Genomic DNA, 57,671 nt, shown 5'->3' on the forward strand with positions numbered 1-57,671 from the left:
ACGGAGGTCGCGACAGGTATGATCGACAAGGATGAATTCAATGCGTGCATGAGTTATGCCCGCCGCGAAGGATACGAGGAAGGCGAGGCAAAAGGAGAAGCAAAAGGCGAGGCAAAAGGCGAAGCTCGCGCGAAAAGAAAATTCGCTGCCCGAGACAAGAAGATTGCGGAATTCCTCAAGGCAAACGGAGTCTCGCTGAAAGTCCTGAACGCAGCTATGGCTATTAAGTAGCCTACACTTCGCTCACGAATTCTTCCATGCTCTTGCGCACGGGGTGCCTGGGCGAAGGGCCGCCGTTCTCGGGGTCGGCGTAGCCGATATCCAAGAGGCAGGCCAACTTTAAGTTGTCCGGAAAGTTAAACGCGCTCTCGATGTACGATGCGTTGAATCCGCGGGCCCAGAGGGTCGCAAGGCCGAGATCGGTGGCCTGCATCATCATGGAGGTGGTGACGATGCTTGCATCCATCACGCCGCTATTGAAGTTGTCGTTGTACTTTTCGGCGGTATAGCACTTGGGTTCGTCGTAGCAAACCATCAGAACCACGGGAGCATTGTAGGCCATACGGGTAATGCCACGGATCTTTTCCAAAGCCTCGGGGGACTTGATGACCTTCACGGTCACGGGCTGAGCGTTGATTGCCGTCGGAGAAAGGCGGCCCGCCTCCAGCACCTGGGCGAGTTTTTCGGGTTCTACGGCCTGGGCAGTGAATGCTCGGCAACTATAACGGTTTTTAGCCAAATCCATGAAAGACATAATATACCTCGTTTTTGAGGAAATATACATAACTGGATCCTTCGACTCCGTTTCACTCCGCTCAGGATGACACCCATTTTTACTACATTTGGAGCCATGAAAAATTTTTACGTTACTACTCCGATTTATTACGTGAATGACGCCCCGCATATCGGGCATTCCTATACGACCGTCCTCGCGGACATCCTCACCCGCTTCCACAAGATTCTCGGCTACCAGACGTTCTTTTTGACCGGCACCGACGAACACGGCCAGAAGGTGCAGCGCGCTGCCGACAAGCGCGGCGTGACCCCGCAAGAACACGTGGACGAATACTACCACCGGTTCGAAGACCTGTGGAAGAAGATGGGTATCGATAACGACTTCTTTATCCGCACCACGATGCCCGAACACAAGGCCTTTGTGCAGGAATGCCTGCAGAAGCTCTGGGACAAGGGCGAAATCTACTCGAAGGAATACGAGGGCTGGTACTCCGTCGGCGAAGAACGCTTCTTTACCGAAGACGAGCTGGACGAGAACAAGTGCGACCCCATCAGCCACCGCCCGGTGGAATGGCTCAAGGAAAAGAACTACTTCTTCAAGATGGGGTCTTACCAGCAGAAGCTGATTGACTTCCTCGAAAGCCACAAGGACTGGATTGTGCCGGACTACCGCTGGAACGAAATCCGCGGGTTCCTGCGCCAGCCGCTGAACGACCTGTGCATCAGCCGCCCGAAGGCACGCCTCAGCTGGGGCATTCCGCTGCCGTTCGACACCGACTACGTGACCTACGTGTGGTTCGACGCCCTCCTCAACTACGTGAGCGCCTCCACCGCCTTCCACAAGACTTATGCCGACGGCACGCCGATTTGGCCCGCCACTTACCACCTCATCGGTAAGGACATCTTGACCACCCACAGCGTGTACTGGCCGACCATGCTCATGGCTCTCGACATTCCGCTTCCGAAGCACATCCTCGCCCACGGCTGGTGGCTCGTGAACGGCGGCGAAAAGATGAGCAAGTCCGCAGGCAACGTGGTGAACCCCATGGACTACATGGAAAAGTACGGCATCGACGCGTTCCGCTACTTCCTCGCCCGCGAAATGGTGGTGGGCCAGGACGCGAACTTCACGCACGACGCCTTCGTGCGCCGCATCAACAGCGACCTCGCGAACGACCTCGGTAACGTGCTGAACCGCGTGCACCGCCTGGTGCTCAACAACTTCGAAGGCAAGCTCCCCGCAGCGACCTCCATCGGCGACGCCGAAAAGGAAGTCATCGACCTTGCAAACAAGGTGATTGCCGAAATCAAGGAAGGCCTGCCCCAGGCCCGCCTCTCCCAGTCCATCGAGACCATCATGCAGCTGGTGCGTAGCATCAACCGCTACCTCGAAGTCAAGGCCCCGTGGAAACTCGCGAAGGACGAAACCAAGAAGAACGAACTCGCGACCGTGCTCTACGTGTCTGCCGAAGCCGTGCGCCTCTCGCTTTGCCTGCTGTGGCCGGTGATTCCCGCCAAGGCGGAAGAAGGACTCGCCATGATCGGCTGCAAGTTCCAGAGCGCAGACGACCTCGCCTGGGGAATCCTCAAGGGCGGCGAAACGTTCGGCGAAGGCAAGCCGCTCTTCCCGCGCATCGAGGAAGAAGTCAAGAAGCAGGAAGCCCAGCCGAAGCCCAAGCAGAACAAGCCCCTGATGGCAGCCGACGTGCCTGCCGCCATGGACATGCGCGTGGCCCAAATCAAGGAAGTGGCCGACCATCCGGACGCCACGAGCCTCTACGTACTCAAGGTTGATGCCGGCGAAGGCGAACTCCGCACCATCTGCAGCGGCCTCAAGAACAGCTACAAGGCCGAGGAACTGAAGGACAGGAAGATTCTGTTGTTCGCAAACCTGAAGCCCAGCGCTCTTCGCGGTATCATGAGCCAGGGAATGCTCTTTGCGGGCAACCTCGACAACGAGGCCCACACCTGCAGGCTCGTCTCCGTGCCCGAAGACGCGAAGCCCGGTGACCGCGCCCTGTTCAAGGGTGTGGCCCCCAGCGAACCGCGCGAACTCAAGGTCAAGGACTTCGAGAAGATTGCGCTCTCCGTGAAGGGTGGCGCCGTGTTCTGCGACGCTCTCGCGCTTGAAGTGAACGGCAAGCCCGTGACCTGCGACGTAGCCGACGGCAACGGAGTTCACTAAGAGACCGCTCGTTCGACGTTTCGTGTATAGAACCTCCGGTTTCTCACTCACTCCCACCTAAAGGTGGCCATGTACACTAAGCGCTAAAGCGCAAGTGTCCAAAGGTCGCCTCCGCCCCAGCTTAACGCATGGGGCTTTGAGGCTCACAGAGCGACCGTTCGTTCGTCAATTACCTATTGCGACCCAAAGCATTCCATATTGGAACATAAATAGTAGTCTATCCATCGGCAAAGATTGTCTTTTTATCGCAATCTCGCATCCTTGTGCTTTTCTTTCGTAAAACTAACGATATATATTTAAACCCATGAGATTCTTCTACCTGACAATCCTTGCGATCCTTATCGCTCTCAGCGGATGCACCATGCACCCGCCTTCAGCGTCTGGGTTCATGGAAACGGCAGAACAGGGGCAGAACGACGAGAAGGTACGCGTGCTTACCGCCCGTGCCGAGAAAATCAACTTCAGCCTCTCCGGTGACGAATGGAACATTCCCATCGCCCTCGAGACCACGACCGCAACACGAAGCGGATTTGTATCGGGCTGGGGCATCCTTCCCTCACCCTACGTGACCTTCGGTTACGCCGACAAGTACTTCGGATGGCGCAGCTGGGTTTCTGCCATCTGGCTCGGCGTGACGGTAGCCGCGATATGCGCCACCGGGATATGCATCGACACAGACAGCGAAGATGACTATTCGTACAGTTACTATGAAGACGATGATGACGATGTCGACCTTATTGAACTAGACTCCTTCCTAGCCGCATGGACGCAGCTGTTCAGCGGAGGATTATCGTTCATCGAGCAACTTCCTGTCGGCGATTTCTTGCGCATTGGGTTCGAACAATACATTTGCCGCAATTTCTGGCTGAACTGGGGTACCGTCGGCGATCAGGAAGATTTCGGAAACGTGGAGGTCGGCGTGGGCGCGTACATGAGCTTCAGGGTAAATAACCACAGGGTTTCGCTGGACGCGCATTACGGCATTCTCGACTTCAATACAAAGAAACCTCGCCTGTCCCTCGCGCTCACCTACAGTAACGTCCTTGTTTACGAGTCCGCCTCATCCATCAAGTAGGCGCAAACGGATTTACTGCACAAGGCTCCATCAAGGCACGGCAATCTTGTAAATCTGCGGCCAGTACTTGCCCGTAACCCACAGGTACTTGCCGTCGTAGGCAATCCCGTTCAGCACGTCGATATTCGGGTTGTTCCTGTATATCTCGCGACCCTTCGCAGAAAAGTCAATGTACTTTTGCACCTTGCCGCTTGGCAGGTCGATAACTGCAATAAGCGGGGTCTGCCACACGTTTGCATACAAAGTATTCCCGACAATTTCAAGTTCGTTCAGGTTCTTTACCGGCTTGCCGGCATCTGTCACGCGGATGGAACCCATCACGTAAAACCCGCCGAGAGCAATCTGCAGGAGTTCGTCACTGCCGTTACTCATCAGGAGGGCGTTCTGCCAGTAGGTAAGGCCCCAACCCTCGGTAGGAATGCGGAACTCGCCCTTATACTTGAACGGTTTTCGGCTATAGATGAACGCCTTCTTGGCTTTCCACGTGAGGTAGAAGATGTCTTCGCCCACGGCAATCGAGCCTTCCCCGAAATAGCGGGGAGCAAGCCTTGCGGAATCGAGAATCCTGCCATCAAGCGTGCGGCGGTACAGGCCGGATTCCCCATACTGGCCGGTAGTTTCAAACAAATCCTTGCCGTCAAAGAAAAGCCCCTGCGTAAAGTGGGTCGGCTCGTGCGGGATTGAATCAAGAATCGCGGGCAAGACACGCGGGGCCTCAGCGAACGCAAGCGACGAGAGGAAAATGACGATAAACGATAGACGATAGACGAAAGGGATTTTTGAAGGCATGTGCAAAAATTACTAAATTACCAGAACATGGGCGAACTCAGGACTCCAGCCAAGGTCAAGATTATCGTGGGTATCCTCGCGAAGGACGCCCCATCGGTCGAAGCCGTGCGCGCCACGCTCCGAGAAAAGTTCGGAGAAGAAGACCTGAACCTAGCCCCCTTCCCCTTCACGTTCACCAACTACTACGTCGAAGAAATCGGCTCAGCGCCCGTACGCGCGTTCTTCAGCTACGAGACCCTCGTGGAGCGCGAGACCATCGTCGACATAAAGCTCTGGACAAACGATATTGAACTCGAAATCGCCCGGAAGAACAACACACCCGGCCTACGCCCCGTGAACCTCGACCCGGGCTACATGACCCTCGGGCAGTTCTTCCTCGCGACAACAAAAGACCAGCGCCAGCGCGTGTACATGCAGCGCGGAATTTTCGTGGAACCCACGCTATACTTCCAGGACGGGCACTTTCACGCCTTCAACTGGACCTACCGCGATTACCAGAGCGAAAAGTACATTCAATATCTAGAACAGGTGCGCGCCCACCTCGCCTACCAAATGAGCACCGGGAAACCGTATAGATTGAGGCGAGAAACAACATGAATAAAAAGTCAATAGTCATTAGTCAATGGTCATTGGCTTTTTACAAATGCGGCTCCGCCGCCTAACGTTAAACCAATGACTAATAACCAATGACCAACAAATAGACTTATGAAAGCCGGAATATTCACAGTTATCCTTCTTTTCATCAGCAACGTGTTCATGACCACCGCATGGTACGGGAACCTCAAGCTCAAGGAAATGCACATCAGTACCGACTGGCCGCTCATCCTCGTGATTCTTGCCAGCTGGGGTGTCGCCCTCTTCGAGTACTTCTTCATGATTCCCGCGAACAACATCGGGAGCAAGATTAACGGCGGGCCATTCAACCTGATGCAGCTGAAGGTCATACAGGAGGCTATTTCGCTTACGGTCTTTACCGTCATCGCGACTACGGTCTTCAACAACGAGGCACTGCACTGGAACCACGTCGTCGCCTTCGTGCTCATCATCGGAGCGGTATTCTTCGCTTTCCTTAAATGATTCTTGCTTCACGACATAGCTGGGCAAGGCTTGTCGCCGCAATCGCCTTCACCATCGCGTGCATGAACGTGCATGTAGATGCAAAGCAGGCGCCCAAGAAAAAGCAGAAGACAACCGCAGTCAAGAGCAGTGCAAAAAAAAGCAAGCCGGCAGCAAAGACCACAGCAAAACCGGCGGATAAGGCTCCCCCGAAAGAAGCCCAGCCCGATTCCTCGGTCGTGAAGATTGATGCGAACGACCCGAAGGCATTCACCAAGGCAATCCTCCTGGACAAGCAGGGCGTAGAATTCGAGGTAGTTGGCGAAGAAAAGCAGCCCGCCCCGAAACTTGTCGTCAAGGAAAAGAAAAAAGAGGACTTCTTCGATTTTTCCACGATGCTCGTCCCCATCACGCACCCGGCCCCCATCGCCTCAAAATACGGCATCCGCGACCACAGGCTACACCGCGGCGTAGACGTGAGCGTCATCAAGGACGAGCCCGTGCTGGCAGCATTCCCGGGCGTCGTGACCATGGCGAAATACAACAAGGGCGGATACGGCCATTATGTTATCGTGGATCACGAAAACGGGTTACAGACGCTTTACGGGCACCTCTCCGAAAGGCTCGTGAAAATCGGGGAACGCGTGTACCCGGGCGATATCGTGGGGCTAGCAGGCAACTCCGGGCGTTCTTCGGGAGCGCACCTGCATTTCGAAATCCATTACGGAGAAATTAACATCGACCCGGAAACCATCGTCGACTTCCCGAACTGGGACCTGAAACCCGGTGTCGAGAAAGTTTCCAAGAAATCCATTGTACGCGCACACTACAACATGCAACGCAAACTCAAGAAAGAAGGCACGTACGTGGTGAAAAAGGGCGACACGCAGGGGAAAGTCGCCAAGTGGTTCAACATCTCGATAGAAGCGCTCTGCCGTATAAACAACCTAAAGCCGGGTGCTCCGCTCAAGGCAGGCCAGAAACTACTCGGAAGCAAGTGACACAGCCGTAGGCTGTGTCATGCCGAAGCCCGTAGGGCAAGGGCATCCACAGTGTCATGCCGAAGCCCGTAGGGCAAGGGCATCCATACAGTTGTAACAAGATGTAAGGATCCTCGCCTACGCGAGGATGACATTCTGTAGATGCATCAACTATTTAATGCAGAAAAAGCCTGTTTCAGTTCGCGCGTCGCGAGTTCCGGGTCAGCGGCCTTCATAATCGCAGAAACAACGCAGATGCCTGCAATGCCCGAACCCTTAAGCACAAAGATATTGTCCTTGTTGAGCCCGCCAATCGCATTCACCGGAATGGGAACCGCCTTCACGACATCCTTCAAAGTTTCTACGGGAGTGATGACCGTTTTTACATGAGTAGTGGTAGGATAAATCGCCCCGCAACCCAAGTAATCTGCGCCCTGTTCATAAGCCTCGAGCGCCTGCGGGACAGTCTTTGCGGTAACCCCAACGATTTTCTCGGGTCCGAGAATGCGCCGGGCATCGCAAGCAGGCATATCGGATTGCCCCACGTGAACGCCCTCCGCACCGATGGCCATGGCCACGTCTACTCGGTCGTCGATAATTAGAGGAATGCCGTACTTGGCTGTGATTTCGTGGGTGGACCGGGCCAAATCCAAGTATTCCCGTGTGGAACGGTCCTTCTCGCGCAGCTGGACGATGGTGGCGCCGCCCTTGCAGGCGGCCTCCACCACCGGCAAAAAACGGTCTTCGGGCACGCAAGTGCTGTCGGTAATGAAATAAAGCGTCATATCAAGCGGTTTCATAAATCAAAAAATAGCAAAAACAGGCCTTATATTGTGATTTTGCTTAAATTTCGCACAAAAATCAAAAAATTTTGTTTACAAGAGGCTAAAAAAAGGTATTTTCTTATTGTAAGGGAGTCGTTTTGCAAGGGATGTATCACGATGCGTACGCAAAAGCAAGATAAGCGCAGGTCAGGTTTTACTCTAATCGAAGTCATGGTGGTGGTCGTGATTATGGGAATCCTTGCGGGGGTTGCTGTCCCGAAATTGTTTGGGCTTATTGAAAAGACAAAAGAAAAAAAGGACCTTCAGCACCTTTTTTACATAAAAAAGGCTTTTGAAAGGCTCCTTGTACAAATAGAAGCTCATGATGATGGTTCAACATCCTCAAATAATGATACCTATGGTTTTACGGGTGATTTCGCTGACAATACCATACAGAATTATCTAGCAAATTCCAAAGGGAGAGGGTTGATTTTGTTAAACATTAATTTGGGAGACAAAGTCAATGATAAAGGCTTTGCATGCTACATGATTGGCGATCTAAAACCTAGTTCATACAACAACGGATTTTATAGGGATATTCTTGACGAATCAGGCTTTGGACTTGTAGCGTCGAAGTTGGCGACCTCATCTGGAGGAAATAGCAAAATATGGATTCCTCCGCTATTTGAGAGTAAAACGCTAGTTTACCCGAGTTCCCAAGGTGGAAAATATAGTAGTGCCCAACATATTCGCGTTAAATGGAAAAATAATGACCCAAATAGCAAGGAAGTGGTTGTCTGGATTGGGGGACAGGGGAATGTCCTTACTGGCCTACAGGGAACCGTATTTGCAACAGAAATGAATGGATTGATGGCAAAGTAGAAACTTTAGCATATTATGATGGGATTTCTAAAAAATGTTTCAGCGTTCAAAATCCAGCAAAATAAAATCCGGTTTTACCTTGATAGAAGTCATGGTGGTGACCGTTGTCATGGGAATTCTGGCCGCGGTGGCCGTGCCGAGCGCATTCGGAATCATCGAACGTTCAAAAGAAAAGATTGACCTGCTGAAGTTGTTCTATTTGAGAGACGCCTTAAACAGGGCTTTAATAGAGGACCCGAACGCCCTGTATAGCACTGCCAGCACTGATGCCGATACCAAAAATTTAACGAGACTTCTTAAAAGCGAAACAGGCGTTACCCTGTTTGTTCACGAAGTAAAGCCAGGAGCGTCAGCCAATATTCAAGCAAAACATGGTTCAGCCAACGATGGCATCAACATGAGTCACCTAATCGGAAATGGCGGCATTTGGTACAACGCTCTGGTAGAAGCCCGTTTTGAAGGTGTTGCCGACATCGTAAAATATAGACTGGATACCAAAGACAATAATGGCATAAAAAATGACGTCACAGAAAACGGAAAAGCACACGATACTTTCACGATAAAAGAGGACGGTGGTGGCTGGAGAACTTCCCCCAAAGCTCCTATTTTCATTAGCGAAGAACTGAATAACGGAAAGTCATCGGGCTTAAACGGAATAACGTCACAAGGCAACAATAAAACTAATTACCGTCTGACAATGAATTTCCAATGGAGCGGTCAAGATGAAAACAGCCACTCCGTAGAAGTAGCCTTGCTGCCCAATGGCAAAACAATGGGTAACGGCAAAAAGAAAGGTAGCGCATTCCGTACGGACCATGGGATTTGTTTCTCGACCTATGGCGATATAGGATGTGCCGACTACAAGTACTAGCCGTTACACGTAAAATAATCGTTGAGCACGAACTTTAAGTCTTTGTCATAGAAATCTTGTCTACATAAAGAAACATGCCGGTAGCCTTGATTCCGGCATCTACCGGTGCCAGTAGCCATTTCGCATTTAATATTTTATTTTTTCAAAAAAAGGCATTTTCGCAAAATAAATCCATATGTATATGTATACACAAAAAAAACTCAAACAAGGTTTTACACTCATCGAACTGATGGTCGTCGTATCCATCATGGGAATCCTTGCTGCGGTGGCCGTACCGGGCGTTTTCGGTATTGTCGAAAAATCGAAGGAAAAGGTAGACCTCCTCAAACTATACTACCTGAGAGAGGCGTTGAACAGAGCCCTGCTGGAAAATGAAAACGCCTTGTACAACAATCCGTCTTCTATATCTTCCAAAAGCCTAAATGATGCACTAAAGAGTAATCTTGGCGTCGACTTGTTCATCATAGAGATGCGTCCGGATTTGCCCATGAATGTACAGCATAATCACGAATCTATTAATAAGAATTCACAGATGAGCAAACTGGTCGGAAACACTGGAACATGGTACGATGCCTTGAATGAAGCAGGATTTGAAGGAGTTGCAGATATTATCGCACTTAGAAACGGCACCGTCAAAGGCAGTTTGAGTAAAGATGGTGAAACATACCGTGCATACTCCTATACGGATATAAATGGAAAGTCACAAAATCGGACCACACCCAAAAATCAAATATTCATCAGCTATTTGTTGAATCACGGAAAAGACTTGAGTAAAATGAATTCAAAGCTTCAGGGTGGAAACGTAACAAACTATCGATTGAAAGTAAGTATCCAGTGGAGCGGGAGAGACGAGCACAGCCAATCTGTAGAGGTGGCCTTGGTTCCCGCTTCAGCAATAATGTGGGAAAACGGGAAAGGTGGTGCGCTTCGCTCGGATTACGGAGTCTGCTTCTCGACCTATGGCGATGCCGGTTGCGCTGATTACAATTACTAGCCGCTACACGTACAGATAATCGTTCAAGACGGGCTGTAAACCTTCGCCCGAGATGTCTCCGTACATATCGTTGAAACTGCGGGAGTCGTTGATTTCGAACTGTTCGTCGCCGCCTTCCCCGTCGTCGTGACCGCTGTACTTGCTTTCGTGGTCGCCGATGCCCGTAGAAACGCCGGCGGAAACTTTCGTCGCACAGATTTTCACGATGCCGTTCCTAAATTCCTTGCTTTCGCGGCTCGAAACCGTAATGCCCACGTACGGCAAGAAGATACGGTAGGCGCAAAGCACCTGGCAGAGTTCCTTTTCGTGAACGTCCAGCGGGTCGATTTTGTCGTTGTTGATGATGGGGCGCAGTCTCGGACAGCTTAAGCTCATCTCGGCATGCGGATATTTCTTTTGTAAGAAATACACATGAAGCGCCGAAGCCAGCGCATCGCGGCGGAAGTCCGAAAGGCCGAGGAGTGCAGAGAATGCCACCCCGCGCATGCCCGCCATCAGGGCGCGTTCCTGGGAATCGAAACGGTAGGGGAATACGCGCTTGTGACCGAGCAGGTGAAGTTGTTCGAAACGCACCTTGTCGTATGTTTCCTGGAAAACAGTCACGTAGTCCACGCCGCATTCGTGCAGGTAGCGGTATTCGTCCACGTTGACCGGGTAGACTTCGATGCCTACCATGCGGAAATACTTGCGTGCGAGCTTGCAGGCTTCACCGATGTATTCCACGCTGCTTTTGGCGCGGCTTTCGCCGGTGAGAATCAGGATTTCTTCCATGCCGCTGTCAGCGATGACCTTCATCTCGTGCTCGATCTGCTCCATGGTGAGCTGCATGCGCTTGATGTGGTTGTAGCAGTTGAACCCGCAATAGACGCAGTAGTTCTCGCAGTAGTTCGCGATGTAGAGCGGCGTGAAGAAATAGACGTTGTTGCCGAAGTGCTTACTCGTCTCGATTTTCGCCTTCGCGGCCATCTGCTCGAGGTACGGAGCGGCCGCCGGAGAAAGGAGCGCCTTGAAATCTTCAAGCGTGCAGCGTTCGTGTTCCAATGCGCGCTTCACGTCCTTGCCTGTGTATTTAGAATAATCGAAATTTTCGGATTCTGCGAGCACCTTGTCGGCGATGTCCGACTGGATGACTTCCATGCCGGGCAGGTAGTCCATTATATTAGTACGGGAACTCGGGTCGTTTTCAAGGCGGTGCTTCTTGGCAAGCGCCCCTTCCGAAAGGTTTCCGGAATCGAACAGGTAGTTGTTGTCTTTTCTTTCGCTCATTTTTTTAGATCCTTCGACTGCGCAACTTCGTTGTGGAGTTTACCCTGAGTGAAATCGAAGGGCTCAGGATGACACATTCTAAATTCGTTTAGTCTCTCAAGAAACCTGTCAACGGGTCGGACGCGGAAGCGCCGCGCGTGAGGACGCGCCCAAGGCCTGCGAGGTAGGCCTTGCGACCCGCCTCGATAGCAAGCTTGAAACTCTGCGCCATAAGCGGCAAGTCGCCCGCGGTAGCAAGCGCCGTATTCGCCATGATGGCGGCAGCACCCATTTCCATCGCGGCACATGCCTCGGAGGGCTTGCCGATACCCGCATCAACGATGATGGGCAAGTCAATTTCATCAATCAGAATCTGGATGAACTCGCGCGTGGAAAGGCCCTTGTTGCTGCCAATCGGAGCGGCAAGCGGCATCACGGCTGCGGCACCCGCGTTAGCGAGGTCGCGCGCCACGTTCAAGTCCGGGTACATATACGGCATCACCACGAAACCCTCACCAGCGAGGGTTTCGGTCGCCTTCACCGTCTCGTAGTTATCCGGGAGCAGGTACTTCGTGTCGCGCATGATTTCGATCTTGACGAAATCACCGCAGCCGAGCTCGCGGGAAAGGCGCGCGATGCGGACCGCCTCGTCGGCGGTGCGGGCGCCGGACGTATTCGGCAACAGGGTCACTCCCTTCGGAATGTAGTCAAGGATATTTTCGTGGTCCTTCGTGTTCGCCCGGCGCACCGCGAGTGTCACAATCTGTGCCCCCGCATCGCGCACCGCGGCTTCAATCAATTTCAGCGAATACTTGCCGGAACCCAAGATAAAGCGGGAAGTGAATTCATGCCCGCCAATAACGAGTTTATCTTCCATATAGCCTTCTTTTTAGCAAGGCATAATATAGAAAATTAGCGGTTAAGATTAATCTTGACCCCGTTGAACGTAACTTCATCCTGCACGAGGTCGTCAAAATCCGGTTCGCGTTCCTTCGCCACAGCCGCTTCCTCGCCCTCCTTCACCAGGTGGACAACGCGTTGCGGGAACGGAATCTCAATCTTGTGCTCGTCGAGCACGTCCTTGATAATTCTTGAATACTTGCGCTTGAGTTCGTAGTACTCGAACGTACGCACCCACACCCAAACCGTGACGTTTATGGAACTGTCGGCATATTCGCTCACGAAAAACTTCGGAGGCGGGACCTTCATGAAGCTCGCTTCCTGCTCGACCATCCTACGCAGGGCGCAGAACACAACGTCCAGAGAGGCGTCATAAGAAACGCCCACGTTGATATCGAGCCTGCGGATAGGATTGCGGGCATAGTTCACAATAGGAGAACCCCACAAGGACCTGTTCGGCGCAGAGACGTAGATGCCCTCGAACGTCTCGAGAGTCGTGTTGAAAAGGCCAATCGCACAAATCTTGCCCTTGATGGAGCCACATTCAATGTAGTCGCCGGCCACAAAAGGCCGCAGGAACAAGAGCAAAAGTCCGGAGGCAACGTTCGAGAGCGTATCCTTGAGCGCAAGACCCACCGCAAGGCTCGCCGCACCAAGCATTGCCAATAGCCCGTTAGTGTTTACGCCCAGAATATTCAGGCCAAGCAAAAGCCCGATGGCATAAGTAGTATACTTGACGAGGTCCGAAACAAGCGGAGTTGCGGCACGGTCAAAGCCATGCTTTTCGGCACGTTTGAGGCACAACCGGAATGACTTGTTAAAAAACCAGATAATAACGATAAGAAGCACGACCAGCAGGAGCTGCTCCGCTATCGAATCTTTCGGTATGAGTTCTCTGATTTTGTCCACGGGAACAAATCTAACAATATTTTCAGGCAAAAAGTGGGTCGAGGCCACATCGCCCCTTTCAAGTATGACCCCGCTCACAGACCTAAAAACAAAGTGTGCTCCAGATTACAAAAAATCCCCCGGCAAAGCCGAAGGGATTTTTCGTAGGAAGATCCCCGCCTACGCGGGGATGACATCTCTATAATTACGTGTGAGCAAAAAGCGACCCGGTGTTAACGGGTCGCGTTTGCGAGAGCGAGCGATAACCGCAGGTTCTTCGCCCTAGATGAGAGCGAGCGGTTACGTATGAGCGTCGACCCATTCGGCGTTCTTCTTGCAAGCCTCAACAGACTTCGCGAAGGCAGCCTTTTCTTCGTCGCTCATCTTGACCTCGATAATCTTCTCGACACCGTTTGCACCGACGACAACCGGCACGCCGCAGTAGAGGCCCTTCACGCCGTATTCGCCGTTCAGCTTGGCAGCGCAAGAGAACACGTTCTTCTTGTCAAGGAGGTAAGCTTCGGCCATGTGGATGGCAGAAGTAGCCGGGCTGTAGAAGGCGGAGCCGCGGCCGAGGAGGTTCACGATTTCGCCACCGGCACCAGCGGTACGCTTGGCGAGTTCGGCGAACTTTTCCTTGCTCATGAGCTGAGATACCGGGATACCGCCCACGGACACGCATTCCATGATGGAAACCATCGTGTCGCCGTGGCCACCCATCACGAGGGCCTTGACGTCTTCGACAGACACGCCCAGTTCGTCGGCGACGAAGCAAGCGAGACGGGCAGAATCAAGCACGCCAGCCATACCGATGACCTTGTTGGCCGGGAGACCGGACTGCTTCTGCATGTTGTAGACCATGGCGTCGAGCGGGTTCGTAATGACGATAACGAAAGCATCCGGAGCATTAGCCTTGATTGCTTCGGCAACGGTCTTGATAACGCCGCAGTTCTTGTCGAGGAGGTCGTCACGGCTCATACCCGGCATACGCGGGAAACCGGCGGTAACGATAACCACGTCTGCACCCTTGAGGTCGGCGTAGTCGGTAGAACCCTGAAGATCGACGGACGAATTGATGACGGATCGGCCTTCCATAATGTCGAGAGCCTTGCCCTTCGGCATGCCCTGAGTCTGCGGAATGTCGATAAGAACCACGTCGCCAAGATTCTTCTGGGCGAGCACGAGAGCCATTGTACCACCAATTTGACCAGCACCAACGAGTGCAATCTTCTTTCTAGCCATGATTAACCTTCCTTTTAAGGTATAGAAATTTTACGAGGTAAAATATAGTAAATATTTCTGCGGGCGGAACCTATTCCGTTTACACCATGGCGGCGACAAAGTCGGCTTCGCACATGAGTTTATCGCCGGAGAAGGCCTTGCCGGCATACTTGAAGATGCCATGACGCACGGAGATGAGTTTTACCTCGAGGCGCAGGTCCATGCCGGGGAGCACGGGGTTCCTGAAACGGCAGTTCTCGATGCCCATGAAGGCAGGGCGCTTGCCCACCACTTCAGCTTCGCGGGCAATCATCGTGAGGAGTGTCGCCGCCTGGGCCATGGATTCAACCTGGAGCACGCCGGGCATCACCGGATTGCCGGGGAAATGCCCCTGGAAGAACTTCTCTTCGCCCGTCACATGGTAAAGGCCAACCAGGGAGGGCTGCACCTCCTTGCCGTCACCGAGTTCGAGGCTCAGGACCTCGTCAACGAAGGCGAACGGGAACTTCTGCGGGAGCAGTTCGTGAACCACATCGGCATCGTAAACAACACCGGCTTTTTCAGATTTCTTGAGGGATTCCAGTAGAGACATAAGGCAGGAGTTTCTCCATGATTTTATGGTGAATGGTATGGCCGCCGTTCAGAATCTGAACGCGCACCTTTGGTAAAGCAGGGACCGCGAAGGCAAGATCGCCCAGCAGGTCCAAAATCTTGTGGCAGGCGGGCTCTTCCGCCATGCGGTAACGGGGCTGCCTGGCACCGCCCAGGAGCATTCCGCAGGATTCGTCGACTCCGGCGAGGAGACCTTCGGCACGCGCCTTCGCGTAGTCCTCCTCGAAAATGAACGTGCGGGCCGAAAACGCGCGGTAGAGGTCCTCTGCGGAATACACCGAGAGGGTGGCCGACGAGCGGAACGCAGCGCCACCCGCAGTCGCATCGCGGGTAATCTCGTATTCCACCTCGAAACAGTCTGCAGGCGAAACGCTCACCCGCCCGCGCGGGAACTCGAGGGTAAAGGACTCGGGAACATCGTAAAAGCAAAGGGGCTCGGGCACACCGGCGACCTTCCTCAGGGCGTGGAAGAACGGCAGCGCACTCCCGTCCATCATAGGGAGTTCGGCCAGAGCGCCTTCCGCATCTCCGGGAGCAACGTGCACATCGAACCGCTGGTTCGGCCACATGAGGAACACGGGCGCAAGATGCTCCGTCGAGGCGAGGGCGAGCGGGCCATGCAGGCCCGGTTTCGAATAAATTGCTGTCCGCGCCACGCGATACACGAGTTCGCCGTAACAATGCTGGGAATCCGTCGAGTAGAAAAGTTCATCGCCCGCATACCAGCATACGCGTGGCGCGCGGTTCGGGTCCTTCTCGAGGACATCCACACGCACGCCTGCCCGCGGGTGCGAGAGCGAAGGCGACGCAAATTCTATACTCTTGAAGGCAGGCATACGCTACTTTTTCCCCATCTGGCGGAGGCGCACCATCGAGCGGCGCCATACCGTAATTTCTTCGGCGGGGAACCCGGATACGGTAAGCCCCGCGGGAATGCTCTTGGTGACGCCCGCCTTCGCAGCAATGCGTGCGCCCTTCCCGAGCGTAAGGTGGTTTGCGACCTGCGCGCCACCCGCAAGTTCAACATCGTCCTCGACCGTCACGGAGCCCGCGAGCCCCGACTGCGATGCCATAAAGATGTTGTTCCCGAGGCGGCAGTTGTGGGCGATTTGCACGAAGGAATCAAAGTGGCAGTTTTCGCCTATCGTGGTGGGGCTCAAGAAACCCGCGGCAACCACCGTGTTCGCCCCGAAGCTGCAACCGCGCCCGATGCGCACGCCCGCAAGGTGCGGGACCGGCCGGCGCCTGCCCTCATATTCATAAAAACCGAACCCGCGGGAACCGATAACGGCGCCCGCCTGAAACACGCAATCCTCCCCCACGACTACATTCGGGTAAATTGTCACATTCGCCTCGAGCACGCAGCCCGCGCCGAGCGTCGCCCCGCGCATCACCACACAGCCCAGGCCCACGAAGGCATTTTCGCCCACGCGACCTTCGACTACGGCGCTCGCATGCACGCGGGCGGATTTCGCGACATCGCCGGCGCATCCACTGCCCACGAAGGAGCCGCTAGTAACATCGCCGGCGCATTCACTGCCCGCAAAAGAATCCGCAAACTTTTCCAAGAAGCAGACCATCGCATGGTACGGGTTTTCAACCGGGACAATGCAGCCCACACCGGGCGCAAATTCCTTACCCGATGCAACGGCAACCTTCTCCGCCGGCATAAGTCCTTGCGGCACGAACAGCAGTCCGGCGCATACGCTATCAAGCAGCGAAGACGCAAACCCGTTCGCGTTCGTTTCGTTCTTCACGGTATCGCCCACCCAGAAACTCGCGTCACCGGGCCCCGCCAAGTCAACGGACGCAAAACCGGTAATTACAGTACTCGGCGCGACCCGCAACACGGCCTGCGGCGCAACATCTTGCAACAGGCCTTCGGCACGCAGCCAGTCCAAAACCATTGAGATTGCAACGGGTTTCACCTAGTCCCCCAGCCTCAGCATCTGCACCTGAGCCGCAAACTCGATCGAGACGGTCTCGCCCAGTTTGCCGCTCATGTCCTCGCCATCGAGTTGCAGGAACTCGTTCTGCGGTACGGTAAGCGAAAGCGAATGCACCTTCACCGACTTGAGGAAATGCTTCTTGAACAGGAACCCCACAAGCGGAATGTTCCCTATGGCGATAGCGAGCAGGAACAGCGGCATGGAAGGCACGTCCACCACTTCCAAAAAACCGTCGGCCATGTCGGACTTGTAAAAAGGGTTTGCGCCGCTCGCAAAGCTCGGGATATTCCCCACGATTACGGTGCGGTGTCCGGTCAATACGCCCGAATGCGTCTTGCCGTACTTGTCCACGTAACTAAGCATGCTGGCTCCCAGCCGGTAGTTCCTGTCGGCAAAGAAGCGGCGCACATAATGCAACTTGTTCGCTATCACGGACGAAGATGAAATCGCCCCGCTTGCACGGTCCTGGTTAAAGTCGTGCGCAATGCGGGCATCGATCCCTCCCGAAAAATAGTTCGCGAGCGCGTACTTGCCGTTCACCTTCCAGATATCGAAGGGAGCGGGTTTCGCACGCAGCAGGCGACGCACCAGGAACAGGAGTCCCCGGTCCACAAAAGGCTTGTACAGGTTGAGCACGCGCGCAAGGTCGTTGCCCGTCCCCAGCGGAATAAGGCCTATCTTCACCCTGGTCGCAAAGCCCGATTCAAGCATCGTAGAAAGCACGGACGAAACGGTACCGTCGCCACCGACTGCAATAAGCGTCTCGGTCGAAGCGAGGGCCTCCAGAATCTGATCCCTCATGCGTTCGTACTGCGTGAATTCCGCCTTCCAGTCATCGGCAGCAAAGCCCATGGATTCCATGATTTCGGGCAGGAACTGATGGATTATCTTGCCCTGGCCACCGCCACTAATCGGGTTGATGAGAAAATAGAACTTCATAGCATCAACCGTTCCCGCGCAGGAGCATGTCCTTGATTTCCACATAGCGCTGCATGCCGCCACTCACTCGTTCCATCTCATCGACGGTGAGTTCGCGCACCACATGTGCGGGCGCACCCACGACAAGCGAGTTCTCGGGGAATTCCTTCCCCTGCGTCACAACGGCACCCGCACCCACGATGCAGTTCTTTTTTATGTGAGCGCCGTCCATCACGATGGCGCCCATCCCTATAAGCACGTTGTCGTCGATAGTGCAGGCATGTAAGACTGCGTTATGGCCCACGGTAACCTCGTTCCCGATAACCGTCGGCACTCCGGTAGACACATGAACCGTAACGTTATCCTGGATATTCGTGCGGCAACCCACGCGAATCGGTGCCAGGTCGCCTCGCAGCACGGCATTGTAGAACACGGAGGAATCATCGCCCACGGAAACCTCGCCCACGAGGCACGCCCCGTCGGCAACAAAAACACGGTTCCCGAGTTCCGGGCGCTTACCATCCAATTCTACAATTCTAGCCATGCCCCCAATGTATAATTATTCAAGGCGCGAGAACAGTTCACAAAATAAAAAAGCCGCGTTTTCCCGTAGAAAAACGCGACACACTCATCAAAAAACGAAGGTTACTTCGCAAGCGCCGCGATGGATTCCCACTTCTTCTTGTCGTCGCGGATCAGGAACATCGCACCCTTGTATTCGGTAACGATGGAGACGGCCTTCGCCGTATCGCCATCCTCGAGGGCGTCGCCGGCATCCTGAAGCAAATCCTTCTGGGCGCTGCGCATGTCGGTAATTGCACCAACGCGGTTCTGACGGAGAATTTCCATGGAATCGCTCACGAATCCGAGATCCCAGGTGCTCTCGTAGCAGGATTCAGCCTCCAGGTACTTCGCGGCCTCGCCCGCAGCAGCAAGCTCGTACATCGAATTGCAGGCAGCGAACGTCTCGGCGCTCTTCTTCTTCGCATACTGGTAGTACTGGTAGCCGCCAATGATAAGGCCAATCACCACCAGGAGGAACACGCCGTCCTGCCAGCCCATGATGGGCCCGGTCGGCATTTTCGGGCGGCCGTTTACGGTCTCGCCAGCTTCGAGTTTTTCTTCGGCTTCGTCAAAAGGGCTCTTTCCGTTCAAGAAACTAACCATAATTCTCCCTATTTTTTGGCTATCGCGCTATAGACGCGAGCATACAGATAAATTTGTTTCACGAGGCTCGCAAACCCGTTGGAGCGGGTCGGCGAAAGCCCCACATTGAGACCGATATCCTGGAAGAATACCGGGTCGAGCGAAAGAATCTCGCTCGGGGCAAGATCGTTGTAAACCTTGAGTGCGAGTGCACCCAGGCCACGGCTTATAAGCGGGTTCGTCGTACCGCCTTCCACGTCCATCTCGAAATGGATTACCTCGCCCGTAAACTTCGGCACAAGGTACATCGTGGAGGCGCACCCCTGGATAATGAACTTTTCGTCCTTGAGGCTTGCGTCCATGCCCTGGTGGGCGCGCGCAAGGTCAAGCAGGTATTTCCACTTGTCATCGGGGTCGGTGAACGAAGCGAACTTCGCACGGACTTCTTCAATTCTTTCTGCGATAGTACCCGACATAAACATCACCTAGCAAATAAACGAACGCATCTTCCAGATTAGCGAAGGGCACGTACGGAGGACCGTAAAGAATATGCGGAACAGCGTCTGCTTTTCACGCGGGAGCTTCGAGAGTTTTTCGGCGGCGCGGTCGAACTGCTCGTCCGTTATGCTGTTGAAACCGGCCTTCGCGCGCTGCAACTGCAGGTGCGACTTGCCAAGCGCCTTCATCCAGCGGTCGAGCACGGAGCGCTCCACGCACTCCCGTTCGCTCTCCGACTTCGCGTCGAGCCATTCGTTCACGGATCTTGCGACAATAGTCCCGCACAGGAGCGCTTCCACGATGCCCGAGCGGCTGATGGGGTTCATGCAGCTTGCCGCATCGCCCGCCTTGAAAAGCCCGCACATCGCCATGGGCCTTGTGGACTGGCCACAGGCAATCATACCGCCATACACGGCCTTCACCTTCGCCTGCGGGTAATCCTTCGCGATAAAGTCGAGCAACCTCTGGCGGAGCGTGCCCTCGCGGTTCACGTTCTTGCCCAGCACAAAACCGATGTTCACCTCCACGCCGTCGCGCGGGAATATCCAGCCGTAACCGTCCGGGAATTCGCTCCCGAAAAAGAGCTCAATGTGCTCGCGGCTGTGCTCGATGCCTTCCGCCACTGCGAAAATTGCGGGTTCCAGGTCGGTATCGCCAGATTCAATGCCCTCAAGGCACTCAATCCCGCGGGTCAGGCGCGAACCGGGGCCCGTTGCATCCACAACGGCCTTCGCACATATAGTTTCACCCTCGCCGCCCTTCGGCTGCACCTCCAGATTCCAGGAACCATCCGCATTGCGCGAAAGCTTCTTCACCACGGTATCAAAATGGCATTCCGCACCCACATTCAAGCAACCATCCGCAATAGAATGGTGGAACTTGGGGCGGTCCAGAATCATGCCGCAGTTCTTGCTGTAGAATTCCGCACGGTAGCGCTTGCGCGACGTAAAGTAGATTCCCGAGATGTCTCCACGTACCCAGGACCGGTCTATGGGCCAGAGCTTGGAGAGCCTGTCGGTCGAAACCGCCTCGGCACAGAAAATCGGTTCCTTCCAGGGTTCCTTCTTGTCGAGAAGCAGCACCTTCTTGGAGTTTCCGACCATTTTTGCAAACGTATAGGCGGTCATGAGGCCTGCAGGACCAGCCCCGCAGACGACCAAATCGTACGCTTGAAACTTAAAAACGGACATTCTAGGGCCAAAAATAGTTTTTTAAGCAAAAAAATATGGTCTTTTTTTTAAATAAGTGAGTATTTTTTCTTTTTTTTAGTTATTTTAGGGCTATAGGTTGTTTAGTTTTCCATAAAAGGAATAGTGATATATGAATATGAAGAAGATTTCGAAACTTGGTGTATGCCTTGTCGGCGCACTGGCAATAAGCGGTTTTGCCCAGGATTATTCCGGACAGGACCTCAATATGTCTTTCCGCGACAAGCGCATCGACGGGTTTGATTTCTCGGATGCCAAGGCCAAGAAGAACGTCACCGACTTCCAGCGCAGTGCAGGCGAAAAGCCGAACTTCCAGGGCGCACAGCTCCCGGAAGTGTCCTTCCGTAACGCGGTGATTAGCGAAGCGAACTTCAAGAACGCAAACCTGAAGAAGGTGACCATCAGTGGCGCCGACATCCGCAATTCGAACTTCAAGGGCGCAGACATGGAAGAGGCCGACCTCTACCGTGCAACGCTCCTCGGTAGCCAGTTCCCGAACGTGAACTTCAAGAACGCCCGCCTTGACGCCATGAAGGTGGCCGACGAAACCGACTTCAGCAAGGTGGACTTTACCCAGGCGTCCGTGATGGACGTGGACCTTACCCGCGCCGACCTCAGCAAGGCAAACCTCACGAACGCGAACTTCTCCCGCTCCCTGATGGGCGAAGTGAACCTCAAGAAGGCTACCCTCGTGAAGACCGACTTTACGGCATGTAACCTCATCGCCGCAAACTTCAAGGGCGTTGACCTCATCAACGTGAACTTCAGCAAGGCCGGTCTTTCCCAGGCGAACTTCAGCGGCGTGGAATTCCAGAACGTGAACCTGCAGGAAGCCGACCTTTCCCTGACCGAGTTCGATGACGTGGACCTTTCCAAGACCCAGCTCCAGAAGGCCAAGTTCGCCCAGTCCACCCTGAGCAGCATGACCTTCAAGGGCCAGGACCTTACCGGCGTCGTATTCGACAAGGGCGCCGTGAAGAAGAGCAATTTCGACAAGGCCAAGATGAACAAGACCTCGTTCTTCGATACCGAAGTGAGCAAGTGCGAATTCCGCGGTACCGAACTCACGAAGGCAGTCTTTGACGGTGCATACATCAAGAAGAACATCTTCGACGGTGCCGACATGGACAAGGCCAACCTCGCGAACTCCACCATCCAGCAGACCGACTTTATCGGTACCCAGCTCAATGGTGCAAGCTTTGCCGGTGCCAAACTCGAGAACGTGCGCTTCACCAACGCCAAGATGAAGAACGTGAAGATCGACGCCGACACCAAGATGCAGAACGTTGACTTCTCCGGTGCCGACCTGAGCGACGCCAAGATCGAGAAGTTTACCGCCAAGAAGGTGATCTACGACAGCCGCACCAAGTTCCCCGCCGGTTTCGAACCGCGCCAGTACGGCTTCACCAAGCCGGGTGAAAAGGCCGCCGAAGTCGTGGTGCAGGGCAACAAGAAGTCCTCCGTGGCTGACGACGCCATGCCGAAGAAGAAAAAGAAGAAAAAGAGGAAACACATCGACGATGACGACGAGTAGTCGCTAGTCCCTTTATGGAATTAAACGCCCCGCGGAAGCGGGGCTTTTTTACTTCTTGTCCATGAGCCAAGCAATGACTTCGGAGAGGTTGTGCACGCGCACGACCTTCATCCCGTCGAGGACCTCGGGCAAACGACCGCTCGCCGGCACTATCGCCTCGACCATGCCGAGGCGACGCGCCTCCTTGAGCCGCTGGTCCAGGAGCGACACGCTCCGGACCTCGCCCGACAGACCGAGCTCGCCCACCGCGATGGTCTGGCGGGAAAGCGGGATACCCAGGTGGTTGCTCGCGATGGCGAGGGCAAGCGCGAGGTCCGACGACGCATCGGAAACCTTGATGCCGCCGGCAATGCTAGCAAACACGTCGGAGGCCCCGATGCTCACCCCGCCGAACTTCTCGAGCAGGGCAAGGATAATCGTGAGTCGTTTGGGGTCGATGCCGGCGGCAACGCGCTGGGGCACCGCAAACCCCGTCTGATTCACGAGAGCCTGCGTTTCAAAAAGCATCGCCCGGGAGCCCTCGAGCGCACAGCACACCACGCTCCCCGGCGTGGGCGGTGTGTTCTCCTGCAAAAAGACCTTGCTCGGGTTTTCTACCGGCATAAGCCCGTGGCTCGTCATCTCGAATACGCCTATCTCGTCTGTCGCGCCGAAGCGGTTCTTGATGGTACGCAGCAGGCGGTACTGGTGATTGCGGTCGCCCTCGAAATACACGACGGTATCGACCATGTGCTCGAGAATGCGCGGGCCCGCAATCTGGCCATCCTTCGTGACATGCCCGATAAGGATGGTGATGCACCCCGTATTCTTCGCAAATACCATGAGGTCGAGAGCGCATTCCCGCAATTGCGTGGCGCTCCCGGGCGTTCCCGAGAGGTCGGCCTTGTAGACCGTCTGGATGGAATCGATGACCAGCACCTGCGGTTTGATTTCCTGTGCCTGCTGGACAATTTTTTCCAAGCTCGTTTCGCAAAGCAGGAGCATATCACTGCCCGAGACGTCCAGGCGTTCGCTCCGGAGTTTTACCTGGCAAGCACTCTCCTCGCCCGACACATACAGGCACTTGACGCCGGCGGCTGTCATCGTGGCGAGAGTCGTAAGAACCAGCGTGGACTTGCCGATACCGGGGTCGCCACCGATGAGCACCAGGGAACCTGGCGCAAGCCCGCCACCCAGCACGCGGTCAAATTCGGTATTGGCGGTGCTCAGCCGCCGCGTGTCTTCGGTCGCGACATCCTTGAGCGTCACTACCTGGTGGATCGGCCCTCCGAGCCCGCGGGATGCACGTGGCCCCTCTATTGCAGGTTCTACCGCATGTTCCTTGAGCGTGTTCCACGCCCCGCAGAACGGGCACTTGCCCACCCACTTGGGCGTGGTGTTACCGCATTCCGTGCAGAGGAAATCAACTTCTTTTTTTGCCTTGATTTTATTCAGTGCTACCATGTGCACTAATATAACAAATACAAGCGACAAAATGTGTCATTTAAAGAAGTAATGCACAAAAAAGCAGTTTTTTTTTTAGAATCCCGACAGGCCCGCTATTTCTTCCCGGGTTCAGACCAGCGGGCGCACTCATGAAGGCTTCCAATCGCGTGGACCGCAAACCCGTATTTCTTTTCGGGTTCGCCCTCTACATAGAAAAGAATCGACGCCGCAGAAGAAAGCACGGTTTCGAGGCTTTCCGGGTAGCCATAGCCGGAGTCCTGCACAAAACTCTCGAACGGGATATTTATCATGCCCGCCTGTTTCCGCGCTTCCAGCCGCACCTTGTGGAAATTGCCCCCCTCTAGCACAAAGCCTCCCTCGGGCGCAATCGCAAGCGTCAGCGGCGCCTCGGACTCGTAGGCAATGCACAAGCCTTCCCATCGGCGGATGTCCACCCCCTCCGAAGAATCGCTCCACACCCTGGAATTCCAGAGGTTGAATCCGAGCCCGGCATAAGGCCTGGAGTAGCAATCACCCATCTTGACCTCCAAGGGAATCGCGCCATATTCCGCTACCAGCGGGGCAAGCCGCAACGCGGATCCCATCGTATTCACGCTCGACGGGTACTCGACGGAAGAATTCCCGCTAAAGGCAAGGTCCGTGTATTCGTAAAAATATCCCGCGGTTGCAGTCGCGGAATCAAGCCGCACTCGCCCCAGGTCGTCGACGGAGGCATCCCAGTAGAACGCGGAATCCACCTCATGCGAATGGAGATTGACCGGAATCCAGCTTCCCGATTCGCACGCAAACTCGAAGGCACGCACGCGCCTCACGTTCCCTTCGCTCTCCGCATTGCAAGGGCCCAGGATATCTTCACGGAGGGCGGGCATCCAGATATCGGACCTGCAGACAACGTAACCGCTTGCGAACTTGGCGACCAGCCCCTCGCGCCTGTCGTAGCAATACCCGACAACATCCTCGATGACCGCCATGTGCCATTTGCCCAGCCTGTACAGGAAATACCTGCCCGAGCGCGAGCCGTAAGAAAGGTCATCTTCTTCGGCGCTATCCGGCAACAGGAGGTAGTCCGCCTGCACAGCGGGAATTTCGGCCCACTCCGCGCGCCCGTCGCCATCAGGCGCCATACAGTAGTAGTACGACCCGCGAACGCTATCTATCTTGTCGTAAATAGAGCTATCGCAATAGCCGAGTTTTTTTTCCACGAATGTCAGCGGGCGCCACCTGCCATCCTCGAAAACGTAGACACGGTCAAGGCTCAGCAGGTTTCCTTTGCGTATGGAACCTTCGGGGGCATCCTCGGGGAACCCGTCTACATCGCGTTCGTCCATCGTGGCATAACGCCACTGTGAAGAATCGCAAATCACATAGCATGTCGAACCGCAAAATGTAGTGCGCCCGATTTCGTTTTTGCGGTCGGCCGAACAAAGCCCCAGTTCTAGGGCGACAATGCCCGCGGTATCGACAGGCTCGCCCGAAGCGGAATCCGCGCCGTAATAGGGGTCAAATCGCCCCAGGGCCGATGAAGAAGATTTCGCCGAAGATGATTGCGGAACCGTGGGGGCATCGGGATTGTCCAATACGCTCGCAGAGTCGCTACATGCAAGCAGATTGCACGCAGCCAGGACGCACGCAAACAAAAGCCAGGCGCAACGACTCTTGAACAGGCGCATAGACAAAACCTTCGCCAGGTGCTACTTCGCGGGTTTCGAGACCACCGGGCGGATGCGCTTGCCGCAAAGCGTCACCACGATATGCGCCTGCGCGAACATGTAGTAGGCGGTATCGCGGCTGTTGTTGAGGGTCGATTTCGGGTCGTAATCGTCCTTGGTCACGAACACCTCAGAAACACCCGAAAGGCTTACGTCCAGGGCGCAGCGTTCGCACGGGAACCCGATCACATAAAGCTTGGAACCCGCAGGCACCTTGCCACGTGCATAGTGGAGCGCGTTGATTTCGGCATGCACCATAAAGGGGTACTTGTTCGCCTCGAACTCGTGGTGGCTCAGGAGTTCACCCGTATCGGCGTCGAGCAAATCGTAAGCGAGTTTCTGCTTTTCGCGGGTGTACGGGACGGTTTCGTCGTCAAAACCTGCCGGGGCACCGTTGTAGCCGGTACTAATCACGCGACCGTCGGCACTCACGAGTACCGCACCCATCTGCGTATTCTGGTCTTTACTTAGACGGGCCTGCGCCACCATCATTTGGGTATAAACTTCATCGCGAAGTTTTGTACGAGAAGAGTTGTTGTTCATGTACCGAAATATAGTCAATATGTGCCATTTGGGATCAAGCATATGTCAAAGTGCGCCATAATTCCTATTATTGCATAAAAATATCGGACAATCGCGCGTTTTTACCCTATGACAAACGAACCCATCCAGACCGACAAGTTCCTGACCGTTGACGACACCCGCATAATGAAGGCCGTCGCCATCACGCTCATGCTGATGCACCACCTGTGGTGTTTCGGTACCCGCACAGCGGGCGAGCCCCTCGAATACCTGTTCACGATTTTCGGGATCCCCTCCACCATCTACTTCGGGTTCTTCGGCAAGATTTGCGTACCGATGTTCTTCTTTTTCGGCGGGTACGGCACCTACCTGAGCCAATTCGGCAAAAAGTTCGACCTGGTTGGGAAACTCAAGAAGCTCTACTTCGCGTACTGGAAGGTTTTCCTGATTTTCATCCCCATCGGGTTCATCTTCTTCTCCACACAGGCGGCCTACTGCCAAGATGCCTTTATCTACACGAGGTTCTCCAATTTTACGCTGAAGGAACTCGTCTCGAACTTCCTCGGGTTCACCTCGACCTACAACAGGGAATGGTGGTTCCTCATCAGCTACGCCTTCGCGCTCATGACCTTCCCCCTCATCCGCGCCATCATCGACATGTTCTCCATGCGGGTGAACATATTCCTCGCCATCGTCGTCACCATCCTCATGACGAACATATTCCCGGGCGTCATCAAGAACGAGACGCTGGGCGTGCTCGGCAGGAACATGCTCTACATCAAGTTCTTCTGCCAGACGGCTCCCTACGCCGCCTGCTTCTGGATGGGAGCGATTGTCGCAAGGAACGGGATTCTCGACCGCTTGAACGATTCCATGAAAAAGAACGGCCTGTTGAACCCCTTTGCAGACATCGGCATATGGATGGCGGTGATATTCCTGCGTCAGAGCGAAATTGGCGACAAGTTCGATATTTTCTTCATCCCCGCGTTGACGGTAGCGACCATCGACATCGTAAACCGGGTCCGGGTGCTCCGTAGCGGGCTTGTGCAGCTCGGCAAGCAGAGCACCAATATGTGGCTCATCCACACGTTCTTCTGTTACTATTTCGGGATTATGTCCAAAGTGGTCACGACCCCGAGGTATGCGATTCTCTCGCTTATTTTGCTGATTGCGCTTTCGTTTGTTGCAGGCACGCTTGTTGACCTGTTCTGGAAAGGGCTCGGGATACTATGCGAAAAAGGGAATGCAATTCTGCACCCCCTTCTTTCAAGACTGCTTCGTAAGACCTGAGCAACTAGGCTTCTACCGACTTGCCCTTCTCGACGGCGTCGGCAAGGGTCATGCCCGTGAATTCCTGGGCGCTGAACCAGCGGCCGCTCTTCTTGTCGTCGAGCATCACGGAGACCATCGAGCCCGGGATAACGCTTTCGGGAGCGTTGGGGGCGTTCGGGCCGCCAAGGTCCGTGCGGAGCCAACCCGGGTCCATCACGTTCATCATCACGTCGGTGCCGTTGAGCTTGCAGGCGAAATCCTTCACGAACTTGGTGAGGGCGGCCTTCGCGCAGGCATAGCCCATCAGCTCGGGTTCATTCGCGATACCGCTGGTAGTGAGCTGCATGCGGCCAAAACCGCGCTGGATCATGCCCGGCAAAAAGTGGTAGGCAATCTTCACGGGAGCGAAGAAGTTCACGGCCATCGCGTGGTGGAAATCGTCCATCGTGTTGGTGAGGTAGTCGGTGAAGTAGTGGCTCATGAGACCCGCGTTGTTGAACACGATGTCCACCTGCACGCCCCAGCTGTCGATTTCTGCGAGGGCGGCATCGATTTCGGCTTCGCTTTCGAGGTTGCAGCCCACGGCACGCACCTCGACGCCGTACTTCTTGAGTTCTTCCATCACGGGTTCGGCATGCGCCTTGTCGCGGCCCTGCAAGATGATGTTTGCACCGAGTTTCGCCATTTCGATGGCGGTGAGACGGCCTACCCCACGGCAGCCGCCGGTAATCAAGGTCCACTTGCCCTTCACGTCGATCATTTTCAATCCCTTTGCGCATTTGCGCGGTTTTCTAAAAAATAGACTTTTAAGGCCTGACTCGGGGAGTTTTTGTGCGGAAAAACGTTTACAGGTGTAAAAAGACGCAGGAACAACGCCAGAATGTATAGAAAAAGCCCCTGCCGGGGTGACAGGGGCTAATTTCGTAGGCGCTTGACCCGAGGTCCTCACGCTTACAAATATAATTTTAGCATTTTTTTTGGCAAAGCGGTTGTAAAATCTTACTTTACACGAAAATTTGTTCTCACGGTGTTCCCCGCCGCATAAAAAAAGACCGAAGCAACGACTATCCGTTTTATTATCTTTGAAAATGCTGTATGAAAAAATTTTTTCTTTTTGCAATCATTGGCATTCTTGCGGGAGCGTGCTCAGCACCTAAGGAAGAGTCGAGCGCAGGGACCGACGGCATGTATGAAGATGTCTCTGTTCCTTTTGAAGCAGACGATCCTTCCCTACTGAATTTGGCCGTCGCCGTCACCGACAGCTATTTCGTGATTGGAGCACGGCGCGGGTTCCAGCCGAACACCTATTACACCGTTTTGACGGAACTCATCAATCCCTCATCAGAAGATTATCAAAAGAGAAAACCGGAAGTCCTATACGTCGCCATCCAGAAGGAAGCGGAAGACGACCCCGGCAAAAAGATATGGGCGCTACATTCCGATTCCAGCAAGGCGTATATCACTGATTCCACCGGAGCGTTCATCGCAATGACCGGCGACGGATTTTCGGGAGAGCGACCTCCGAATTCACTGGAAACTATCCGCAACCGGGACTTTCCACACGCAGAAATCAAGCCGTTGTCCCCGTTCAATTTAATCGCCAAGGACCTGGCTATGGTGCGTCAAGCTAGACGGTTCAACGATTTTCCCGATAGCGACTGGATTGTCCTGATACTGGAAAGCGGCAACAACAAGCGAATTCTACGCGAACTTCTCCCCCTTATGCGGGCAATCAATATTGTCGGTTTCAAGCATATCCAGGTCGGGAGGAATCTCGGCAACCTCGATACCGCAAGAAGCGTCATTGGAACTTTCCGCCTTTACGATTTCGAACCGAAACAGCTCCAACAGATATACGACGAGCTTTACCGCCCCCTGAACCTGAAGATGCCGAGACAAGTCCCATCAAAAGACTAGTTTATCTTTTACACAACGCAACAGCCTGTTTCTTGCATTTGCGCCAGGCCGTAGGTATATTTGACTCTGTAATCGAACAAAGGAGATTTCATGACGACCCAAGAAATTTTGAAGAACATCCGCGAAAAGCACAACCTCACGCAAGACCAGATGGCTGAACGCATTCACGTGACCAGGCAGGCCGTTAGCCGCTGGGAAACCGGCGAGACTCAGCCGAACACCGAAATGCTCAAGGTGCTTTCTCGCGAATTCAACGTTTCCATCAATACGCTGCTCGGCGCGCCGCGTCAGCTCTTTTGCCAGTGTTGCGGCATGCCCCTCGGCGACGACGCGATGATCAGCCGCGAAGTCGACGGCAACTTCAACGAGGATTACTGCAAGTGGTGCTATGCCGACGGCAAGTTCGCCTACGCCGACAAAAATACACTGCTGGACTTTTTGCTTTCGCACATGCCTAACCCAGAAAACATGCCGGAAGCAGAAAGACGCAAGTTCTTCGACTCGCACCTTTCGCAACTAAAACACTGGAAACAGCAGGCCTAGACGCACATCATTTTTATATCTTTTCGGCAACAATGATTCTTCTCGTCGCCGAAAAGCCCTCTGTTGCAAACCAGCACTACCGCCCGATGCTCGAGCGGATCGAGGGAGAGAAGTTCACGCAGGGCGACGGATGCCTTATCGGCAAGAACCACTGCATCACCTGGTGCGTGGGCCACCTGATTACGCTCGCGCCGCTCGACGCCTACCCCGGTTACGAGGGAGGCTGGCGGCTTTCGAACCTGCCGCTGTTGCCCGAAAAGTTCCGCCTCATGGAAATCGAGAGCACCAAGAAGCAGCTCGCGGTGGTACGCCAGATGATGGAACAGGCCGACGTGCTCGTGAACGGCGCGGATGCCGGCCGCGAAGGAAACCTGATTTTCGATTTGGTGCTCGACTTTACGCCCGCATTCAAGCAGAAGACTATCAAGCGCCTGTGGGTGAACAGCTATGTGGCGAAAGACCTCGACAAGGCGTGGAAGAACCTGGAAGACGCCACGCAGCGCGTAAACCTGAGCTATGCCGCGCGCCTCCGCCAGCGGGCCGACTGGATGGTAGGGCTCAACGCGACTCGCGCCTACACGCTCACCGCCGGGCGCGGGAAAATGATTTCGGTGGGCCGCGTGCAGACGCCGACCTTGAACCTGGTCGTGGAACGCGATACCCTAGTGGAGCAGTTCAAGGAACTGTACTACTACAGCGTCGTCGGCACATGGAAAGGGTACCAGGCGCAATACGTATTAGACGATAGACGAAAGGCGAAAGACGAAAGAGATGCTTCTGAAAAGGAATCTGACAAGAAGTCCGAAGGTTTAAAAGTCGCGGTTTTTGAGAAAGAGGCGGAAGCGAATGCAGTCGTGGAGCGCTGCAAGCCGCCCGCACCGGCGACCATCGCGAAAATCGACACGCAGCAGAAGAAGCAGTTCCCGCAAAAGCCCTTCGACTTGACGGAACTGCAAAAAGAAGGCAACAAGCGTTTCAAGTTCAGCGCCCAGCAAGTCTTGGACTGCGCACAGAACCTCTACGAAAAGAAGTTGCTCACCTACCCGCGTACCGACTCGCAGTACCTGCCCGACACCATGAAGCAGGAGGCATACTCACTCGCCCAGAGGCTTGCAAGCCCCGAGCAGAAGGGCGTAATGCGCAACGAAAGCGAGAATTTCGTCTTCATCAACTCGAGCAAGGTCACCGACCACTTCGCCATCATCCCCACGGGAGAAACCCCGAACGGGCTGCCCGAAATGGAGCAGAAGATTTACGACTTGGCGAAGGAACGCTTTGTGCAGGCATGGCTGAAGCCGTACTTATGGAGCGAGATGGACGTCATCCTGAATGCGCAGGGAGGCGGTTCGGCAGGCTCACCGACCTTGGACATTTTCCGATTGAAACTCAAGCGGAACGAGGATTTGGGATTCCGCGCGCTGGTGAAAGAGACGAAAGACGAGAGACGAAAGACGAAAGGAAAGAAGGGCGACGCCGGCGCGGAGACCGGAAAAGCAGACGGAGGCGCCGAGGGCAAGGGCGACAGCGACGAAATCACGAACCTGGTCGAAGCGTTCCCGGAATGGAACGTGGGCGACACCTCCCCCTTCGACAGCGTGGAACTGCAGAAAAAGAAGAAGAGCAAGCCCAAGTACTACACCGAGGCCACACTCCTTGCCGCGATGAAGACGGCGGGCAAGCAAATCGAGAACGAGGAACTCGCCGAGGCCATGAAGGATCGCGGGCTCGGAACGCCGGCCACGCAGGCGGGCATCATCGAGACGCTCAAGAAGCGCGGGTTCATCGAGGCGCAGAAGAATTACCTGGTGAGTACCGCCCGAGGCCGCGAAGTCATCGCGCTCATGGACGAGAAGGTGAAATCGCCCGAGATGACGGGCGAATGGGAGTACAAGCTCTCCCAGGTCGAGAAGGGTTCCCTTTCGCCGGTCGAATTCCGCGACGGCATCGTGGAATACGTGAAGCAGCTTTTTGCAGACTTGCATGCCCGCTATGCCTGCCAGTTCGAGCGCGAGGCCGCGACCGAAAAGCTGAACTGCCCCAAGTGCGGCGGCGCGCTCGACGTAGCCCCGTGGGGCTACGTGTGCCCCAATGCGGAATGCGGCTTCAGGTTCGGGCACACCGTGGCAGGCAAGATGCTCGCCCATTCCGAGGTCAAGGCGCTCCTCGCCGGCGAAACCATCGGCCCGCTTTCCGGTTTCAAGAGCAAGAAAGGCTCCGAATTCTCGGCCAAACTCACGCTCGACAAGGACTTCAATATCAATTTCGCCTTCGAAAGCGACGGCAAGTTCCACGGGCAAAAGACGGATTACAAGTGCCCGCTGTGCGGAAGCCCGCTCGAAGAGAACAAGAACGCGATATTCTGCACGGGGGCTGCGCACTCTAAAGATCCCCAGCCGGAGCCGGGGATGACAAATGGAAAAGAGCCGGGGATGACAAACGACTGCAACTTCACGCTTTTCAAGACCATCGCCGGTCACGCGCTTACAGCAAAGGAAATCGCGGCACTGTTCGGGAGCGGGCACACGCCGCTCATTCAAGGATTCAAGAGCAAGAAGGGCTCCAAATTCGCGGCCGCCCTCAAGTGGGGCGAAGGCGCCGACAAGGGCCGCGCCGTATTCGAATTCCAACATCATGACCTCCCCTGCCCCGTCTGCGGTGACAGTCTGCGCTTCCGCGGCAGCACTTCCCAGCAAAGCGGCTCGTCACAAAGTGGCCCGCAAGATGCGCCCGGCGCCTACGTGTGCCCGCAATGTGGCTACGGCATACCTCAGGTGTTCTACCAGCGCAAATTCAGCGACGAGGAAGTCGAAAAACTGCTAAAAGACAAGGCGACCCCCGTGCTGGAGCCGTTCAAGAAGAACGAAACCACGTTCCGCGCCGCGCTCGAACTCCGCGAAGGCGGAAAAATCGCCTTCAACAAACTGACGGTTGAAGTTATCAAGTAACGGCAACAATGCCCATACGCAAAAACCGGCCCAAGAGGCCGGTTATTCATTATTCGTTTTTGACACAGCGGACGCTGTAATAATTATCCTTATACTCAGACATTCGTTCTATAGAATGCGATCTATCACGTAATAACATATAATGAGCATTGTAGGCATTTGATTGCGTCGCTGACCAGTATACCGCAACATAAGCAAAATCCCTAGACTGACCATATTCACCACGAGTCCAAACTCCCGTAGGAATACCATTAAAACCAACGGCATCAACGCCATTGCCATAAATCTCCCCATTACTATCCCAGGGATGCCATCCGCTGGTTGACTTGAGTATCTTTCCACCGTAGCCTCCAACATCCTCTTCCAAAACAGCAAATTCATTCCGGCTAGGCATGTGCCAACCATCCGGACAAACACCTTGAATCAGCGTATCGAAAACACAACTGTAGTCATAACCACACTCTGTTTCTGCCTTACCTACTGCATCAGCCCATGTGTACAGCTGTCCATACAAGGTACAGTTATCAGGATCGGCATCATAGCAGCGGCTGTTGTCTGTTTGATAGTTGAGATTCTCAGCCATCCATGTTTGGTTACCAATCTTGACAAATTTGTATTCATGGCTATCGCGAGTATCCGTAAAGGTTCCTGACAGAGGTTCTTCAACAAGATCCTTTACACAACGTACCGACATCGCAACACCCTTGGATCCGCCATTATCAGAAACAGTCACCCTGTTTTCACCACCGCGTAACCAAACAATATAATCATCTTGATTAGAACTCCAGAAATTGGCATCGGCATCTATACCATAAGTACCACTCTTTGACCTGTATGCAGTCGGATTTGCTGAAAAGCCGTAATCATCAGTTCCATTATATTTATTGTAATTATCCTCCAACATAGTCCATCCCGTTTTTGATTTCATCGATAGACCAAAGTATTCATCTTCGCCCATATAGTTGAACAATCTTTCCCAGTCATTCTTACTCGGCAGACGCCAGCCATCTGGACAGATACCTTGGAACGGAACAACAATTGAACACGTGTCATAATAGCCGCAGCCAGTCTCGGTTGTTGTCGGAAAAACACCCGACGAATCCATTGCAGCGCTCCATAGATACGCTCTTCCATACTTGGCACAGCTATCCGGATCATTCATGTAGCAGAAACTTGATGAATCTAATTCTGCCGTACCCGCCTGATAACGATAATTAAGGTTTTCGGCCATCCAGACCTGTTTACCAATTGCAATTGTCTTATACACCTGACCATCACGGTCATCAATAATTGTATCATACAGAGCTTCAAGATCGGGATTCAAGAATTCCCACGAAGGCTTATAGAACGAACTGCTTGATTCCGCCTCGCTGCTACTGCTAGAAATCAACGATTCACCCTTGATGCAACGAACAGACCTTCCCTCTTTTACATTATTACTGGGATAAATATAGGACCGATCTTCAGGGCCGAGAAAAAGAGTGTATGCATTTTCAGAATCGTAAACAGAGGAACTCCAGAAATCGGTAAAAACGCCTACTTGAGAGAAACCAGTATATTCACCCGATACGTATCTATAGCCGGTAGGAAGTGCAGAGAAACCATAAGTATCATTTCCAACGGCATCGCCATCCCAAAGGGCCGTCGCCTTGAGATTCAAAGCTGACTCATTATTGCCATTGTCCGTTACATTCACCAAGACCTCAAATTCCCCATCCGTCGGCAAATGCCATCCGTCAGGGCAAACATTCTTTGCTGCATTCCACGTATAGAGCCTACCATATACATTGCAGTTCTTGGAGTTATCTCCATAGCAATAACTGTCCGTTGTCACATAATTCAAGTTCTGCGCCATCCAGGTCTGATTGCCAATCTTGACGGTCTTGTACACCTGGCCATCGCGGCTGTCCGTAATTTCGCCATAGCTTATGTTGGGGTTCAGGTAATCCCATGCGGAAGTTTGCCTAAACTGCGACATATCTACATTCTTGGGCTGCACGTTTCCGCACTTTCCGTAGCTACCTATCTGGTAGATGTTAAAGAACTGCGAACCACCAGTTGAGCCCGCAAAAGTCACAACCACACCCTTGAGAATCCTGGCGGCCTCTTCGCCCGAAATTGTAGATGCATTGCCCCACCCGCCCTGCTTAAAGGACGCCCACTCTATATTTTCGACACGGTATTCGTCCATGCTAGACAACGATGGTAGTTCTGCCGCAGGCAGGTCGCTACCGTAATCAGAAATATTTTCCAAGTCGAGCTTCAAGTACATTTTTTCAGGGCTATAATACGCAATGCAGAGTCCCTTCCAAGCGGAAACATCGTACGTAGCCCCATTTTCATCAAGGTTAAAACCAACAGTGGCATACGGATACTCAGTATTGCCAAACCACACCATGCCACACTTGCCCTCACACTCATCGTAGGGGTTGATTTCTGGGAATTGGATTGTTGTCGAACCGCCGCCCTCCTGATCCGTACCGAAATACCACTTCGAGCCGCTTCCAAAGTCAGTCTGAACAAGATCCAACTTATCGCTCCCCTTCCAGAGGAATCCCGACGCACCAGACTCTATCAAGGCAGAACACTTTGTCGTTTTTGTTTGACCATTGACTGTTACAGACAACTGAGCAAAATATTCTCCATCAGCAAGATAGGTTACGGTAGGTTTTATTGCTGTATTCGTTTCGCTATCAAGAGCTCCATTTAAAGTCCAGCTATATTTAGCAGTAGCCTGTTCGAGGGCACTCACATAATAGAACTGAGGTTCCCATGTGATAGTACCTGCATTAGGAGTTCCCTTACAAGTTACAGTCCAAAAAGTATTAGCCGAACTGCTACTGGACTTAACCGAACTGCTGCTAGACTTTGCCAAACTGCTGCTAGACTTTACTGTGGAGCCTCCATTGTTCCCTGGGCCACCTTCACCGCTGGAACTGCTTGACTTAACCGTGCCAGAGTTGGACCGTGTTGTAGATTGAAGGCCTATGCCCACAAGGTTTAAGCCCTTGCCATCCTTGAATTCGGGGCAGGACTCCGTAAATTCGATGGTTATTTCAGAGGTGTATCTATCCCTATTTTCAGTCGCACTGATTGAAAATTCTGCAGTTCTCCACTTGGAATCACCAATCTCGTTGGTCAGCTGGTCCGGGTCGACTGTCATGACCTGAAAACCGCCTATCGGGAGTTCCCCGCTATACCTGTAAAGGACAGTTCCCTCCTTAACCAGGCTACCCCTTTCCATGTAATCCTTTGCAGTCACCACATCCAGGTTAATCTTCACACCGGGGCAAGAGTTTTCGTAGGCCACGACAACGTTTTTCTCGTGAAGCAAGTCGAAGTAATTCCCCGTATTGATTCTCAGGCCGGCATCCCATTCGCCAGAACCCTCGACACTGACCGAGATGCCCCCGTTGCGGCGCAAGTAGGGCAAGAGGTCATTGTCCAGTTCGTTTGTCGAAAACTTATATGCGTTGTCGTCGGTGCCCGTGAAAGTAAACTTGACATCGCCCGAGGAATACGTTTCGATTTTCCCGTCATTACTAGTTGTGTACGCACCGTCCTGGGATGCGCACCAGAACCAGTCGCCGGAACTGCATACCGATGCCAGGTCCAAGTTCGCGCTATTCAGATTCTGGATAAACGTTTCCCTGTCGCCATAGTCGTCCTTGTAGTCGCCTTCGTACTTGTCAACGTAGTCCGTACAGGCAGAGAGGATGAGTGCTATAGATCCTATCGCCACTGCGTGGCTCCAGGATGACACTCGGATTGCAGTATGGAAAACTTTTTTCAGTGACATACTTATTTCCTCCCTAGAAAAGGAATGTTACGCCTATGCCTACAACACCCAGCACGGCTATGCCCAGTCCAACATTACGCAGCATCTGGTTCTTCTGAATCCTGTCGTGCTGGTCGTTATACTCATCGGGGTTCACCGGAGTCTCTTCGCTAGCAGACTTCGCCTTGCTGTTGAACACCGCGGCCATCACGCCACCACCGACAGCCACAGCACCCGCAATCGCGAGTGGAATCCAGTGGATGCGGGAACCGGAAACTTCAGCATCGTCCTGGGCCGACTTGATCGCATCTGACGCGGCCTTCTCTTCGGCAGCCTTAGCCTCGGCAGCAGCCTTAGCCTCGGCTTCCCTTGCAGCCTCGTCTTCGGCCATTGCACGTTCCAATTCAGCCAGGCCTTCCTTGTATGCAGCAGAGTCGGCGGCAGTCATCTGCTCGGATTCATCCTGCGAATTTGCCTGAACCGCCTCGTCCGGTAAGACCTCACTATCCCAAGCCCAGCGGCCCACCATCTCCATCTTCTTCAGTTTCTTGAACACCTGCTTGCCCTCGAATTTTTCGAGCACGGCATCCTTCGGCTGTATGAGTTCCGCCTTCTTGTTCTTGATATCAAAGAACAAGTTCGAATACTTCTTGTCGGCATCGATGGTCTTCTCGAACAGGCGAATACCGTTCAGGTAGTAGGCACCGTTTACCGGGCGGCGCATATCTACACGCAGAGACATCGTCTTCTTGTTCATCATGAACTTCACGTTCGAGCCCGCATTCCTCAGGGAATCGTTCTTCACCTTCAACGTGGCGATAAACATCGGTGCGAATTCCTTGCCCGACTGGCGCAACACGATAGGGCCACACTTCTCAATCCACAGGTTTGCAAGCCTCTGCTGCTGGCTCACGCGGGCAGAATCGTACATAAGCGAGAAATCGTACTCGGCATCAAAGTCGCCCTCAAAATTAATCGGCTCCAGGTACACGTTGCCACGCAGGCGCAGTAGCTGGTCGCGACTCTTGACAATGCTCGTAAGCGCCTCGGAACAGCTCGCCAACTGACGGATACGTTCCTCGAAGGTAGAAGCCATTCGCATGGAACCAAGCCTTACCTCACCGGTCAACTCCATGTAGTCATTTTCGAACGTGGGAAGTTCTATCTCGTAGAACCTGGCACAAGTCGTATCGAGCAAGTCGTTCAGCGAAACAGAAGAGCACCGGTCATTCATCTCTGCGATGCGGTTTGCTCGCTTCAGGAGGGCCGCCACTTCCGGGTTGGAGTCGCCCGCCATGGTCTGCAAGTTCTTGATGTCGTCCTTCAACTTCTGGATTTCTTCGGGACTTTTCACGAAGACGGAAACCGTTGTTCCCTTGCCATCGGAAGCGGTCGCTTCGGTGGAAGGCGCCGGAGCAGGAGCCTCTGTAAACTGCGTCGGAGCAGGTGCAGGCGCTGCAGCGGGTTGTGCAGCCGGGGCCGCAGTGGCAGGTTGTTGCGAGACGGGATCCTGGGCAAACGCGAATGATACCGCAAACAAGCCCAGAAGCATTTTCCATTTATAAAACATGGTTTGGCGCTCCGTTATAAACTTTTTGTAACATGAATATATATTTATACGGAATACAAATGTTAACCATCCACCTAATTTGGTTGTAAAAAAGGCGGGGAAAAAGGAATTATTTACCTGTCAGGCGATTTTTAGCCAAAAATTCTGGTATAAAGTCCCGGCGCAAACTTCTCGATATAGCCCATCGCCAAGATAAACACGATTACCGCGGGCAGAATCCACTTGAAATAGAAGCAGAGCACGGGATTCGTGGGAATGTTGAAGCCTTTGCCGAAATTCGCCTCGGTGAGGAAGTTCTTCTGCTTCCAGCCGAACCTGTGGTTACAGAAAAGCACAAACACGAGTGCACCCAGCGGCAAGAGCGTGTTGGACACGAGGAAGTCTTCCAGGTCGAGCACGCAGCTGCCCGCACCGAAAGGCTCGAAGCCAGAAAGCACGTTGAACCCGAGCGCGCAGGGCAGCGATAGCAGTATAATCGCAACAAAATTGAACTTCACCGCCTTCGAGCGTTCCACCCCGTGGGCATCTATCCAGTAGGCAATGATGTTCTCGAACACGGCAACGAGCGTAGAGAGCGCCGCAAACGAGAGGAACAGGAAGAACGCCGCACCGCAAATACGACCCGCAGGCATCTGCGCGAACACGTTCGGGAGCGTCGCGAAAATGAGGCCGGGGCCCGCACCGGGTTTCACCCCGAAGGCAAAGCAGCTCGGGATGATGATGAGGCCCGCAAGGAGCGCTACCGCAGTATCGAGCAGGCAGATGTTCGCCGCCTCTTTCGGGAGGCTGTGGGTCTTGCCGATGTAGCTTCCGAAAATGGTCATGGAACCGATGCCGATACTGAGCGTAAAGAACGACTGGCCGAGAGCGGCGAAGAGCACCTTCCCTATTCCAGCCTCCTTCAGTTTCGCGAAATCGGGCTTGAGGTAGAATTCCAGGCCCTCGCCCGCACCCGGGAGCGTAAGCACGCGCACCACGAGCAAGAGCATTATAAACAGGAGGGCGACCATCATTATCTTGGTGACGCCTTCCACGCCACGCTTCACGCCGAGCGCCACGATAGAAAGCCCGAGGAACGTAGCGACAATCATCCAGAAGCAGAGAAGCGGCCCGTTGCCGAGCATCTCTCCAAACGCGGCGCCCACCTGTTCGGGATTCATTCCCATGAGGTCGCCCATGGTGACCATGCGATAGAAGTAGTAAAGCATCCACCCGGTGACCGTGGTATAGAACATCATAAGGAGGTAGTTCCCCACAATCATCGGGATACCCGCATAGTGCCACTTGTGGCCAGGCTTTTCAAGCACATTGAATGCCCTGCCTACCCCCCGCTGGGCTGCGCGACCCACGGTAAATTCCATCACCAGAATCGGGAAACCGAAAATCAGCAGGAACAGCAGATAAATTAATATAAACGCGGCACCGCCGTACTGGCCCGTGATAAACGGGAACCTCCAGACGTTACCGAGACCAATGGCACAGCCCGCTGCAACCAGGATAAATCCTATCCGGGAACCAAATCCTTCGCGATTGTCACTCATTTCTTGTTCACACCGTCAAGGTCTGCATACTGGCCGTAAAGGCCGTTCACCGGAATATACCTGCGGCTACCGTCCGCGGCAATGATAATGGCGACACCCTGCACGTAGCCAAGCCACTTCTTGAGGTCTTCGTACGCCTTGAAGTCAACCGCCTGCTTCGTGAGGTAGGCCGTAAGCGGAGCCACAACCATATCGTGCGATATCATGATACCGATGCGGTATTCCGGCGGGAAAGCGGGCAGAATGTACTGGGTCAGGAGCGCAACGCTCGTTTCCGTAAGGTCGTTGAACGTATCCGTGTATTCGCCCTTGTACATCCAGCTGGCAAACACCTTGAGCTGGTTGGTCTCGAAATCTTCGGCAGCATGCAGGTCCAGGAGAGAATCGTTCTTCACGTAGCCGCCACCCGCAAGTTTCTGCACGACGGTGCTCACGAACTGCGTTGTATCGCCGCCACGGCCCGCAAAGATATTCTTGGCGGTCGATTCGGTGCGCACAAAGTCAGAATGGGCGTAGAATATGGGGTCTGTCGCATTGACAGCCGCAATCATCGCGCCGAGAGTCTGGCACTGGTTCACGCCGGTCATGTGGAGCGGAGTTTCACGCCCCGTGGAACTGCCACGGCGGGCATGGCGCAGCACAAAGACGACGCGTTCCGTAGGCTGGACTGCGGCAAGAACTTCGGCAAGGGGCAAGAGAGTGCCATTGGCCGCACTAGCCTCGACAAACGGGGCATCCTTCGCGATTTCTTCTTCGAGGGTACCGGGAGTATAGCCACCGCCCTGGGGAGGCACATCCACTTCGGCGCTACTTTCAGGAGCAACGACTGCGGATGAGGACTGCGGGTCGGTCGCCTGCGATACGGGAGCATCGCCCGAGCTGGACGGCACGGAACTGTCCGAAGACGTGGTGACCGGACCCTCCGCAGAGGACTGCGGTGCACTGGGAAGCCCATCAGAGCCATCATCGCCACAGGCGGTAAGGAACATCGTGGCCACTGCACAACCGAAGAGAACTTTCAGGAACGGAGTTTTCATAATAATTTCCCGTGAAATCGTTTTTTCAAAATATAATAGAAATTTGGGCAATGGCGCCAGGCGAAAGCCGTTTTTTCTATATTTAGCGCCGCAAATATCGCGCGATAAGCGTGCGAAAACAGTGCGGAAACGAAAATGAGCGAAAACTACAAGTACGGTTTTGTCACAGATATCGAGAACGAGGCCTTCGAGAAGGGCCTGAACGAAGATATCATCCGGAGAGCCTCCAAGCTCCGCGGCGAACCGCAGTTCATGCTCGATTTTCGCCTGAAGGCCTACGAGAAGCTCAAGACCATGGAGCAGCCGAACTGGGGCGAGTTGCATTTTGCACCGGTGGACCTGCAGGACATCGTCTATTACTCCGCCCCGAAGACCAAGAAGAGCCACGAAAAGATTGAGGACGTTGACCCGGAGTTGCTAGCCACCTTCGAAAAGCTCGGCATTCCGCTGGACGAACAGAAGCGACTTGCCAACGTGGCCGTGGACGCGGTCTTTGACTCAGTGAGCATTTACACCAGCCACAAACGCAAGCTCATGGAAATGGGCATTTTGTTCTGCAGTATCAGCGACGCCATCAAGGAATACCCCGAACTCATCGAGGAATACCTGGGAAGCGTGGTACCCGCGGGCGACAACTATTTTGCGGCTTTGAACAGCGCAGTCTTTGGCGACGGGAGCTTCGTGTACATCCCGCCTGGAGTCAAGTGCCCGATGGACCTTTCCACCTACTTCCGCATCAACAACAAGGAAGCGGGCCAGTTCGAACGCACCCTGATTATCGCCGACGAAGGCGCGAGCGTGAGCTACCTCGAAGGTTGCACCGCGCCAGAATATTCGAGCAAGCAGTTGCACAGCGCCATCGTGGAACTCGTGGCGAAGGACAACGCAAGCATTAAATATTCGACCGTACAGAACTGGTACGCGGGCGACCGCGAGACGGGAGCCGGTGGCGTGTACAACTTCGTCACGAAGCGCGGAAAGTGCGCGGGCAAGAACAGCCGCATCAGCTGGACGCAGGTCGAAACAGGTTCCGCCATCACATGGAAGTACCCGAGCTGCGTGCTGCTGGGCGACAACTCCGTCGGTGAATTCTACAGCGTTGCCCTCACCAACGGGCACATGCAGGCCGATACCGGCACCAAGATGATCCACATCGGCAAGAACACCAAGAGCACTATCATTTCGAAGGGCATCAGCGCCGACTACTCCAGCAATGCCTACCGCGGCGAAGTGAGCATCCGCAAATCCGCCACTGGCGCCCGGAACTACACCCAGTGCGACAGCATGCTCGTGGGCACAAAGAGTGCGGCTCACACGTTCCCCTACATCACGGTTGCTAACGCCAGCTCCACCACGGAACACGAGGCCACCACCAGCCGCATCAGCGAAGACCAGCTGTTCTATTTCGAGAGCCGCGGCATCAAGCGCGAAGACGCCATACAGGCGATGGTGGGCGGATTCTGCAAGGACGTGTTCAAGGAACTCCCCGGCGAATTCGCGACCGAGGCAAGGCAGTTGCTGACGCTGAAGTTGGAACATAGCGTCGGATGACGTCACACGCTTGCACCTTCGGTGCTGCGGTATGACGAAGGTAGGGAAAAGAGAGTAGATACACTTGCCTTGCTTCGCAAGGCTGCGGTATGACGTAGGTAAAGTATGATCGTCGAAGAATTGAACAGCCTTTTCGAGGCACAGGGCAAAAAGCGCTGGCAAGTCGCCAACACGACCGCGAAGGAACGCATCGCGAAATTGAAGGCGCTCCGCAAGGCGATTGTAGACCGCCAGCAGGAATTCTACGACGCCGTCTGGGAAGACTTCCACAAGCCGCAGCTCGAAGCCTGGCTCTGCGAAATTTTCCCCGCGCTTGCAGAAATCGACGACGCGATTGCACACCTCCCCGACTGGATGGAAGACAAGCCCGGGCGCTGGAGCTGGCTGTTCCCGCTCAACCGGAGCGCAAGCCATTTCGAGCCGAAGGGCCGCGTGCTCATCATGGCTCCCTGGAACTACCCCTTTTTGCTGTTCCTCTCGCCCATCACCGCAGCCATTGCCGCGGGGAACGTCGTCATCGCGAAACCGAGTCACAAGACGCCCCGCGTAAGCGCCGTTCTCGAATCGATTATCGCAGACGTATTCGAGGAGGACGAAGTCGCCGTCGTGCAGGGAGCCGGAACGGAAATCGGAGACCAGTTGCTCGCCCTCCCCTTTGACCACGTGTTCTTTACCGGGAGCCCGGAAGTCGGCGCGCACGTCGCGGAATGTGCCGCGAAGGTCCATGCAAGCATTACGCTGGAACTCGGGGGAAAATCTCCTGCCTTTATCCTCGAAGACGTGAATGTCGCGGATGCCGCCCGGAAAATCGCCTGGGGCAAGTGCCTGAACGCAGGCCAGACCTGCATTGCGCCGGACTACGTGCTTTGCCCGCACAGACTCGTGCAACCGTTCGCCGATGCCGTTGCAGACAACATAAAGAAGATGTATGGCGATACGGAAGAAATCCGCCGCAATTGCGAGAACTTCGTGCACATCGTCGAGAGCCACGCTACTGAACGCCACAAGGCATTAATGAAGGACGCTGTTGAACGTGGCGCTAAGGCCGTCATCGGCGGTGCGGATTATTGCGATATCGCGGGCAGGTACACGCCTGCAACCGTACTTACCGGCGTCACGCCCGAAATGGACATCATGCAGAGCGAAATTTTCGGGCCCATCCTCCCGATTGTCGCCTACGATTCACTCGAAGAAGCTATTGCGTTTGTCCAGAGCCGCCCGAAACCGCTTGCACTTTACATCTTCGGGCGCAACGAGAAGGCGATCGACCGCGTGCTGCGCGAAACCACCTCGGGTTCCACCTGCGTGAACCACTGCATTTTGCAAATCGAGAACCTCTCGCTACCCTTCGGGGGCGTAGGCATGAGCGGCACCGGCAATTACCACGGGTTTTACGGGTTCAAGACGTTCAGCCACGAAAGGAACGTGATGCACCAGGGCGTTTTCGACCCCATGCAGTTCTTCTACCCGCCCTACCACAAAGAAGGCGACAAGGGCTTCCGCGCAAAAATCCAACGGATTGCAAAGAAAATACTGGGGTAAGCCTCAAGAACTACCCAAAAATAAAAGCCGCTTTTACTATATTTATGCATATGAGTGAATATTTGCATAAATCCAGCATCGGCCCCGTAGAGCCGAAGGACTTCGTCAAGGACTATGGCGAGGCCGGTTTTGTGCTGGAAAACGGAAAGACGCTCCCCGCGCTCAACATCCGTTACGAGACATACGGCAAGCTGAACGCCGCCGCCGACAACGCGGTTTGGGTCTGCTCGCCCTTGACCGCCGACGCACACGCCGCCGGCTGGTACACCGAAAGCGACAAGAAGCCCGGCTGGTGGGACGAACTCATCGGCCCCGGCAAGGCAATCGACACGGACCGCTTCTTTGTGGTCTGCAGCAACATTTTGGGCGGGTGCAAGGGCACTACGGGCCCCGCAAGCGTGAACCCGCGCACGGGCAAGCCCTACGGCAGCACATTCCCCACCATTACCATCGGCGACATGGTGCACGCCCAGAAGGAACTCGCCGACGGGCTTGGCATCAAGGAATTCTACTGCGTCATGGGCGGCTCGATGGGCGGCTTCCAGGCGATGAAGTGGGCCATCTACTACCCCGAGCAGGTCAAACGAATCGTGATTATCGCAAGTTCGCCGCGCTTCTCGAGCCAGGCACTCGGTTTCGAAGTCGTGGCCCGCGACGTGATTACGCAGGACCCGAACTACAACAACGGCGATTTCTACGGTGAAGGTGTCGCAAAACCCGACGTGGGCCTCGCGAACGCACGCAAGCTCGCGCATATCACCTACCTCAGCGCCATCGGCATGGAACAGAAGTTCAAGCGTGCGCAGGCGCAGGAGAACAAGAGCCACGCCGTCACGTACTCCACGCCGTTCGACCTAAACCTGCCTATCGAAAGCTACCTGCGCTACCAGGGCAAAAAGTTCGTGGACCGCTTTGACGCGAACAGCTACCTGCACATCGCGCACGCGACCGACGCTTTTGACCTCGAAACCGAATACGGCAGCATCGAGAACGCCTTCAAGGACATCAAGGCCGAAGTGCTGAACGTGAACCTTTCCACCGACTGGCTGTTCCCGCCGCACGAGAGCCGCCGCATCACGAGCGCACTCCTGAACGTGGGCAAGAAGGTGACAAGCCTCGAACTCGACACGCAGTTCGGGCACGACGGATTCCTTATCGAAGTGGGCGAACTCGGCAAGGCCGTAGGCCGCTTCCTCGATTCAAAGATTATCCCGCAGCAAGGCACGCAGGCCGTTCCCGTTTTCCACGAAGAGAGCGACTTCAAGCTGCTCGGCAAGCTCGTGAAGGAAGACAGCCACGTGCTCGACCTCGGTTGCGGCAGTGGCGACCTGCTCGACTTCCTCATCCAGAAGAAGAACGTCACGGGATTCGGCATCGAGAAGAACATCACGGGAATCCTCGACTGCCTCGAGAAGGACGTGCAGGTCATCCAGCGCGACCTCGACGACAAGGGAATCTCGGACCTGAAGGACGGAAGCTTCGACTACGCGATTATCAACCGCACCATCCAGGAAATCCGCGACCCGGTGGCACTCCTAAACGAACTGTTGCGCGTCGCAAAAAAGGCCATCGTCACGTTCCCGAATTTCGGGCACTGGACCACCCGCGGAAGCCTCATGCTCCACGGTCGCATGCCCAAGTCCAAGGAACTGCCGTACGAATGGTACGACACGCCGAACATCCGCCTTTTGACGGTAAAGGACTTCTACACGCTCTGCAAGAAGGAAGGGTTCAAGATAGAGAACATCAACTTCCAGAGCGACCATACGCTGAGTAAGGTCCTTTCCGCATTCGGACTCAAGAACTTTGGCGCAGAACACGTGATTGCCACTATTTCGAAGGTTTAGACATGTCGATTATTTCCATGACAGGGTTCGGCAAGAGCGAATCCACACTGAACGGAACCACCTGCGTTATCGAAGTGCGCAGCGTGAACAGCCGTTTCCTCGAAATTTCAAGCAAGATTCCTAAAAACTTCGCCTACCTCGAAAACGACCTCAAGGCCCAAATCAAGGACAAGCTGGCCCGCGGCTCGGTGAACCTCTCCATCACACTCGGCGAAGGCGCTGTCGGGAATATTCCCGTATGCTACAACGAAACGGCGGTAAGCAAGTTCGTGGAAATCACCAAGGCCATGCAGGCAAAGCACGGCATCGCAGGCGAAATCACGCTCGACCACATTCTCGCCATCCCCGAAGTACTGCAATTTACCGATGCCGGCGCCGATAACGAGGCCTGGGAAAACCACCTGAAGAAAGAACTTTCGAAGGCGCTGGACGGCGTTATCGCCATGCGCGAAAAGGAAGGCGCGAATCTCGCGGCCGACCTCACAAAGCGCGTTGCCCACCTAGAAGACGTGCTCGCGAAAATCGAGGTGCTGGACCCGCAGCGCATCGACACATGGAAGGTCAAGTTCAAGGAACGCATCGACAGCCTGATGAAGGATAGCGAAATCGACGACGTGCGCCTGTTGCAGGAAGCCTGCATCATGGCAGACAAGCTCGACATCCACGAAGAAATCACGCGGTTCCACAGCCACAACAAGCTGTTCCTGGATGCCCTCAAGAAAGGCGGCGCGCAGGGCAAGAACCTCGGGTTTATCCTTCAGGAAATGGGCCGCGAGGCGAATACCCTCGGGACAAAATGCCAGAGCGCAGAGATTGCGGCGCTTGCCATCGAACTCAAGAACGAAATCGAGTGCATTAGGGAGCAGAGCCTCAATATTGCATAGAAGATGCCCGCCTTTTCGTCCACAGAGTGGATAACTCAACTAAGGCAATAAATTGCCAAGTTTCGTATAGCGGGCATGACATTATGCGGGCATGACATTACGCAGGCGCGCTTCGTTAGCGCGCTTTATTTTTTGGAAGTCTTCTTCTTGTCCTTCATCTCGACGCGGCGGCTACCCGCACGCAGGCGTTCCCACGGTGCAAAGGATGACACCGGAACGAGGAACACGAAGAACCACACGACAAACAGCAGGTACCTGAGAATGCCGTAAATGACGTTCGCCTTCCCGAGCATATCGATGGTTATCGCCGCCTCGAGAAGCAATGCCCCCACAATCACGGGCACAAACAACTGCTTTGCAGCCTCCACAATGGCACCGTTCTGCGGAGCGCCCGCCCCGAGATGCTTACCCGCTACAACGGCAAACGCCATCGCACTTGCAAAACCGAATGCCGACTGCACGCCCCATACCAGGTTCATGGGCTCTTCCGCTGGCCACGGGATGGCGGTCAGTATCGCGCACAGGAAAAGCCACGCCAGCGCAAACGGGAATAGCACGCAAGCTACGGACAACTTTGCAAACAGGAGCAACAGGAGCGAAACAAGTGCGAGAATTCCATACATCGGGAGGGCAAGATCCTCGCTACCGCCCATCACCATGAGCGCACCGCCCAGGAGTGCGGCAGAAACAACCGAAGCGATACCGGCACGGGCCCCGCCAAAAACGATAAACATAACTAAGCCCGCAAGTGCTGCAACTGCTAGGTACTGCGAAGACGCCCAAAAACCTTGGACATTATCAATACCGGCAAGCCACATGCCAAGCCCCTCGGAAGCGGCTATCGGGAGTCCGACAAGGAAATCCCACGACTTTGCAAGTACAGTTACCGTCACAATGACCATGACCACTACCGCAATAAGGCGGACGCGGAGCATCAGTTCCAAAAAGTTCTGTACCTTGCCCGGTTTTTCACGCAAATCCATCAATTACCTCGATATTAATAGTTTCTGTTTCTTGGTCCACGTCTTGGACTTCAAATCTGCAGTCGCCGAGACCTCGTTACGCACAACATAATGATAAAGCCCGTTGGCGAGAAGTCTTCCGTGATTATCGCGGCCGTCCCAGTGCGTCACGCCCGAAACGGCATCCTTGATGACCTTCACCAAACGGCCATGCTGATTGTAGATAAAGATATTTACCGTAGATTCACGCCCCACCGCAAGATTCTTGAAGTAGAACGTGGTTCCCTTCTTGCCCACCGGATTCGGAACGTTGAACACGTCGGCAAGGCCGGACTTGAGATCTTCTGTAATTTCCAGGTTCAGCGTCTTCACGGCAGTATTGCCCAGCACGTCGAGGGCACGGACCCTGAAGGTGTATTTCCCCTCCGGGTACGATTCCGCAGTGAACGACTTGTGAACTACCGCCCGCTTCGAGGACTGCTCCAGATACGGGTACGGATGGTAGGGATATTCGATTCCCTCGACCTCGAGCGATATACCCTCATCTGCATATTCGCGGAAATCAAGCGCCGTAGAATCTTCGATAATCACTTGCAAACATGCGGGAGACTGCAGGCGCACCGTCTGCCCGTCGGCATACGAGTTTTCCGAACCCTTCGCAAAGCAGTTCTGGATAGAAATTGTCGGAGGGACGGTATCCTGTATGGAATCCGCATACGCAGAGAAACCGGAGATGGTAATGCCGCCCGCCCTGTAACGCCCGATAGCACGTTCGTCGCTGGAATACGCCCATGCAGTGAGCTCCACCGCCGTATCACCAAACGAAATCTTGCGCGGGGTTATGAATTCCGTCTCGTAGCGGCCTCCCGTTACCGGCACCTTCTCGGAATACACCAGCGTGCCATCGTACACCACCTCGAGAGAATCCTCCGGATGCTCGGGGTCACCCAGGAACAGGTTCTTGTTCCGGCGGCTTTCTCGCATGGAAAGTTCTATCACGCCATTATCCATTCCCGAAACGGAACCGGAAAGTTTTACCTTGTCAAGCGCCTTGAGCGTATCGATTTTCTGGTCGAGCGTTACCTTGAACCCGTTACTCAGTATTTTTATCACGGGCTCGCCGATAAGCACATAGTGCTCGTTATTATAACGTTGTCTGTACAGGCTTGCATTGTTCAATGAGGTCAACTGTTCCGCATTCGTATTTTTAGCCCGCATAAAGGCCTCGCCTATCGTAATGCCGTCGTTACGGAGCAGGTTGAACACGAAGTTCTTACCGAACTTTTCATTGTTTGTCGCAAACGTCTCACGAGCAGCGCCCACCGAGGCAATGGAGCCCGCCGATTTCGCAACAACGAATTCCTCGGAAAGCGAGCGCTTGATACCCTCGTCGAAACGACCCACGATGCAGGAGAACGAATTGAGAATCGTGTAGCGGCCCGTATTCGAAATTCTGGAGAGGTAGCTGGGCTTGAGCAGGCCTTCTGCCGCCCAGTCCGTCTTGGAACCGTGCCCGAAATACGTCGTCATCAGGGCGCCCTGGTTCAGCACGTTCAGCAAATCTTCGGTGGCGGCCTTCTTCTGGCCCGCGGCATCTTCCTTGTAGTCAAGCAGGTAAACCTTCTTTTGGCTCCAGTGGTAGTTGAGTTTTTTCGCGAGCGAATCGATGGAACGGGAAAGCCCTTCCTGCAACGTGGTGTGCCCGGTCCTGTCGACCCCCGTACCGTTCTTCGCGTCGTCCGCCGTCAGCAGCAATGTATTGCGCCATTCGGAATGGTCGAACCGGCCCACCATATCGTAGTCCTTCGCCTTCTCGAGATACGCGGAAAATTCAACGGGAGTACTTATCGGGAGTCGCCCGACAGCCAAGTCCAGGTCGTAGAAACCGGTACGCACCATCTCGCCCGAATCGAGCACGGCAAAGAAATCCTCCGTGACGTTATCTTCCATCTCGAAAGGCGGCATGTAGTTCTTGCCCAGCTTTTCCTTGATTCCGCGATAGTCGAAATGTCCCGTACCGACAAGCAGCACAAACCGGAGATCGGGGCACACGGAATGCGCGTAGGAGATGTAGTTCCTTAGGGCAACCGGCGATGCAGAACCGCCCGTATAGTGGCGATAAATATCCTCGACATTCACTACAGTCGTCGCATACGAGGCTATAGCCTTCCCTTCCGAACGGAATCGGCCCAAGGCAACAGCGCCTTCGATAAACTCAGGTGCAGAAATTATGAGGTATTCCGTCTTCGAGTTGATTTTCGCGACATCGAAAAGAAGGTCATTCGATTCTTCGGTCAGGCCCTCCACGCGAACAGCGGTCCTGTACGTGCCGTTTCTGTAGGCAAGGTACCTCACGTCTTCGGACGCACTCACGCTATCGAGCGCATAGCCACCCTCGCTCGCAAGCACGCCCACAGGTTGCATGTTGCGGAACTTGAGCAGGCTCACTCCACTTGGAACCGGGAGGCGAACCAGGCCAGATACGCGGCCCGGCAGGAACCATTCCGCACTGTCGACCACCGGGTTCCACTGGTAAGCAATCGTATAGCCGTCAAAGCGGTCGTACTGCCTCGAGTTCGGGAGCATCGTCAGCTGGAACCTGTTGCCAGAATCCTCTAGCGGGACACCCGCCACCTGCATGGTCCCGTAGGCGACAAGCTTCATATCCGCATCGGAATAGGTTTTCCCGTTGACGGAGAAATTGTAGCGGATTTCCTTCATGCGTTCCAGCATGCTCGATGTCGAAAGCATCACGCTCGGAATCTGGTCCTTTTCGCGCTCCACGAACGAATCCCAGATGGAGCGGTGCGGGAAATACGATACCTGCAAAAGAGTTTTCCCGCCTTCAATGCGGCCCGGAAGGCTAGAAAGATGCGCCATCCCGATATCGGACTTGACTGCAGTATCGAGGCGGCAGTTCCAGTGCCAGAACCATTCCTTGCCCGAAGATTCTTCCCACTCGATTCCCTTGCCGTAATACGTGTCGCGAAGCCGCACATCCTTTTCAGCACGCACGTAGCGCATCAACGGAACATCCTTCGCAGAGCCCCTGTACGCGGGGAGAGTCTTCGAGAGGCGCAGCGCATCGCCCGAGCCATTCCACCCCAGCTGGAAATACTGGTAGAACGAATACGGCGAAACGGAATGGTAGTAGACGCTATCTTCAAGTTTCCATATCGACGTGCCATAACCGACAAACACGATTGTATCGCCATCATCGAACGTTCCGTTGGCGGGCCCCGAACCGCGCTTGGAGTGGTCACGGATTTCTATGGGAATTTCAAAGAGATGCGCGGGAGCGACATCGCGAGAACCGGGAACCACTGCAGGCAGGGTATCGGCAGATGCACCATACAGCCTGAGCTTTTCGACAGGAATGCCGTTCAGGCTATCCTGCATCGTGTACGGGAGGGCGTTGTGGATTGTCCTGTAATCCACCGCATAGAGGCCGTCTTCGCTGTGGGTTGCCACATCCTTGTCGCCCACAAGGAAGCGCGCAAGGAAATGCACGTCGGAAGGACCGACCGAAGCAGTACGCCGGAGCGACTTGCGGAACACATTCTGCGACACGCCAAAGCGAGCGGCACCATTCGTGTTTACGACCCGCGAGAGGGCGCGCTTTCCGGGATTTACGCCCGAACCAACCATGGAGAAATCCACCTCCAGGCGGAAATCCTTGCGCAGCCTTACCGAATTGCCGAAGCGCTCGTACAGGGGCACGCGCACGTCCACCATCCAGAGGCCGTCCTTCAAGAACGGGGCAGATGCCCTTACCGGCGAAAACTTGAGGGTTGCTCCCTCGCAGTAAGATGCCCCCAACGGGATGGTCTTCTTGACGGAAACGGACACCCGGGGCCTTGCACCCGCGGGGATAGCCACGCGGTACGTGCGGTAAGGCACATCACTTGAATCGCCAAGCGTCGCATTTTCCGGGACAAAACGGCTTCCCGGAACCGCCTCGCCCAGTTCGTCGATACACCCGTAAACCGAGGCATCGAGCACCTCGTCGTCTGCAACAAAGCGCGAGCGGGAATCCTCCACCACGTTCATGGCGAAAGAGGCTACAGCCAGGAGCAAAACCGCTATTATGGACGACTTAAACTTCACTTTCTAAAAATACAAAATAGGCACATGAAAGATTACGGGTTCGTGATGACCATTTCGTAAAATCCGTTGCCGTTGGTCTTGAATTCTACCCACTGGCCGCCCACCGCCTTCGTCCGAAATATGGTATAGGACTGCGGGGGCACGCCCTTCTTGAAAATCGCCGTAAGTTCGGCATCCGAAATCATGGCCTTCGCGTTGAACGCGGGCATGTACCAGTGCCACGCCTGCCAGTTGAACAGCGCGCGGGTGGACTGCACGAAGGCACGGAGCATCAGGGCGTACTCGTACTCGAAAAACGCACGGTAGTTGTTTATCTCGTTTTTCTTCTCGACGGTCGTCTTCTTCTCAAAATCGCTGTCAAAGCGAAGCGGGGTCGCATCGGGCTTGGAATAGCTGAAGCGGATGTACTTGTCGTTCGCCGAGACCTTCAGACTCGGCCTGTCCAGATGCACGAACTCGGATGCGCTCACCTGCCGGTAGTCGCGGAACACCACTTCGGGATTCAGCACGCGGTTCATCTCGAGCGGCACGGGCTTGGCATCGAGGGCTTTAAGCTCGTAGAACACCAGCACCTCGCCCGCCCCCTTCGGGAGCAGCGCGCACAGGAGCGGCAACTTACGTTCCGAAAGCACCCACACCATCTTGGGCTTGTTGCTTGACTTGAGCAAAGGGTCCAGCACGCCCATCACGGAGGGGTCGCGGATACCGTTCACGTCCCATTCCATCCAGGTTCCGGGGCCACCCACGGAATCGAGAACCGCAAAGAGGCGGTTCCCGCTGAATTCCGCCTTCGAATCGACCGCGCCCACCAGTTTTGCCGGAGCGGCGTGTACGCAAATGGCGGCTAGCAATAAGAGAAAAACGACACGCATCTAGAATCCGATAGGCTCAAGTAGGCTCTCGTCGAGGCGGGAATACGTCATGCGGTATTCCTTCTCTATCCAATAGAGCGCGAGTTTCCTTGCCGTCCAGTTCTTCTTGACTGCGATGGATTCAATGCCCTTCGTGATAAGCGGAATCGTTTCGGGCAAGTTGAGTTTCCATTCCTTGTCGTCCCATTCGAAAATCATGATGGGCACTTCGGGGCTCTTGGCAAGACCGATGCTCCCGCGATCGTTCTTCACCTTCATGGGGCCAAGCGGCAAGTTGGTGAGCCTGTCGAACATCCCGCTCTTGCTGAGCATCATGAACAGCATGCGGTCCTCGTCGGTGGCCCACAGGTGCTCACGCTCGTAAAGGCGGTAGAGGATAATGGAATAGGCCTCGTAGAACTGGCACGTGTCAATCGCCTCTGCATTGTAGGTACGAGCATGGTTCTCGAGCGTATCGAGCCAGTATTCCGAAGTATCGGTCAGGAAGGCGTAAAGGGTATCTGCGGGGGCACCCTCGCGCACGGCTGCGATAAAGTTGTTGAACATGATTTCGAGCAGGGCCTGCTTATCCTGCTGCTGGCCCTCGTACAGGGCATCCTTCACCTGGGCAGAAACCTCGTTCGAGCCCGAGGCCGCATCCTTGGCTCCGGAATTTTCGGACGTGCCCGCACAGGCGACAAAACCAAGCGCAAGCAGAGCCACAAGCGCCACAACTATTTTATTTTTCAGGTCATGCATCGCGATACCTACCTCAGAATGACATTGGACCAGCTGCTCGCCGCCTGCACCCAGAAGGGTTTCCAGGGGTCTGGCCCGGGCGGGCAACACCGCAACAAGACCAATACCGGAGTCCAGCTGAACCTTCCGCAGTACAATTTAGAAATCAAATCCTGCGAAGCGAGGAGCGCGAAGGAAAATAAGACCCATGCACTGCACCGCATGCAGATGGCGCTTGCCCTGAACGTGCGCGAAACGCCACCAGCTACAGAAATCCCCTTCCCCGGGAGCAACGGGCACATACAGACCAGCAATGCGCTGTTCCCATTGTTCGTGGCACACGTGTTCGACATCATGGCGACCAAGAACGGAGACACGAAGGCTGCGGCACAGGCGTTCGGCATAAGCCCGAGCGCCCTCGTGAAGATACTCAGGCAAGACAAGGCCTGCGCAGAAAAGCTGCAGAACCAGCGCGTTGCCGGCGGGAAGGCGAAACTGAAACTGTAGGCCAGTATTAATTCGCCGGTTTTAAACTGAATTTATCGGTTTTAAACTGAGTTCGTTGGTTTTAAACTGCGCCGGCGATTAATCATATCGATCAACTGCTGATTAGACGCCCGTAAAGGGGCGTTTTTTATTGCTCCAAAAAATTTTTTCGACGATTTGGCTCATTTTCCGTTTTAAACCGTTTTAAGGGTAGGACCACCCAACACAGGAGGTTTTATGAGTCCTACCAAAATGATCAAGAAGGCCGTGTGCACGCTCGCCATGGCCCTGTGCGCAGTCCCGTTCTGGAACTGCGGTTCCGAATCGCCCGAAGGTGCACCGACAGGTTCGCTCGAAGGGAAAACCGCAAGCGTAGCGCTCCGCGTCACCCACGTCGAAGTGCCGCTTATGGACAGCATCGTCGTGGAATGCGTTGGCGCGGATTCGCTCCACCTCACGGCAGGCGCGAAGGACGCACGCTTTGACCTGGACCTTTTCCCGCATGACCACTGGAAGTTCAGGGCGATGCTCTACGCGAACGGGGCGCTGATGCAGAAGGGAGAAATCGAGATGAAGCTCGAGGCCGGCAGCACCGTGGATGTATCTATCCCGATGCACGCCCTCGTCGGCTTCGTGTACGTGGAAATCCCCCTCGGGTTCGGCAACCCGGCGGGTATCGCCTCGGGCACACTCACGCTCGCCTCATCGCAGGCCACGTTCACCTACCCGATGGAAACCTCGGGCCTGAACGCCACCTTCAAGAGCGAGATGCTGGCGCTCGGGCTCGACTATGCGGTTACGCTCTCCCTGCGGGATTCTTCCGGCGTGGAAATCTACAGCATGCTGGACACGCTCCGTATAGACGAGAACACTCCGGTACCGGAACTCTCGATAAACTCCCTCCGGGCCAAGACGAAAATCGCCCTGCAGGTAGCGGACGACGTGGAACTGCAGATTCCGCTCACGCTCCCCGCCACCCGCAGGAAGGCGAAGGAGGGCGACCTCGTGATCAGTGAATTCCTCGTAAATTCAAAAAACGATTCTATCGCCTTCGACTTCGTGGAGGTCTACAACGGGAGCAACGATACACTGCTCATCGGGGACTGTTTTATCGGGAAGACATCCGCCCTCAAGGAATCCGCCGCGATTCGCCCGGTGGAACTGCCTCCCCGGAGGGCGCTTGCTATCGGGAGCGATTCCAGCGAGGTGGTACCCGAGGAGTTCCGGCTGGTGGAGAAGATGCCCGCGTTCAACAAGTCGAATTCCTCGACGGCATCGTCCATCGTGTTCCACTGCGACGGCGATGTGCTCGATTCCGTGTATTACGGGAAGGTGGACAGCCTGCACCTCACCGCAGTGCCCCTGAACAGTTCGTCGGCAACGGTTGCCCGCAGTTCGCAGCTGAACATCGGCGCGTGGGATGACCGCGAGAATCCCGAGAACTGGAGCCTGGGTAACCCGACACCAGGTAAAATATAAAACACGCGCAGTTTATTGCCTGCTATAAACGAAAAGCAGGCCGGCGCGTGCCGACCTGCTTTTAAATCCTATAAAAAATTCAGGGTTAGCCGTGCAGTTGGACTGTCGGCTTTTCCATATCGAACAGGCGGCGCAGGAGTTCGGTCTTGGCCGGGTCGCGCTCGTCGGGGAGCGTGAGCGGCGCCATGTTGATGGCCACGAGAATCGAACCCGGGTAGTTGTTCGCGCACTTGATGAAGTCGCTCGAAGAAACCCCTTCGGTATAGAAGTCCACAACAAACGTATCCCAGTCGTCGTTCTCGATCTGCTCCATGGCCTCGGCCTCGGTCTTCACCGCCTTGAAGAAAGCCCCGACAAGCACGTCGGAAAGCACTTCCAGGCACGCGTTGCGGCGGGCATCGTCTTCTTCCCAAATCAAGATGCGGCGTTCACTGTAGTCGCGGACAACGGGGGCAAGGCCTTCTTCCTCGGGGAAGAACTCCTTCGCTTCCTCGCTCATCTCGTCATCATTTTCAAATTCGTCTTGTTCTTTTGCCATAGTAGCCCAAATATAGTAAACCTGCATGCCAAACGTTGCCATTTCGGGCCATAATTTCTAAATTTGCGCGCAAAAATTACAAACACAGGCAGATTTATGGATCAATCAAAAATCAGAAACGTCGCCATCATCGCCCACGTTGACCACGGCAAGACCACCCTGGTGGACCAGCTCCTCAAGCAGTGCGGAACCTTCCACGAAGGCGAAGAAGTCAACGAACGCGTGATGGACTCCGACAACCTGGAACGCGAACGCGGCATCACCATCCTCAGCAAGAACACGAGCGTCATGTACAAGGGCTACCGCGTGAACATCGTCGATACCCCGGGGCACGCCGACTTCGGAGGCCAGGTGGAGCGCGTTCTCGGTACGGTGGACGGCGTTCTTCTGGTGGTGGACGCATTTGAAGGCCCGATGGCCCAGACCCGCTTCGTGACGCAGAAGGCTCTCGAACTCGGGCTCATCCCCATCGTGGTGGTGAACAAGATTGACCGCGACGGCTGCAACCCGCACGGCGCCCTCGACAAGGTGTTCGACCTCTTCTGCGAGCTCGACGCCAACGAAGAACAGCTCGACTTCGACAAGGTGTTCGGCAGCGGTCGCAAGGGCATCTGCAAGGCCGAGATGGAAGACCCGGACGGCGACTTCAGCATCCTCATGGACAAGATTATCGAGCGCATTCCGGCCCCGAAGGGCGACCCGGCTGCAGAACCGCTCCTGCAGATTGCATCGCTCGAATACTCGACCTTCCTTGGCCGCCTGGCCGTGGGCCGCGTGCAGCAGGGCGTGTTCAAGCCGAACCAGACCTACGCGCAGTCCTTTACCGACGGCACCGTGAAGACGATCCGCCCGCAGAAGATTCTGCGCTACGAAGGCCTTACCCCGAAGCCGGTTGACGAAGCGGGCCCGGGCGAAATCGTGCTTATCGCAGGCCTCGACACGTTCGATATCGGCGATACCATCAGTGCCGCGAACAACCCGAAGCACCTGCCGCGCATCCACATCGACCCGCCGACAATCTCCATGGTTTTCACCGTGAACACCTCGCCCCTCGCCGGCAAGTACGGTGGCAAGTTCATGACGGGTAACCAGCTCCAGGAACGCCTGGAACGCGCCCACATGGCAGACCCCGCCCTCCTCGTCGAGAAGGTCGACGGCGCCTCCACGTTCAAGGTATCCGGCCGTGGCATTTTGCACCTCACGATTCTCGTCGAGAACATGCGTCGTGAACTCTATGAATTCACCATCGGTTCTCCGCAGGTGATTTTCCACAACGACGAGAACGGCAAACTCCTGGAACCGGTCGAAGACTTCAAGGTCGAAGTCCCGAACGAGTTCAGCGGCGCCTGCATCCAGGAAATCCAGCAGCGCAAGGGCGAAATGGTGAACATGGTCACCGACGACAACGACCGCGTGACGCTCGAGTTCATCGTGCCGAGCCGTGGCCTCATCGGTATCCGTCCGCGCCTCCTCTCGCTCTCCAAGGGTTACGCCGTCACGCAGTCCTTCTTCAAGGAATACCAGCCGTACAAGGGCGAAATCCCGACACGCATCAACGGCGTGCTTATCGCGAAGGAACCGGGCGAAGCCGCCAGCTACGCGCTCTCCAACCTGGAAGACCGCGGCTACCTCATCATCGGACCGGGTGCGGAAGTTTATCCGGGCATGATCGTGGGCGAACACAACCGCGACGTCGATATCATCGTGAACGTCACGAAGGGCAAGCACCTCACCAACATGCGATCCAAGTCCGCTGACGACATGATCCAGCTGACCCCGTACCGCCGCATGACTTTGGAAGAATGCGTCACCTTCATCAACGAAGACGAATGCATCGAAGTCACACCGGAAATCCTCCGCCTTCGCAAGACCGAGCTCGACCCGATCAAGAGAAAGCAGATGTCCAAGAAGCCGGCCGAAGATGATGACTAATTGATGTCATCCCCGCGCAGGCGG

The 57,671-nt window shown here is 54.8% G+C and carries 47 protein-coding genes and 2 pseudogenes; 21 read left to right on the forward strand and 28 right to left on the reverse strand.

What is annotated here, in order from left to right:
- Nucleotides 1-231: pseudogene (locus BUA44_RS09030) on the forward strand (hypothetical protein); the annotation flags it as partial.
- 1 nt (nucleotide 232) lies between these two features.
- Here BUA44_RS09030 and BUA44_RS09035 read toward each other — a convergent pair.
- Nucleotides 233-745 (reverse strand): nitroreductase family protein, encoded by a 513-nt coding sequence (locus BUA44_RS09035; RefSeq protein WP_255370507.1) that lies wholly within the window; start codon nucleotides 743-745, stop codon nucleotides 233-235.
- 105 nt (nucleotides 746-850) lie between these two features.
- Here BUA44_RS09035 and metG point away from each other — a divergent pair, with 105 nt between their 5' ends.
- The gene (gene metG, locus BUA44_RS09040) at nucleotides 851-2,920 is read left to right on the forward strand and encodes a methionine--tRNA ligase (RefSeq protein ID WP_072811079.1); all 2,070 of its coding nucleotides are present in this window, start codon (nucleotides 851-853) and stop codon (nucleotides 2,918-2,920) included.
- Between the two features lie 304 nt (nucleotides 2,921-3,224).
- Nucleotides 3,225-3,995, forward strand: a complete 771-nt coding sequence (locus tag BUA44_RS09045) for a hypothetical protein (RefSeq protein ID WP_072811081.1) — start codon at nucleotides 3,225-3,227, stop codon at nucleotides 3,993-3,995.
- A gap of 30 nt (nucleotides 3,996-4,025) precedes the next feature.
- Here BUA44_RS09045 and BUA44_RS09050 read toward each other — a convergent pair whose 3' ends face one another.
- On the reverse strand, nucleotides 4,026-4,784 hold the full coding sequence (locus BUA44_RS09050) for a glutaminyl-peptide cyclotransferase (protein WP_072811083.1): 759 nt from the start codon (nucleotides 4,782-4,784) through the stop codon (nucleotides 4,026-4,028).
- 27 nt (nucleotides 4,785-4,811) lie between these two features.
- Between BUA44_RS09050 and BUA44_RS09055 the strand changes: the two genes are divergently transcribed.
- The 3 genes from BUA44_RS09055 (at nucleotide 4,812) to BUA44_RS09065 (ending at nucleotide 6,841) form a co-directional block, all read left to right on the forward strand.
- Nucleotides 4,812-5,381 carry a DUF4416 family protein gene (locus tag BUA44_RS09055; RefSeq protein WP_072811086.1) on the forward strand — a complete coding sequence of 190 codons (570 nt, stop codon included), beginning with the start codon at nucleotides 4,812-4,814 and terminating at the stop codon, nucleotides 5,379-5,381.
- A 108-nt stretch (nucleotides 5,382-5,489) separates the two neighbouring features.
- The gene (locus tag BUA44_RS09060; RefSeq protein WP_072811089.1) at nucleotides 5,490-5,861 is read left to right on the forward strand and encodes a DMT family protein; all 372 of its coding nucleotides are present in this window, start codon (nucleotides 5,490-5,492) and stop codon (nucleotides 5,859-5,861) included.
- On the forward strand, nucleotides 5,858-6,841 hold the full coding sequence (locus BUA44_RS09065) for a peptidoglycan DD-metalloendopeptidase family protein (protein ID WP_083579557.1): 984 nt from the start codon (nucleotides 5,858-5,860) through the stop codon (nucleotides 6,839-6,841). Before BUA44_RS09060 ends, BUA44_RS09065 begins: the two co-directional genes overlap by 4 nt.
- A gap of 146 nt (nucleotides 6,842-6,987) precedes the next feature.
- Here BUA44_RS09065 and thiE read toward each other — a convergent pair whose 3' ends face one another.
- A complete protein-coding gene (thiE, locus tag BUA44_RS09070) occupies nucleotides 6,988-7,620 on the reverse strand; it encodes a thiamine phosphate synthase (RefSeq protein ID WP_072811094.1) in 633 nt (210 codons plus the stop codon).
- A gap of 39 nt (nucleotides 7,621-7,659) precedes the next feature.
- Between thiE and BUA44_RS16085 the strand changes: the two genes are divergently transcribed.
- The 3 genes from BUA44_RS16085 to BUA44_RS15960 all read left to right on the forward strand — a co-directional run bounded on the left by BUA44_RS16085 (nucleotide 7,660) and on the right by BUA44_RS15960 (nucleotide 10,331).
- Entirely contained in the window at nucleotides 7,660-8,466 is an 807-nt protein-coding gene (locus BUA44_RS16085; RefSeq protein ID WP_304456032.1) for a type II secretion system protein, read from the forward strand.
- A gap of 34 nt (nucleotides 8,467-8,500) precedes the next feature.
- Nucleotides 8,501-9,337 carry a type IV pilin protein gene (locus BUA44_RS09080; RefSeq protein ID WP_072811097.1) on the forward strand — a complete coding sequence of 279 codons (837 nt, stop codon included), beginning with the start codon at nucleotides 8,501-8,503 and terminating at the stop codon, nucleotides 9,335-9,337.
- A gap of 181 nt (nucleotides 9,338-9,518) precedes the next feature.
- A complete protein-coding gene (locus BUA44_RS15960; RefSeq protein WP_072811511.1) occupies nucleotides 9,519-10,331 on the forward strand; it encodes a type II secretion system protein in 813 nt (270 codons plus the stop codon).
- A gap of 3 nt (nucleotides 10,332-10,334) precedes the next feature.
- Here BUA44_RS15960 and thiH read toward each other — a convergent pair whose 3' ends face one another.
- The 12 genes from thiH to BUA44_RS09145 all read right to left on the reverse strand — a co-directional run bounded on the left by thiH (nucleotide 10,335) and on the right by BUA44_RS09145 (nucleotide 20,898).
- Entirely contained in the window at nucleotides 10,335-11,597 is a 1,263-nt protein-coding gene (gene thiH, locus BUA44_RS09090) for a 2-iminoacetate synthase ThiH (RefSeq protein ID WP_072811099.1), read from the reverse strand.
- An 88-nt stretch (nucleotides 11,598-11,685) separates the two neighbouring features.
- Nucleotides 11,686-12,453, reverse strand: coding sequence for a thiazole synthase (locus BUA44_RS09095; RefSeq protein WP_072811102.1), 768 nt, complete (start codon nucleotides 12,451-12,453; stop codon nucleotides 11,686-11,688).
- Nucleotides 12,454-12,488: 35 nt separating this feature from the next.
- On the reverse strand, nucleotides 12,489-13,385 hold the full coding sequence (locus BUA44_RS09100) for a mechanosensitive ion channel family protein (RefSeq protein ID WP_072811104.1): 897 nt from the start codon (nucleotides 13,383-13,385) through the stop codon (nucleotides 12,489-12,491).
- 279 nt (nucleotides 13,386-13,664) lie between these two features.
- On the reverse strand, nucleotides 13,665-14,606 hold the full coding sequence (mdh, locus tag BUA44_RS09105) for a malate dehydrogenase (RefSeq protein ID WP_072811107.1): 942 nt from the start codon (nucleotides 14,604-14,606) through the stop codon (nucleotides 13,665-13,667).
- A 79-nt stretch (nucleotides 14,607-14,685) separates the two neighbouring features.
- The gene (gene fabZ, locus BUA44_RS09110) at nucleotides 14,686-15,177 is read right to left on the reverse strand and encodes a 3-hydroxyacyl-ACP dehydratase FabZ (protein WP_072811109.1); all 492 of its coding nucleotides are present in this window, start codon (nucleotides 15,175-15,177) and stop codon (nucleotides 14,686-14,688) included.
- The gene (locus tag BUA44_RS09115; protein ID WP_072811112.1) at nucleotides 15,146-16,033 is read right to left on the reverse strand and encodes a UDP-3-O-acyl-N-acetylglucosamine deacetylase; all 888 of its coding nucleotides are present in this window, start codon (nucleotides 16,031-16,033) and stop codon (nucleotides 15,146-15,148) included. Before BUA44_RS09115 ends, fabZ begins: the two co-directional genes overlap by 32 nt.
- A gap of 3 nt (nucleotides 16,034-16,036) precedes the next feature.
- Nucleotides 16,037-17,125 carry a UDP-3-O-(3-hydroxymyristoyl)glucosamine N-acyltransferase gene (locus BUA44_RS09120; RefSeq protein ID WP_255370508.1) on the reverse strand — a complete coding sequence of 363 codons (1,089 nt, stop codon included), beginning with the start codon at nucleotides 17,123-17,125 and terminating at the stop codon, nucleotides 16,037-16,039.
- A complete protein-coding gene (locus BUA44_RS09125) occupies nucleotides 17,126-18,085 on the reverse strand; it encodes a diacylglycerol/lipid kinase family protein (RefSeq protein WP_072811116.1) in 960 nt (319 codons plus the stop codon).
- Between the two features lie 4 nt (nucleotides 18,086-18,089).
- The gene (locus BUA44_RS09130; RefSeq protein ID WP_072811119.1) at nucleotides 18,090-18,608 is read right to left on the reverse strand and encodes a gamma carbonic anhydrase family protein; all 519 of its coding nucleotides are present in this window, start codon (nucleotides 18,606-18,608) and stop codon (nucleotides 18,090-18,092) included.
- 101 nt (nucleotides 18,609-18,709) lie between these two features.
- A complete protein-coding gene (locus BUA44_RS09135; protein WP_072811122.1) occupies nucleotides 18,710-19,231 on the reverse strand; it encodes a hypothetical protein in 522 nt (173 codons plus the stop codon).
- 8 nt (nucleotides 19,232-19,239) lie between these two features.
- Entirely contained in the window at nucleotides 19,240-19,686 is a 447-nt protein-coding gene (locus BUA44_RS09140) for a SufE family protein (protein ID WP_072811124.1), read from the reverse strand.
- Nucleotides 19,687-19,695: 9 nt separating this feature from the next.
- The gene (locus BUA44_RS09145) at nucleotides 19,696-20,898 is read right to left on the reverse strand and encodes an NAD(P)/FAD-dependent oxidoreductase (protein WP_072811126.1); all 1,203 of its coding nucleotides are present in this window, start codon (nucleotides 20,896-20,898) and stop codon (nucleotides 19,696-19,698) included.
- A 130-nt stretch (nucleotides 20,899-21,028) separates the two neighbouring features.
- Here BUA44_RS09145 and BUA44_RS09150 point away from each other — a divergent pair, with 130 nt between their 5' ends.
- The gene (locus BUA44_RS09150) at nucleotides 21,029-22,450 is read left to right on the forward strand and encodes a pentapeptide repeat-containing protein (RefSeq protein ID WP_083579559.1); all 1,422 of its coding nucleotides are present in this window, start codon (nucleotides 21,029-21,031) and stop codon (nucleotides 22,448-22,450) included.
- Nucleotides 22,451-22,498: 48 nt separating this feature from the next.
- On the opposite strand, the gene radA is transcribed toward BUA44_RS09150, so the two are convergent.
- From radA to BUA44_RS09165, 3 genes are all read right to left on the reverse strand, one after another.
- Nucleotides 22,499-23,893 carry a DNA repair protein RadA gene (gene radA / locus BUA44_RS09155; RefSeq protein ID WP_072811128.1) on the reverse strand — a complete coding sequence of 465 codons (1,395 nt, stop codon included), beginning with the start codon at nucleotides 23,891-23,893 and terminating at the stop codon, nucleotides 22,499-22,501.
- A 95-nt stretch (nucleotides 23,894-23,988) separates the two neighbouring features.
- Nucleotides 23,989-25,566: a hypothetical protein gene (locus BUA44_RS09160; protein ID WP_072811130.1), complete on the reverse strand. Its 1,578-nt coding sequence runs from the start codon at nucleotides 25,564-25,566 to the stop codon at nucleotides 23,989-23,991.
- A gap of 21 nt (nucleotides 25,567-25,587) precedes the next feature.
- On the reverse strand, nucleotides 25,588-26,148 hold the full coding sequence (locus BUA44_RS09165) for a deoxycytidylate deaminase (protein ID WP_072811133.1): 561 nt from the start codon (nucleotides 26,146-26,148) through the stop codon (nucleotides 25,588-25,590).
- A 108-nt stretch (nucleotides 26,149-26,256) separates the two neighbouring features.
- Here BUA44_RS09165 and BUA44_RS09170 point away from each other — a divergent pair, with 108 nt between their 5' ends.
- The gene (locus BUA44_RS09170) at nucleotides 26,257-27,417 is read left to right on the forward strand and encodes an acyltransferase family protein (RefSeq protein WP_072811135.1); all 1,161 of its coding nucleotides are present in this window, start codon (nucleotides 26,257-26,259) and stop codon (nucleotides 27,415-27,417) included.
- Nucleotides 27,418-27,421: 4 nt separating this feature from the next.
- Here the strand turns inward: BUA44_RS09170 and BUA44_RS09175 are convergent, their stop codons facing one another.
- Nucleotides 27,422-28,159, reverse strand: a complete 738-nt coding sequence (locus BUA44_RS09175) for an SDR family NAD(P)-dependent oxidoreductase (protein WP_072811137.1) — start codon at nucleotides 28,157-28,159, stop codon at nucleotides 27,422-27,424.
- A gap of 335 nt (nucleotides 28,160-28,494) precedes the next feature.
- Here BUA44_RS09175 and BUA44_RS09180 point away from each other — a divergent pair, with 335 nt between their 5' ends.
- The 3 genes from BUA44_RS09180 (at nucleotide 28,495) to BUA44_RS09190 (ending at nucleotide 32,804) form a co-directional block, all read left to right on the forward strand.
- The gene (locus BUA44_RS09180) at nucleotides 28,495-29,316 is read left to right on the forward strand and encodes a hypothetical protein (RefSeq protein ID WP_072811139.1); all 822 of its coding nucleotides are present in this window, start codon (nucleotides 28,495-28,497) and stop codon (nucleotides 29,314-29,316) included.
- 90 nt (nucleotides 29,317-29,406) lie between these two features.
- Nucleotides 29,407-29,859 carry a zinc ribbon domain-containing protein gene (locus BUA44_RS09185; RefSeq protein ID WP_072811141.1) on the forward strand — a complete coding sequence of 151 codons (453 nt, stop codon included), beginning with the start codon at nucleotides 29,407-29,409 and terminating at the stop codon, nucleotides 29,857-29,859.
- A 32-nt stretch (nucleotides 29,860-29,891) separates the two neighbouring features.
- Entirely contained in the window at nucleotides 29,892-32,804 is a 2,913-nt protein-coding gene (locus BUA44_RS09190; RefSeq protein ID WP_072811143.1) for a type IA DNA topoisomerase, read from the forward strand.
- Between the two features lie 49 nt (nucleotides 32,805-32,853).
- Here the strand turns inward: BUA44_RS09190 and BUA44_RS09195 are convergent, their stop codons facing one another.
- The 4 genes from BUA44_RS09195 to BUA44_RS09210 form a co-directional block, all read right to left on the reverse strand.
- Nucleotides 32,854-36,603 (reverse strand): fibrobacter succinogenes major paralogous domain-containing protein, encoded by a 3,750-nt coding sequence (locus tag BUA44_RS09195; protein WP_072811146.1) that lies wholly within the window; start codon nucleotides 36,601-36,603, stop codon nucleotides 32,854-32,856.
- A gap of 13 nt (nucleotides 36,604-36,616) precedes the next feature.
- Entirely contained in the window at nucleotides 36,617-38,134 is a 1,518-nt protein-coding gene (locus tag BUA44_RS15690) for a hypothetical protein (RefSeq protein ID WP_178348777.1), read from the reverse strand.
- Nucleotides 38,135-38,283: 149 nt separating this feature from the next.
- Nucleotides 38,284-39,693: a sodium-dependent transporter gene (locus BUA44_RS09205; RefSeq protein WP_072811151.1), complete on the reverse strand. Its 1,410-nt coding sequence runs from the start codon at nucleotides 39,691-39,693 to the stop codon at nucleotides 38,284-38,286.
- Nucleotides 39,690-40,730, reverse strand: coding sequence for a histidine phosphatase family protein (locus tag BUA44_RS09210; RefSeq protein WP_072811154.1), 1,041 nt, complete (start codon nucleotides 40,728-40,730; stop codon nucleotides 39,690-39,692). Before BUA44_RS09210 ends, BUA44_RS09205 begins: the two co-directional genes overlap by 4 nt.
- Before the next feature lie 120 nt (nucleotides 40,731-40,850).
- Here BUA44_RS09210 and sufB point away from each other — a divergent pair.
- The 4 genes and pseudogenes from sufB to BUA44_RS09230 form a co-directional block, all read left to right on the forward strand.
- A pseudogene (gene sufB, locus BUA44_RS09215) lies at nucleotides 40,851-42,281 on the forward strand (Fe-S cluster assembly protein SufB); the annotation flags it as partial.
- A gap of 105 nt (nucleotides 42,282-42,386) precedes the next feature.
- A complete protein-coding gene (locus BUA44_RS09220) occupies nucleotides 42,387-43,823 on the forward strand; it encodes an aldehyde dehydrogenase family protein (protein ID WP_072811159.1) in 1,437 nt (478 codons plus the stop codon).
- A gap of 50 nt (nucleotides 43,824-43,873) precedes the next feature.
- Nucleotides 43,874-45,670: a homoserine O-acetyltransferase MetX gene (locus BUA44_RS09225; protein WP_255252351.1), complete on the forward strand. Its 1,797-nt coding sequence runs from the start codon at nucleotides 43,874-43,876 to the stop codon at nucleotides 45,668-45,670.
- Nucleotides 45,671-45,672: 2 nt separating this feature from the next.
- A complete protein-coding gene (locus BUA44_RS09230) occupies nucleotides 45,673-46,554 on the forward strand; it encodes a YicC/YloC family endoribonuclease (protein WP_072811161.1) in 882 nt (293 codons plus the stop codon).
- Between the two features lie 125 nt (nucleotides 46,555-46,679).
- On the opposite strand, the gene BUA44_RS09235 is transcribed toward BUA44_RS09230, so the two are convergent.
- From BUA44_RS09235 to BUA44_RS09250, 4 genes are read right to left on the reverse strand one after another with little or no spacing between them, the layout of a single operon-like run.
- Entirely contained in the window at nucleotides 46,680-47,537 is an 858-nt protein-coding gene (locus BUA44_RS09235) for a hypothetical protein (protein ID WP_072811164.1), read from the reverse strand.
- Nucleotides 47,538-47,540: 3 nt separating this feature from the next.
- A complete protein-coding gene (locus tag BUA44_RS09240; RefSeq protein WP_072811166.1) occupies nucleotides 47,541-51,623 on the reverse strand; it encodes a C25 family cysteine peptidase in 4,083 nt (1,360 codons plus the stop codon).
- A 32-nt stretch (nucleotides 51,624-51,655) separates the two neighbouring features.
- Complete coding sequence (locus tag BUA44_RS09245) at nucleotides 51,656-52,495, reverse strand: hypothetical protein (protein WP_139258710.1); 840 nt, start codon at nucleotides 52,493-52,495, stop codon at nucleotides 51,656-51,658.
- Nucleotides 52,496-53,233, reverse strand: a complete 738-nt coding sequence (locus BUA44_RS09250; protein ID WP_072811171.1) for a hypothetical protein — start codon at nucleotides 53,231-53,233, stop codon at nucleotides 52,496-52,498.
- On the opposite strand from BUA44_RS09250, the gene BUA44_RS09255 reads away from it, so the two are divergent.
- Together BUA44_RS09255 and BUA44_RS09260 are read left to right on the forward strand one after the other, a co-directional pair.
- A complete protein-coding gene (locus BUA44_RS09255) occupies nucleotides 53,228-53,719 on the forward strand; it encodes a peptide chain release factor-like protein (protein ID WP_072811173.1) in 492 nt (163 codons plus the stop codon). The genes BUA44_RS09250 and BUA44_RS09255 overlap by 6 nt on opposite strands.
- A gap of 216 nt (nucleotides 53,720-53,935) precedes the next feature.
- Nucleotides 53,936-55,177: a hypothetical protein gene (locus BUA44_RS09260; protein ID WP_072811175.1), complete on the forward strand. Its 1,242-nt coding sequence runs from the start codon at nucleotides 53,936-53,938 to the stop codon at nucleotides 55,175-55,177.
- An 85-nt stretch (nucleotides 55,178-55,262) separates the two neighbouring features.
- Here the strand turns inward: BUA44_RS09260 and BUA44_RS09265 are convergent, their stop codons facing one another.
- On the reverse strand, nucleotides 55,263-55,715 hold the full coding sequence (locus tag BUA44_RS09265; protein ID WP_139258709.1) for a hypothetical protein: 453 nt from the start codon (nucleotides 55,713-55,715) through the stop codon (nucleotides 55,263-55,265).
- Between the two features lie 96 nt (nucleotides 55,716-55,811).
- Here BUA44_RS09265 and typA point away from each other — a divergent pair, with 96 nt between their 5' ends.
- Nucleotides 55,812-57,647 (forward strand): translational GTPase TypA, encoded by a 1,836-nt coding sequence (typA, locus tag BUA44_RS09270; RefSeq protein WP_072811180.1) that lies wholly within the window; start codon nucleotides 55,812-55,814, stop codon nucleotides 57,645-57,647.
- Nucleotides 57,648-57,671 lie beyond the last annotated feature (24 nt).

The sequence above is a fragment of the Fibrobacter sp. UWR3 genome (assembly GCF_900143055.1).
Lineage (GTDB): Bacteria > Fibrobacterota > Fibrobacteria > Fibrobacterales > Fibrobacteraceae > Fibrobacter.

Bases quoted from the DNA above. Each gene is read 5' to 3' on its own strand.
- BUA44_RS09160 (WP_072811130.1), bottom strand. From the start codon at position 25,566: ATGCGCCTGTTCAAGAGTCGTTGCGCCTGGCTTTTGTTTGCGTGCGTC.
- BUA44_RS15690 (WP_178348777.1), bottom strand. From the start codon at position 38,134: ATGCTTCTGGGCTTGTTTGCGGTATCATTCGCGTTTGCCCAGGATCCC.
- BUA44_RS09205 (WP_072811151.1), bottom strand. From the start codon at position 39,693: ATGAGTGACAATCGCGAAGGATTTGGTTCCCGGATAGGATTTATCCTG.
- BUA44_RS09255 (WP_072811173.1), top strand. From the start codon at position 53,228: ATGCATCGCGATACCTACCTCAGAATGACATTGGACCAGCTGCTCGCC.
- BUA44_RS09170 (WP_072811135.1), top strand. From the start codon at position 26,257: ATGACAAACGAACCCATCCAGACCGACAAGTTCCTGACCGTTGACGAC.
- thiE (WP_072811094.1), bottom strand. From the start codon at position 7,620: ATGAAACCGCTTGATATGACGCTTTATTTCATTACCGACAGCACTTGC.
- BUA44_RS09140 (WP_072811124.1), bottom strand. From the start codon at position 19,686: ATGTCGGGTACTATCGCAGAAAGAATTGAAGAAGTCCGTGCGAAGTTC.
- BUA44_RS09035 (WP_255370507.1), bottom strand. From the start codon at position 745: ATGGATTTGGCTAAAAACCGTTATAGTTGCCGAGCATTCACTGCCCAG.
- BUA44_RS09065 (WP_083579557.1), top strand. From the start codon at position 5,858: ATGATTCTTGCTTCACGACATAGCTGGGCAAGGCTTGTCGCCGCAATC.
- BUA44_RS09260 (WP_072811175.1), top strand. From the start codon at position 53,936: ATGAGTCCTACCAAAATGATCAAGAAGGCCGTGTGCACGCTCGCCATG.
- BUA44_RS09190 (WP_072811143.1), top strand. From the start codon at position 29,892: ATGATTCTTCTCGTCGCCGAAAAGCCCTCTGTTGCAAACCAGCACTAC.
- mdh (WP_072811107.1), bottom strand. From the start codon at position 14,606: ATGGCTAGAAAGAAGATTGCACTCGTTGGTGCTGGTCAAATTGGTGGT.
- BUA44_RS09150 (WP_083579559.1), top strand. From the start codon at position 21,029: ATGAATATGAAGAAGATTTCGAAACTTGGTGTATGCCTTGTCGGCGCA.
- BUA44_RS09245 (WP_139258710.1), bottom strand. From the start codon at position 52,495: ATGCGTGTCGTTTTTCTCTTATTGCTAGCCGCCATTTGCGTACACGCC.
- BUA44_RS09135 (WP_072811122.1), bottom strand. From the start codon at position 19,231: ATGGTTAGTTTCTTGAACGGAAAGAGCCCTTTTGACGAAGCCGAAGAA.
- BUA44_RS09225 (WP_255252351.1), top strand. From the start codon at position 43,874: ATGAGTGAATATTTGCATAAATCCAGCATCGGCCCCGTAGAGCCGAAG.
- BUA44_RS09125 (WP_072811116.1), bottom strand. From the start codon at position 18,085: ATGAAGTTCTATTTTCTCATCAACCCGATTAGTGGCGGTGGCCAGGGC.
- BUA44_RS09060 (WP_072811089.1), top strand. From the start codon at position 5,490: ATGAAAGCCGGAATATTCACAGTTATCCTTCTTTTCATCAGCAACGTG.
- BUA44_RS09180 (WP_072811139.1), top strand. From the start codon at position 28,495: ATGAAAAAATTTTTTCTTTTTGCAATCATTGGCATTCTTGCGGGAGCG.
- typA (WP_072811180.1), top strand. From the start codon at position 55,812: ATGGATCAATCAAAAATCAGAAACGTCGCCATCATCGCCCACGTTGAC.
- BUA44_RS09145 (WP_072811126.1), bottom strand. From the start codon at position 20,898: ATGTCCGTTTTTAAGTTTCAAGCGTACGATTTGGTCGTCTGCGGGGCT.
- BUA44_RS09195 (WP_072811146.1), bottom strand. From the start codon at position 36,603: ATGTCACTGAAAAAAGTTTTCCATACTGCAATCCGAGTGTCATCCTGG.
- radA (WP_072811128.1), bottom strand. From the start codon at position 23,893: ATGGTAGCACTGAATAAAATCAAGGCAAAAAAAGAAGTTGATTTCCTC.
- BUA44_RS09175 (WP_072811137.1), bottom strand. From the start codon at position 28,159: ATGATCGACGTGAAGGGCAAGTGGACCTTGATTACCGGCGGCTGCCGT.
- BUA44_RS09045 (WP_072811081.1), top strand. From the start codon at position 3,225: ATGAGATTCTTCTACCTGACAATCCTTGCGATCCTTATCGCTCTCAGC.
- BUA44_RS09220 (WP_072811159.1), top strand. From the start codon at position 42,387: ATGATCGTCGAAGAATTGAACAGCCTTTTCGAGGCACAGGGCAAAAAG.
- BUA44_RS09250 (WP_072811171.1), bottom strand. From the start codon at position 53,233: ATGCATGACCTGAAAAATAAAATAGTTGTGGCGCTTGTGGCTCTGCTT.
- BUA44_RS09165 (WP_072811133.1), bottom strand. From the start codon at position 26,148: ATGAACAACAACTCTTCTCGTACAAAACTTCGCGATGAAGTTTATACC.
- BUA44_RS15960 (WP_072811511.1), top strand. From the start codon at position 9,519: ATGTATACACAAAAAAAACTCAAACAAGGTTTTACACTCATCGAACTG.
- thiH (WP_072811099.1), bottom strand. From the start codon at position 11,597: ATGAGCGAAAGAAAAGACAACAACTACCTGTTCGATTCCGGAAACCTT.
- BUA44_RS09050 (WP_072811083.1), bottom strand. From the start codon at position 4,784: ATGCCTTCAAAAATCCCTTTCGTCTATCGTCTATCGTTTATCGTCATT.
- BUA44_RS09210 (WP_072811154.1), bottom strand. From the start codon at position 40,730: ATGAAAACTCCGTTCCTGAAAGTTCTCTTCGGTTGTGCAGTGGCCACG.
- BUA44_RS09265 (WP_139258709.1), bottom strand. From the start codon at position 55,715: ATGGCAAAAGAACAAGACGAATTTGAAAATGATGACGAGATGAGCGAG.
- BUA44_RS09055 (WP_072811086.1), top strand. From the start codon at position 4,812: ATGGGCGAACTCAGGACTCCAGCCAAGGTCAAGATTATCGTGGGTATC.
- BUA44_RS09115 (WP_072811112.1), bottom strand. From the start codon at position 16,033: ATGCCTGCCTTCAAGAGTATAGAATTTGCGTCGCCTTCGCTCTCGCAC.
- BUA44_RS09185 (WP_072811141.1), top strand. From the start codon at position 29,407: ATGACGACCCAAGAAATTTTGAAGAACATCCGCGAAAAGCACAACCTC.
- BUA44_RS09095 (WP_072811102.1), bottom strand. From the start codon at position 12,453: ATGGAAGATAAACTCGTTATTGGCGGGCATGAATTCACTTCCCGCTTT.
- BUA44_RS09230 (WP_072811161.1), top strand. From the start codon at position 45,673: ATGTCGATTATTTCCATGACAGGGTTCGGCAAGAGCGAATCCACACTG.
- BUA44_RS09130 (WP_072811119.1), bottom strand. From the start codon at position 18,608: ATGGCTAGAATTGTAGAATTGGATGGTAAGCGCCCGGAACTCGGGAAC.
- fabZ (WP_072811109.1), bottom strand. From the start codon at position 15,177: ATGTCTCTACTGGAATCCCTCAAGAAATCTGAAAAAGCCGGTGTTGTT.
- BUA44_RS09080 (WP_072811097.1), top strand. From the start codon at position 8,501: ATGTTTCAGCGTTCAAAATCCAGCAAAATAAAATCCGGTTTTACCTTG.
- BUA44_RS09235 (WP_072811164.1), bottom strand. From the start codon at position 47,537: ATGGATTTGCGTGAAAAACCGGGCAAGGTACAGAACTTTTTGGAACTG.
- metG (WP_072811079.1), top strand. From the start codon at position 851: ATGAAAAATTTTTACGTTACTACTCCGATTTATTACGTGAATGACGCC.